Origin of the sequence: Anabaena sp. AL93 (assembly GCF_001672085.1) — a bacterium.
GTDB lineage: Bacteria > Cyanobacteriota > Cyanobacteriia > Cyanobacteriales > Nostocaceae > Dolichospermum > Dolichospermum heterosporum.
Genome location: NZ_LJOU01000009.1, coordinates 1 through 57,671, shown reverse-complemented (window position 1 = coordinate 57,671; position 57,671 = coordinate 1). Strand labels below are relative to the sequence as shown.

39 protein-coding genes, 1 tRNA gene and 1 pseudogene (1 of these 41 running past the window's edge) are annotated in these 57,671 nt (G+C 39.2%); 22 read left to right on the top strand and 19 right to left on the bottom strand.

Going from position 1 to position 57,671, the window contains the following annotated elements; all coding sequences use genetic code 11:
- Positions 1-654, bottom strand: the 5' portion of a protein-coding gene (locus AN486_RS03815; protein WP_290599395.1) for an AAA family ATPase. 528 nt of this gene lie to the left of the window's left edge; the window shows 654 of its 1,182 coding nt (coding positions 1-654); its start codon is at positions 652-654; its stop codon lies beyond the left edge, outside the window.
- A gap of 304 nt (positions 655-958) precedes the next feature.
- Here AN486_RS03815 and mnmG point away from each other — a divergent pair, with 304 nt between their 5' ends.
- The 8 genes from mnmG (at position 959) to AN486_RS03775 (ending at position 14,528) form a co-directional block, all read left to right on the top strand.
- The gene (mnmG, locus tag AN486_RS03810; protein WP_290599392.1) at positions 959-2,872 is read left to right on the top strand and encodes a tRNA uridine-5-carboxymethylaminomethyl(34) synthesis enzyme MnmG; all 1,914 of its coding nucleotides are present in this window, start codon (positions 959-961) and stop codon (positions 2,870-2,872) included.
- A 143-nt stretch (positions 2,873-3,015) separates the two neighbouring features.
- Positions 3,016-3,159 carry an excisionase family DNA-binding protein gene (locus tag AN486_RS03805; RefSeq protein WP_233455482.1) on the top strand — a complete coding sequence of 48 codons (144 nt, stop codon included), beginning with the start codon at positions 3,016-3,018 and terminating at the stop codon, positions 3,157-3,159.
- A gap of 530 nt (positions 3,160-3,689) precedes the next feature.
- Complete coding sequence (locus AN486_RS03800; protein ID WP_290599390.1) at positions 3,690-5,264, top strand: reverse transcriptase domain-containing protein; 1,575 nt, start codon at positions 3,690-3,692, stop codon at positions 5,262-5,264.
- Positions 5,225-5,839 carry an IS607 family transposase gene (locus AN486_RS03795; protein ID WP_190383042.1) on the top strand — a complete coding sequence of 205 codons (615 nt, stop codon included), beginning with the start codon at positions 5,225-5,227 and terminating at the stop codon, positions 5,837-5,839. Before AN486_RS03800 ends, AN486_RS03795 begins: the two co-directional genes overlap by 40 nt.
- 799 nt (positions 5,840-6,638) lie before the next feature.
- Entirely contained in the window at positions 6,639-7,898 is a 1,260-nt protein-coding gene (locus AN486_RS03790; protein ID WP_053538803.1) for a hypothetical protein, read from the top strand.
- A 420-nt stretch (positions 7,899-8,318) separates the two neighbouring features.
- Positions 8,319-9,983 (top strand): alpha/beta hydrolase, encoded by a 1,665-nt coding sequence (locus AN486_RS03785; RefSeq protein WP_290599388.1) that lies wholly within the window; start codon positions 8,319-8,321, stop codon positions 9,981-9,983.
- Positions 9,984-10,764: 781 nt separating this feature from the next.
- Positions 10,765-13,791, top strand: coding sequence for an exonuclease subunit SbcC (gene sbcC / locus AN486_RS03780; protein WP_290599386.1), 3,027 nt, complete (start codon positions 10,765-10,767; stop codon positions 13,789-13,791).
- A 56-nt stretch (positions 13,792-13,847) separates the two neighbouring features.
- Positions 13,848-14,528 carry an HAD family hydrolase gene (locus tag AN486_RS03775; protein WP_290599384.1) on the top strand — a complete coding sequence of 227 codons (681 nt, stop codon included), beginning with the start codon at positions 13,848-13,850 and terminating at the stop codon, positions 14,526-14,528.
- A 390-nt stretch (positions 14,529-14,918) separates the two neighbouring features.
- Here AN486_RS03775 and AN486_RS03770 read toward each other — a convergent pair whose 3' ends face one another.
- Positions 14,919-15,542: a CPP1-like family protein gene (locus AN486_RS03770; RefSeq protein ID WP_053538800.1), complete on the bottom strand. Its 624-nt coding sequence runs from the start codon at positions 15,540-15,542 to the stop codon at positions 14,919-14,921.
- 751 nt (positions 15,543-16,293) lie between these two features.
- On the opposite strand from AN486_RS03770, the gene AN486_RS03765 reads away from it, so the two are divergent.
- Positions 16,294-16,992 (top strand): response regulator transcription factor, encoded by a 699-nt coding sequence (locus AN486_RS03765; protein ID WP_053538799.1) that lies wholly within the window; start codon positions 16,294-16,296, stop codon positions 16,990-16,992.
- Positions 16,993-17,148: 156 nt separating this feature from the next.
- Here AN486_RS03765 and AN486_RS03760 read toward each other — a convergent pair whose 3' ends face one another.
- Entirely contained in the window at positions 17,149-17,343 is a 195-nt protein-coding gene (locus AN486_RS03760) for a DUF2811 domain-containing protein (protein ID WP_027401370.1), read from the bottom strand.
- A gap of 872 nt (positions 17,344-18,215) precedes the next feature.
- Here AN486_RS03760 and AN486_RS03755 point away from each other — a divergent pair.
- Positions 18,216-18,947, top strand: a complete 732-nt coding sequence (locus AN486_RS03755; protein WP_290599378.1) for a TerC family protein — start codon at positions 18,216-18,218, stop codon at positions 18,945-18,947.
- Positions 18,948-19,061: 114 nt separating this feature from the next.
- Here the strand turns inward: AN486_RS03755 and ndk are convergent, their stop codons facing one another.
- A complete protein-coding gene (gene ndk / locus AN486_RS03750; RefSeq protein WP_027401368.1) occupies positions 19,062-19,511 on the bottom strand; it encodes a nucleoside-diphosphate kinase in 450 nt (149 codons plus the stop codon).
- Between the two features lie 311 nt (positions 19,512-19,822).
- Between ndk and speA the strand changes: the two genes are divergently transcribed.
- Positions 19,823-21,838: a biosynthetic arginine decarboxylase gene (gene speA, locus AN486_RS03745; RefSeq protein ID WP_290599376.1), complete on the top strand. Its 2,016-nt coding sequence runs from the start codon at positions 19,823-19,825 to the stop codon at positions 21,836-21,838.
- A 133-nt stretch (positions 21,839-21,971) separates the two neighbouring features.
- Here speA and AN486_RS03740 read toward each other — a convergent pair whose 3' ends face one another.
- The 3 genes from AN486_RS03740 to AN486_RS03730 all read right to left on the bottom strand — a co-directional run bounded on the left by AN486_RS03740 (position 21,972) and on the right by AN486_RS03730 (position 25,275).
- A complete protein-coding gene (locus AN486_RS03740) occupies positions 21,972-23,141 on the bottom strand; it encodes a sugar phosphate nucleotidyltransferase (protein WP_039201385.1) in 1,170 nt (389 codons plus the stop codon).
- 130 nt (positions 23,142-23,271) lie between these two features.
- The gene (locus AN486_RS03735; protein ID WP_053538796.1) at positions 23,272-24,063 is read right to left on the bottom strand and encodes a ScpA family protein; all 792 of its coding nucleotides are present in this window, start codon (positions 24,061-24,063) and stop codon (positions 23,272-23,274) included.
- Positions 24,064-24,180: 117 nt separating this feature from the next.
- Positions 24,181-25,275 (bottom strand): AI-2E family transporter, encoded by a 1,095-nt coding sequence (locus AN486_RS03730; protein ID WP_290599406.1) that lies wholly within the window; start codon positions 25,273-25,275, stop codon positions 24,181-24,183.
- A 337-nt stretch (positions 25,276-25,612) separates the two neighbouring features.
- Here AN486_RS03730 and pdxH point away from each other — a divergent pair, with 337 nt between their 5' ends.
- From pdxH to AN486_RS03715, 3 genes are all read left to right on the top strand, one after another.
- Positions 25,613-26,257, top strand: coding sequence for a pyridoxamine 5'-phosphate oxidase (gene pdxH, locus AN486_RS03725; protein WP_290599373.1), 645 nt, complete (start codon positions 25,613-25,615; stop codon positions 26,255-26,257).
- A gap of 682 nt (positions 26,258-26,939) precedes the next feature.
- Positions 26,940-28,031, top strand: coding sequence for a glycosyltransferase (locus AN486_RS03720; protein ID WP_290599371.1), 1,092 nt, complete (start codon positions 26,940-26,942; stop codon positions 28,029-28,031).
- 219 nt (positions 28,032-28,250) lie between these two features.
- Positions 28,251-29,063 carry a Uma2 family endonuclease gene (locus AN486_RS03715; protein ID WP_053538793.1) on the top strand — a complete coding sequence of 271 codons (813 nt, stop codon included), beginning with the start codon at positions 28,251-28,253 and terminating at the stop codon, positions 29,061-29,063.
- A 70-nt stretch (positions 29,064-29,133) separates the two neighbouring features.
- On the opposite strand, the gene AN486_RS03710 is transcribed toward AN486_RS03715, so the two are convergent.
- The 5 genes and pseudogenes from AN486_RS03710 to mfd all read right to left on the bottom strand — a co-directional run.
- Complete coding sequence (locus tag AN486_RS03710) at positions 29,134-32,967, bottom strand: DUF2157 domain-containing protein (RefSeq protein WP_290599368.1); 3,834 nt, start codon at positions 32,965-32,967, stop codon at positions 29,134-29,136.
- Positions 32,968-33,024: 57 nt separating this feature from the next.
- The gene (locus AN486_RS03705; protein ID WP_053538791.1) at positions 33,025-33,582 is read right to left on the bottom strand and encodes a Uma2 family endonuclease; all 558 of its coding nucleotides are present in this window, start codon (positions 33,580-33,582) and stop codon (positions 33,025-33,027) included.
- A 280-nt stretch (positions 33,583-33,862) separates the two neighbouring features.
- Positions 33,863-34,612, bottom strand: a complete 750-nt coding sequence (locus AN486_RS03700) for a hypothetical protein (protein WP_053538790.1) — start codon at positions 34,610-34,612, stop codon at positions 33,863-33,865.
- A gap of 6 nt (positions 34,613-34,618) precedes the next feature.
- Entirely contained in the window at positions 34,619-35,887 is a 1,269-nt protein-coding gene (locus AN486_RS03695) for an AAA family ATPase (protein WP_290599364.1), read from the bottom strand.
- Between the two features lie 219 nt (positions 35,888-36,106).
- Positions 36,107-38,935 (bottom strand): annotated as a pseudogene (gene mfd / locus AN486_RS03690) (transcription-repair coupling factor); the annotation flags it as partial.
- Positions 38,936-39,306: 371 nt separating this feature from the next.
- Between mfd and AN486_RS03685 the strand changes: the two are divergent.
- Together AN486_RS03685 and AN486_RS03680 are read left to right on the top strand one after the other, a co-directional pair.
- Positions 39,307-40,614 carry a hemolysin family protein gene (locus tag AN486_RS03685; RefSeq protein ID WP_081424192.1) on the top strand — a complete coding sequence of 436 codons (1,308 nt, stop codon included), beginning with the start codon at positions 39,307-39,309 and terminating at the stop codon, positions 40,612-40,614.
- Positions 40,615-40,949: 335 nt separating this feature from the next.
- Complete coding sequence (locus AN486_RS03680; protein WP_290599356.1) at positions 40,950-41,675, top strand: cyclase family protein; 726 nt, start codon at positions 40,950-40,952, stop codon at positions 41,673-41,675.
- A 732-nt stretch (positions 41,676-42,407) separates the two neighbouring features.
- Here the strand turns inward: AN486_RS03680 and AN486_RS03675 are convergent.
- Positions 42,408-42,602 carry a hypothetical protein gene (locus AN486_RS03675; RefSeq protein ID WP_015083627.1) on the bottom strand — a complete coding sequence of 65 codons (195 nt, stop codon included), beginning with the start codon at positions 42,600-42,602 and terminating at the stop codon, positions 42,408-42,410.
- 930 nt (positions 42,603-43,532) lie between these two features.
- On the opposite strand from AN486_RS03675, the gene AN486_RS03670 reads away from it, so the two are divergent.
- From AN486_RS03670 to AN486_RS03660, 3 genes are all read left to right on the top strand, one after another.
- Positions 43,533-44,666 carry an SGNH/GDSL hydrolase family protein gene (locus tag AN486_RS03670; protein WP_290599349.1) on the top strand — a complete coding sequence of 378 codons (1,134 nt, stop codon included), beginning with the start codon at positions 43,533-43,535 and terminating at the stop codon, positions 44,664-44,666.
- A 346-nt stretch (positions 44,667-45,012) separates the two neighbouring features.
- Complete coding sequence (locus tag AN486_RS03665) at positions 45,013-45,903, top strand: hypothetical protein (protein ID WP_290599405.1); 891 nt, start codon at positions 45,013-45,015, stop codon at positions 45,901-45,903.
- Positions 45,904-45,905: 2 nt separating this feature from the next.
- Positions 45,906-46,166 carry a hypothetical protein gene (locus AN486_RS03660; RefSeq protein ID WP_290599347.1) on the top strand — a complete coding sequence of 87 codons (261 nt, stop codon included), beginning with the start codon at positions 45,906-45,908 and terminating at the stop codon, positions 46,164-46,166.
- Here the strand turns inward: AN486_RS03660 and nadA are convergent.
- Positions 46,149-47,114, bottom strand: coding sequence for a quinolinate synthase NadA (gene nadA, locus AN486_RS03655; RefSeq protein ID WP_053538784.1), 966 nt, complete (start codon positions 47,112-47,114; stop codon positions 46,149-46,151). The two genes, AN486_RS03660 and nadA, sit on opposite strands and share 18 nt — an antisense overlap.
- A gap of 150 nt (positions 47,115-47,264) precedes the next feature.
- On the opposite strand from nadA, the gene AN486_RS03650 reads away from it, so the two are divergent.
- Together AN486_RS03650 and AN486_RS03645 are read left to right on the top strand one after the other, a co-directional pair.
- Positions 47,265-48,194, top strand: a complete 930-nt coding sequence (locus AN486_RS03650; protein WP_039204021.1) for a TIGR04168 family protein — start codon at positions 47,265-47,267, stop codon at positions 48,192-48,194.
- 58 nt (positions 48,195-48,252) lie between these two features.
- A tRNA-Ser gene (locus AN486_RS03645) sits at positions 48,253-48,337 on the top strand.
- Between the two features lie 147 nt (positions 48,338-48,484).
- Here AN486_RS03645 and AN486_RS03640 read toward each other — a convergent pair.
- The 5 genes from AN486_RS03640 to AN486_RS03620 form a co-directional block, all read right to left on the bottom strand.
- Positions 48,485-49,645: a P-loop NTPase fold protein gene (locus AN486_RS03640; protein ID WP_190383677.1), complete on the bottom strand. Its 1,161-nt coding sequence runs from the start codon at positions 49,643-49,645 to the stop codon at positions 48,485-48,487.
- Positions 49,635-51,698 carry a hypothetical protein gene (locus AN486_RS03635; RefSeq protein ID WP_290599340.1) on the bottom strand — a complete coding sequence of 688 codons (2,064 nt, stop codon included), beginning with the start codon at positions 51,696-51,698 and terminating at the stop codon, positions 49,635-49,637. Before AN486_RS03635 ends, AN486_RS03640 begins: the two co-directional genes overlap by 11 nt.
- Positions 51,699-51,710: 12 nt before the next feature.
- The gene (locus tag AN486_RS03630) at positions 51,711-52,166 is read right to left on the bottom strand and encodes a hypothetical protein (protein ID WP_290599338.1); all 456 of its coding nucleotides are present in this window, start codon (positions 52,164-52,166) and stop codon (positions 51,711-51,713) included.
- 382 nt (positions 52,167-52,548) lie between these two features.
- Complete coding sequence (gene cphA / locus AN486_RS03625) at positions 52,549-55,245, bottom strand: cyanophycin synthetase (protein ID WP_190383684.1); 2,697 nt, start codon at positions 55,243-55,245, stop codon at positions 52,549-52,551.
- 178 nt (positions 55,246-55,423) lie between these two features.
- Positions 55,424-56,287 carry a cyanophycinase gene (locus AN486_RS03620; RefSeq protein ID WP_027401350.1) on the bottom strand — a complete coding sequence of 288 codons (864 nt, stop codon included), beginning with the start codon at positions 56,285-56,287 and terminating at the stop codon, positions 55,424-55,426.
- A gap of 639 nt (positions 56,288-56,926) precedes the next feature.
- On the opposite strand from AN486_RS03620, the gene trmD reads away from it, so the two are divergent.
- A partial coding sequence (gene trmD, locus AN486_RS03615) for a tRNA (guanosine(37)-N1)-methyltransferase TrmD (protein ID WP_290599335.1) occupies positions 56,927-57,671 on the top strand: 745 nt, incomplete at its 3' end.

Genomic DNA, 57,671 nt, shown 5'->3' with positions numbered 1-57,671 from the left:
ATTTTTTTCAAAATAAGCAATTACTAATTTAATCTGAACTGGCAAGTTAGATTGATAATATCTTTTGTCAACAACCATCCTTTGATCTAAAGAACTATCCTTAAATATTTTATCTATAACAATATTATATATAAGACCGTTATAGAAAGAAGCATCTGACCATTGAACAGTGGAAATTATGCTCTCGAATCCATGCTTGACAGCTGCTATATCTGCTTCTCCATTTAATGTTTCCACTACACTTTGAACTGGTGAAGGCTTGATTGGTAATATATTGTTCTTGAACTTTATTTCGATTTCATTTCTATCTATTATTAATTCTCCATTTTTAGATAAAGATTCATTCTTTATCTTGAAATTACTATTATTAGAGAAATTATTTTCTTCATTTTCCAATATTAAATTGTTTGAGATATTGCACTCAAACTCACCACTCCAATGATATTCATTGTTTTTATAAGTAAAATGTATATCCCATTCAACTCCGTTGAGTGATTTACCCTCAGATATTTTTTGCAAATCAAGTATTGCTTGTAAAATTCTAGTTTTACCAACGCCAGAAACACCAACTAGAAGATTAAAATCAGAAAACTCGATTGGCTCAAGTCGCCATTGTCTTTTATGGTCATAATAGCTTAGTTGATTGATTTTCATGTTTTTACATTTAGATGATATTTTCAAAAATAAACGTGACACAGTATATTTTAACTTAATCTTTTTGGCTTAAATAAAAATTTATAACTATAAATTGATTAATTATAAATATCTGGTAAATTTTCTTACCCATTACTACAGTTCAACCCTCAATAAACCTTATATCTGCTACAACTAAACAATAACTCTCTCGTTGCTACTTCTGTAACTGAGAGAGCAAAAACTGAAATCGCCCCTAAATATACGCTAAAATACTGAATGTAACTAGCTTTTTAAACTTTTAATTTTTAATTCTTAATTGGTTATGACCATGCACAATTCCGCTGAATTCCGAGACGCTTATGATGTGATTGTCGTCGGTGCAGGTCACGCCGGTTGCGAAGCAGCACTTGCTACTGCCCGCCTCGGTTGTCGAACACTGCTATTGACCCTAAATTTAGATAAAATCGCTTGGCAACCTTGTAACCCCGCAGTGGGTGGCCCTGCCAAGTCCCAATTAACCCATGAAATAGATGCTTTGGGTGGGGAAATTGGCAAAATGGCAGACCGAACATACCTACAAAAACGCATCCTCAATTCTTCACGGGGGCCAGCGGTGTGGGCATTACGGGCGCAAACTGATAAGCGGGAATATGCAGCGATAATGAAGGGAATTGTCGAAAATCAGGAGAATTTGACAATTCGGGAAGGCATGGTGACGGATTTAATCTTAGATGATAATAATGAAGTTATTGGTTTAGAAACCTATTTTGGCGTATCTTTTCACTGCAAAGCTGTCATTCTCACCACTGGCACATTTTTGGGCGGTAAAATTTGGGTGGGGAATAAATCCATGGCCGCAGGACGCGCGGGAGAGTTTGCAGCGGAAGGGTTAACACAAACTCTCAATCGTTTGGGATTTGAAACCGGCAGACTGAAAACTGGGACACCAGCACGGGTTGATAAGCGTTCCGTTGATTATAGTCAAATGGAAGTGCAACCGGGAGACGAAGCTGTGCGGTGGTTCAGTTTTGACCCCGAAGTGTGGGTAGAACGGGAACAAATGCCTTGTCACATGACCCGGACAACCCCAGAAACTCATCGGTTAATTCGGGAAAATTTGCATCTGTCCCCGGTGTATGGTGGTTGGGTGGAAGCAAAAGGACCTCGCTATTGTCCGAGTATTGAAGATAAGATTGTCCGCTTTGCCGATAAGGAAAGTCACCAAATCTTTATTGAACCGGAAGGAAGGGATATTCCTGAATTATATATCCAAGGCTTTTCCACTGGGTTACCCGAAACTTTGCAAATTTTGATGTTGCGGAGTTTGACTGGTTTGGAAAATTGTGTGATGTTGCGTCCGGCTTATGCTGTAGAGTATGATTATTTGCCCGCAACTCAGTGTTTTCCTACCTTAATGACCAAAACAATCCCAGGGTTATTTTGTGCCGGACAGGTCAACGGGACGACTGGTTATGAAGAAGCTGCTGCCCAAGGAATAGTAGCGGGAATCAATGCAGCGCGGTTTGTCCGGGGTAAGGAAATGATTATTTTTCCCCGTGAACAAAGTTATATTGGCACTCTAATTGATGACCTGTGTACGAAGGATTTACGCGAACCTTATCGGATGCTCACCAGTCGGTCAGAGTATCGGTTATTACTGCGTTCTGATAATGCTGATATCCGCATGACACCTTTGGGACGGGAAATAGGTTTAATTGATGACCGACGTTGGGATTTGTACAGTCAAAAACAAGAACAAATTACAGGGGAGAAAAAACGCCTTCATGTTACTAGAATAAAAGAGAATGAGGCAGTGGGGCAAGCGATCGCTCACGATACCCAAGAAGCAATTAGAGGTTCTATTACCCTGGCTGATTTACTGCGTCGTTCAGGTATTCATTATCTTGATTTAGAACGCCACGGACTTCATAACCCTGCCCTCAAACAAGCCGAAAAAGAAGGAGCAGAAATTGACATCAAATATGCCGGTTATTTAGCCAGACAGCAAAACCAAATTGACCAAGTTGCCCGTCAAGCAAATCGCCAACTATCTAGTGATTTGGACTACTCAACCATTGAGACTTTATCTAAAGAATCCCGAGAAAAACTCAACAAAGTTAAACCCCTCACCATTGGACAAGCAGCAAGAATTGGCGGAGTTAACCCAGCCGATATCAACGCTCTTTTGATATATTTAGAACTAGCTAAAAACAAGACGGTAATAGGTAATAGGTAATTGGGAAACAAATTCTCCCTCTTGCCTGAATGGGTAATAGGTAATAGGGAGGAGATAAATATAGAACGTAATTTACCATGACATACTAGACATATCTGGACATCATGTGGTATGGTAGGACGAGTAACAAACTTAGGCTGGCGATGACAGTAAATTATGTACCTCCAAGAGTCGCTGCTACCAGATTGGGAGTCAGCACCAAAACACTTGAAAGGTGGCTTGAAGACGGGAAAATCGAAGGCATCTTTACCCAAGGTGGACAAAGAGTGCGATTCGTTGTTAGTTGAATCACGGTAAACAGTCCGTACATAAACTAACCAACCCAATCCAATCATGGAAAAGGTTGAACTCTCGGTCTGATATGGGTGAAAGTCCCATCTGCCAGACTCAGGTATGACTCCCTACCTGCCCACACTGACTAGACTCGGTTTCTAGAGGGTGAAGCTGGGAACAGGGCGCAATCAGACATCCGTTGTGGGGTGACACTGGTGCTAACGGGGAGTTCCTACGGTGAAACAGAGCCTAGAAAAGCAACCTACCACCAAGCAGGACACAACATCAAAATCCTGACTTCATTGGAGCTAATTCCCGCCGCATCCTCTTTGAATAGCGGTAAGAGTCTAGGGAATCCAGTGGTTGAATTGGCTACACCTAACGGAACTAACAATCAACCGAGGGAACGAATAAAAACGGATTGTGGGTCTAGGGGCGGTCGAACCCCATAAGTAGGCTAGACGAGCAGCGGAATCCCTTCAATTCGGGTAGGACAGACCGTAACTGGTCTGAGGTGTTCAGAATACACAGATGGTCGCAGAGCATGATTAGACACAGAGACAACTCTAGTGAATCTTGGAAAACGTTACCCTGGAAGCAATTCCGCCGTAACTTATTCCGCCTACAAAAACGAGTGTATAAAGCGGTTCAAGTTGGAGACAAGCGCAAAGCCAAGTCCCTACAAAAGCTGATTCTGAAATCAACCGCAGCAAGATTACTGGCTATTCGTCAAGTAACACAGCTAAATGCTGGAAAAAAGACAGCGGGAATTGACGGGAAGACCGCGCTCACATTTGAGCAAAGGTTTCAACTGAGTGAAAAGCTTAGAACCGAATGTAACGACTGGAAACACCAGGGATTACGTGAAATACCCATGCCCAAAAAGGACGGTAAAACCCGGATTCTCAAAGTCCCCACTATTGCAGATAGAGCGTATCAATGCCTTATCAAATACGCATTAGAACCAGCGCACGAAGCAACCTTCCACGCCAAAAGCTACGGGTTCAGAACGGGACGTTCAGCGCATGATGCCCAAAAAATCCTGTTTAATAACCTAAACTCCAACGCCAACGGAATAGATAAACGAGTTATTGAACTCGATATTGAAAAATGCTTCGACAGGATAAACCATTCCGCCATCATGGATAAACTCATAGCTCCCAGAAGCATAAGACAAGGGATTTTCCGATGTCTCAAAGCCGGAGTCAATCCAGAATTTCCTGAACAAGGAACACCTCAAGGGGGCGTGGTAAGTCCACTACTAGCTAACATCGCTTTGAATGGGATTGAAAGTATTCATAGATATCATAAGATATCTAATTGCCGAATTACAGAAAAAACCTCAAAGAGAGAAATTATTGAACCAACAATCCGGTACGCGGATGAGATGGTAATAATACTCCGACCTCAAGACGATGCCATAGAAATACTTGACAAAATCAGTCAGTTCCTAGCAGAACGGGGAATGAAAGTCAGTGAGAAAAAGACAAAGCTAACCGCCGCGACAGATGGGTTTGATTTTCTAGGCTGGAACTTCAAAGTCCAGAAAAACGGGAAATTTAGATGCGTTCCATCAGTGGATAACTATAAATCTTTCCGCAAGAAAGTAAAATTCATCGTCAACAACTCGAATTATGGTGCTACCACTAAGGCTGAGAAATTAGCCCCTGTAGTTAGAGGTTGGAGGAATTACCACCGCTTCTGCAAGATGGACGGATCGCGTAACTCGCTATTCCACATCGAAACAAGAGCATTCAAGGTATTCAACAAGGAAACCAAACAGAACCGCCACACTAGCAAGCAATTACTAGATAAGGCGTTTCCCCCAGTCCCTTACTCCGAAAATAAACATATCAATGTCAAAGGTGAAAAGTCGCCTTACGACGGAGATTTGAGTTATTGGAGCGAGCGCAACAGCAAGCTCTATGACAGTCATACCTCTAAAGCCCTCAAACGGCAAAACCATAAATGTGGTCATTGTGGGTTAAAAATGCTCAATGATGAGAAGGTACATTTACATCACTTAGATGGAAACCACCAAAACTGGAAAACTAAAAACCTTCTAGCCATTCACGAAAGCTGCCACGATTATCTTCACATGAGCAAAAGCGAAAGCTAAGAACGTCGGAAGCTGGGTGCAGTGAAAGCTGCACGCCCAGATTTAACAGAGAGGGGCGCGGGATAGTACCCGCCCTCGACTCTACCAGATATAACCTCGATTCAATTATCCCTGTTCGACATGGTAATCCATCAGACGAGCGAGCCACTGTTCTATATGCCAGAGTTTCAAGCCGCAGTCAGAAAAACGACCTTGAGCAACAGGTTCAGTTTCTCCAGTCTCGTTACCCTGACGCAGAAATCATCACTGACATCGGCAGTGGACTCAACTTCAAACGAAAAGGTCTTCAAGCCTTACTGGACAGAGTTCTCGGAAACACTTGCAAACTTGTTGTCATTGCCCACAAAGATCGGCTTTGTCGCTTTGGATTCGATCTTATCTCATGGCTCTGTGCTAGGCAGCAAACTCAAATATTGGTTCTCAAGCAAACGAACCTCAGCCCAGAAATCGAAATGGTTGAAGATATCCTTGCCATTATCCATGTCTTCAGTTGCCGATTGTATGGACTTAGAAAGTACAAAAAACAAGTCATTGAAGACAGCGAGTTACCGAGTGTACCCAGCAAAGGAACTTGAGCTTATTTGGAAAAAATGGGTTGCTGCTGAACTATTCTAGTATGGAAAATTTTCTTCTTCCTTATTCCTTCTCTTAGAGGGTGTTTGAAAAGTCATGATTGCTGTATCAAATGTTTTACCCCTCCCTAACCCTCCCCTTATAAGTAATTGGACAAAAATATTTACAGTCATTGCGAGCGAAGGGAAGCAATCACAACCCCTGCGATTGCTTCATTTCACTTCGTTCCATATGGCTAACGCCACGCTACGCTAACGCAATGACATTGTGTAATTAATTCTGTCTCACTACTTAAAGGGGAGGGAACTGGATTTTTATTGTTTCCCCCCTTTACAAGCTATCGTGTACACACAAGTTAAATTACCCCCCTTAATCCCCCCGATGCTTTGGGGGGAAACCGGAAAAATTAGTTCTCTCCCCAAAGCATCGGGGAGGGTTAGGGTGGGGTAATTTGAGGAATAATGGTAATTAGATAACTTGTGTGTACACAGTAGCCTTTACAAGAGGGGACTAAGGGGGGTAAAAATGTGATAAAAATTACGGGATACCACTTTTAAAACATCCTCTAAGATACAAGGTTGGGTTGAGCGATCGCGAAACCCAACAAAATCCTTGATAATGTTGGGTTATGGCTGATGCCTCTGGCACGCTACCGCAGGGATATGTCACACTTCGTAAACGTTACATTACTCCGCAACGCTGACATTCCACAACTCAACCTACCATATAATGACTTTGCTTAACCGAGCAGTATTGCCTCTTAGACAACTGACAACTGACAACTGAAAACCGAAAAAGCCTATGTTACCCAAATCCAGCACTGATTTATTTGTTTCAGAAGCGTCCGATAGCACCAGTATGTCTTTAGCCATAGATTTCGTCAACAACGAGCCTTGGACAATAGAAACCTATGCTGAAAGCTTAATGGACGAACTTTTTCATGATATTGACAACATTCTTGATGGTCGAAACAAGCGAAATCATCATAGAGGCAGAAACGAATCTGTCCCCGTGCAAACTATGACATTTCAAATGCCAGATGTGGTTTTACCATCAAAACTTAATCGTCCATTACAATCTACTGCACCCATTAAAAACGTCCAAACCACTACACTAGTAGTTAATCATCCATCTATCAAAGCAATTGCAACTACTGAACAACAACAAACCAGTGGTTTAGGTAAACTAATATTTATGGGATTAAGCCTAACCGTCGGGACTTTGGGTATGGTCTACTTAACTGAGTCTGGTTTATTAAATACAATAAATGCCCAATTAACTTCCCAAAGTTTGCCAAATCACCAGACACCATCACCTGCATCTGTAATCACAGATCCTCAGTTAGACTTAGTAAATTATATGTTGGAAGCCTTAACTGTGATAGAACAGCAAGGGACAACCAATGGTAAAACAATTGCTAAACCAGGATTTCCCACTGTTAATCTGAATCAAACCACTGCCTTACCTTTACCAAATACCCAACTAACAGAAACTCCACCATTACCTGTAGCAGCAACCAATATGCTACCTGCTAATAATCGCTTGACTACCCCTAATGTGGTTGAGCGCATATATATTCCAGTTTATCAGTCTCCCGCACTCAAATATCAAATACCAATTGTTCCCACAGTCCCAGTACCACCTACCTTACCTTCATCTTTAACAGTTAATAATTCTCCTACTATTAATACTATACAACCAGCAATTAAGCCGATACCCAAAACAACACAGGTGAATCTCAAACCAGCAGCCGTTAATCCTCAACCGCTGAAAGTCGCACCACCGAAATTACCAACAATTGTTCCCCCAGCACCTGTAAAAGAAACTAAGAATATACCACAACAGGTTGCAGCACCTAGCTATTCTGCACAATTAGAGGGACTATTGGAGTTGGGTAATAAATCTGTGGCTTTGTTTAAGGTAGATGGTATTAGTCGCCGAATTAATATAGGTGAAAATATCGGTACTACAGGTTGGACACTAGTAGAAGTCAGTAACGGAGAAGCTATTGTTCGCCGTAATGGTGAAGTTCGCTCTATCTACACAGGACAAAAGCTTTAATACAACTGCATGAGTCAAACAAAAATTGAATATCTTCTGAAAAGCCTGTGTAATCAGCTTCTTTAGTTTTTAGTACCGTAGTACGGCACTAACTTTTACACTTATTTTTTATACTTCTATCTGAGAAGCCTACTGATATTAAGATAGTTGGCGTTGCTGATAGCCTGCGTGGCGTAGCCATATTGAGGTATGAAATTCCCAAATTGAACCTTGAAAACTCAAACCTCAGTGCGTCTTTGCGCCTTTGCGTGAGACTAAAATTCATACCCTTAATCAGCAACGCCAGATAGTTATTTGATAATAGGGTTCTGTGTACTATCTGTTAGCTATTGCACCTATGGGAGTTGCTGCTTCAGAAATGGGGTAGGATAAAAAACGTAAAATCAGGTAGAATCTCCTAAGTTGAGGGGCAATATAAAGATGTTCACAGAGAAAAGCTGGAAGAATTTTAAGGTATTTACAGGGGCATTTTGTGTTGTCGCGCTGACACCGTTTTTTGGAATTAATTCTTCTGTCCACGCAGCAGATACGGTTGTGATTCGTTATGGACCCATAGAGGAATCTGTATCCTTGGAAGAGTTAAAAAAATCTACGGAAACTGGCAAATTACCAGATAGTTTGGGAACTTATACCAAAAGAATGACTGAAGAACAACGTCGTTTTTTGGTAGAGGGACTAAAAATCCGAATTCCCATAAATGTTGCTACTTTAGATAGATTAATCAATACCCAAATTGGGACTACAATTCTTAGCGATGTCTCTACAGCTATTACCCGTCGAGATCAATCGGGATTACAAGCTATGAAAGGGGGATTGGTTTTAGCTGCTAATTCTCCACAGGGTTTATCTATACTAAGTTTTATTGCTGCCTATCCCAGTAAACGCCTAGAAATTAATTTACCCCAGGCTTTAACTGTGGCGGGGAGTTTAAATGGTGCATTTGTCCGCACTCAGCGGTTTATGTTTGGTCTTTCTCCCCAAGTTAACCCTAAAGATATCAAAGTTGCGTCTTCTCTAGATCCTACTCAAGCAGGAAGCGCACAGGTACAGACACTCAAGTTAAGTTTCAATGACCAAAAGCGTCAACGACAAATTCCCCTAGATGTTTACTTCTCTACCGCTGCAAGTGTAAATAAACCTGTAATTGTCTTGTCTCATGGTTGGGGTTCGGTGCGGACTGACTTGCGTTATTTAGCCGAACATTTGGCTTCTCATGGTTATGTTGTTGCGGCTTTGGAACATCCTGGTAGTAATGAAACTACTTTTAAGGCAGTCAGTAAAGGTAGAAAACAACTTGTTGAACCCCAAGAATTTTTAGACCGTCCCAAAGATGTTAGTTTTATTGTTGATGAATTGGAAAAAGTTAACCAAACTGCGAATAGTCCTTTACGGGGAAAATTAGCAACTAACAATGTGATGGTTGTAGGTTATTTCTTTGGTGGGGGAACGGCTTTAGCATTGGCTGGGGGCGAATTACAAATCGAAACCCTCAAACAACGCTGTCAGCAAAACTTAGCTAATGCTAACTTGGGTGAAACTCTTCAATGTGTGGCTCAAGCATTACCAGAAAAAACCTATCAATTGCGAGATGGGAGAATTAAACAGGCGATCGCCCTTAATCCTACCACCTCTTTAATGTTTGGGGAAACTGGGTTAACAAAAGTACAAATTCCCACATTAATCCTCTCTAGTTCCGCAGATAAAATTACCCCTGCATTAACTGAACAAGTTATGGGTTTTGCGAAAATTCCCTCCCCAAAGTGGTTGGTGGGTGTGGTTGGTGCTTCTCATTTGAGCATTATAGATCCTAGTCTGACCCCATATCAAATGGGGAAATCAAATACACCTATCTTGAACAAAGAAGTAGTTGGAGAACAAGCTAAAGATGTGCGGAAGTTTCTCAAAGGTATTACCCTAGCAATGGCAGCACAGTTAACTCCTGAAGCTAGTCAATATGCTCCTTTTCTGACTGCCGACTACGCTCAAATTTCCTCAACTCGTCTATTTCCCTTTCGCACAGTGCGAGAACTTTCTCCTGAGATGATACAAGAAGCACAAAGTCCAGGTATGACAGCCAATAAATAATAGGTTGAAGGACGAGCAAATAAATAAAAAGGCTTGGAGGGTAAACCAAGCCCAACTTCACTCAGGGTAAAATATATAATCCATCCTATAGATTCTTTATATTTTCAGAATCCTTCTCAAGAGAGAATATTCAATCCAAGACTAATTTAAGCGTGAAATATGATGAGTTTCTTCACTAGTACAGGTTGGCGTAAATAACATGACCATTAAAAGCTCCGAAAATTTGATTGATTACAAGGCTTGAAAATGGTTCATTCACTTAAGCTGCACGGTACTAAGTAGGTGAACACAATAAAACCAAACTGTGTAAAGAAACGTAAAATCGCCCAAACCCTCTTCACTCTTGCCTCTTGCCTCTTGCCTTTTGCCTTGCCATAACGACAATTTTCAACGCCAACCTACTTAGTAGATTCTGACCATGAAAAATTCAGAAAGTAGGGGCGCAGGGTCTGCGCCCAGAGGCTATTAACTGCTGTTTGCACTATGGCAGGAGTAATATATTTAGTACAGATGTCACGTTCGCTGAAGGCTTTTTTGTCAAAGTCCATAGAATTAAGTATGATTATAGTTTCAGCACAATTAATTGCCTATTGTATCAACAAAAACAGAATATCTGACGATGGCATCAGATGGCATTTGAAAAAAGTTGTCTTGATATTGTAAATTTTTGTAAAATTGATGTCTTCAAGACTAGAAACCTGCTAATTACATGACTAAACTAAAAACTAAGTGCATCTGTACTGTTAACAATCAAAATTCTAAATTTGGCACTATAGCCTGAATGATCCCAGTCCAACTTATCATTAAAAACTTTCTCAGTTACCGTGATGCAAGTTTAGATTTTAGCGGCTTGCATACGGCGTGCATTTGTGGTTCTAATGGTGCGGGAAAATCTTCCCTTTTAGAAGCTATCACTTGGGCAATTTGGGGTGAAAGCCGTGCTACTGTTGAGGATGATGTGATTCATGCTGGTGCGAAAGAAGTCCGAATTGATTTCACTTTCCAAAGTGGTCAGCAAACTTATCGGGTGATTCGCAACCGGGTTAGGGGTGGAACTAGTATTTTAGAATTTCAAATTGAAACTCCTACTGGGTTTCGTCCTTTGACGGGTAAGGGATTAAAAGCCACTCAGGATGTCATTCTCGAACATATTAAGCTAGATTATGAGACTTTTATTAATTCTGCTTATTTGCGTCAAGGAAAAGCCGATGAATTTATGCTCAAACGTCCTGCTGAACGCAAGGAAATTTTAGCAGAGTTATTGAAACTAAATCAGTATGATGAGTTGGAAGAACGAGCCAAGGATAAAGCTAAACTTTATAGAATCCAAGGAGAAGAGTTAGAAAATTCTTTAGCAAATATCAAAATTCAACTCCAACAACGGGAAATAACGGAAACTCAACGCACTGAGTTAGAAGCGCAACTAGATAATCTACAACAGGTGCAAGCTTTTGAAAATATTCAGTTACAAAGTTTACAGGTTATCCAACATCAAAGACAAAGTTGGGAACAGCAATTAAATTTTCTGCGGCAACGATATGATAATCTTAGTCAAGATAGCGATCGCCTACAACAAGAACAAATAGCCGTAAAATCCCAACTAGCAGATTTAGAAAAGATTATCAATCAACAAACTGACATTCAAGCCGGTTATACTCAATATCAAAATCTACAATCTCAAGAAGAAATCTTTGCTGCTAAATTTGAACAACATACCCGCGCTACCAATTTAAAACAACAAAAACAACAACAGCTATATAAACAAACTCAAGATTTAGAACGTCAATTACAACAAGCCCAAGCCCAATTATCAGCTTTAGAACAGCAAGAACAAGAAATTAATCAAACCCTGAGTAAATCTGGGGATATCGAAACAGCTATATTACAATTAAATACCGCCCGTCAGCATTTGACTAACTTAGATAAATTGCAAATGCAGGTAACACCATTATTACAACAAAGAGCCAGTTTACAAACTCAATTAGATCGCACTCATGCTAGTTTAGTCGCGCGATTAGAGCAAATGCAAGCCACAGAAAAACAATTACAAAATCAACATCACCGGCAACCCCAATTACAACAAGCAGTAATAGAGATAGGAACGCAAATTGAAGAATTAGAAAAAAAGCGCGTTTATCTGCAAAGAGTCCAGGAAAAAGGACAGGAAAGACGACATTTTATTGAACGTTTGCAAGCCCACCAACGAGATTATGAAAGGTTGTTGGCAGAACTAGAACAAAAATTGCAAATGTTACAAAATCCCGATGCTAGTTGTCCTTTGTGTGAACGTCCTTTAGATGAACATCATTGGGGTAAAGTTATCGAAAAAACCCAATTAGAATATGAAGATACTCAAGGACAATTTTGGGTAGTGCGGGAACAACTCGCAGTTTCAGATCGAGAAATTCAGGTACTCCGACAAGAATATCGAGAAATATCCCAAAAATTATCAGGTTATGATTCATTGCGAGAACAACGGGGACAATTAGCCGCACAGTTAGAAGCTACAAGTGATGTCCAACAACAGTTATTACAAATTATTGCCCAAAAAGAACATTTAGAACGTTCTTTAGAGAGTGGTGACTATGCCCCTGAAAAACAAACAGAAATTCAGCAATTAGATCAATCTCTTCAACAACTTAATTATAGTGAACAAGACCACGCCCTTGCCCGCAGTGAGGTGGATAAACTACGGTGGGCAGAAATTAAACAAGGACAAATTAAAGATGCCTTAAAACGCCAAGCACAACTAACAGCTAAAAAGCCAGAATTAACAGGGAATATTACTCAATTACAATGGCAACTGCAACAGGGACAAACTGATTCTGATTGTGCCAAAGAAATTGCTAATTTAGAACAGCAAATTGCGGAAATTGCCTATAGTTCTGAACAGCATAATTATTTGCGTCAAGGTGTGCGACAAGGACAAGTTTGGCAATTACGCCATCAACAATTATTATCAGCACAAGCACAATATCCGCAATTACTTAATAAAAGTCAAGATTTAGAAGATTCATTGCAAAGAATCCTGAAAGAAAGAGAAATATCAACTCAAGAAGTTGATAATATTGTTAAACAATTATCTGATAGTGCCAACCCCACGGCCCAAATTAATAATTTAGAACAACAATTAGCAAACCGTAGACAGGAACTAGATAATAAAATATCTCAGTTAGGGCAATTAAAACAAATGTCCCTGCAATTGGAAACTTTACAAAATCAGTATGAACAAGGAATACAACAATTACAAAATTGTAAACAACAACAGCGTGTATATCAGGAATTAGCCCAAGCTTTCGGCAAAAATGGGATTCAAGCTTTAATGATTGAAAATATTTTACCTCAACTGGAAGCAGAAGCCAATCAACTACTTTCTCGATTGAGTGCGAATCAATTTCACGTCCAATTTATTACCCAAAAAGCCGGACGCAGTGGCAAATCCAGTAAGAAAAATGCCAAATTAATAGATACTTTAGATATTTTAATTGCTGATGCCAGGGGAACGAGATCCTATGAAACTTATTCAGGAGGGGAAGCTTTTAGAATTAACTTTGCCATTCGTTTAGCACTGGCAAAATTATTGGCACAAAGAGCAGGAGCATCATTACAATTATTAGTAGTAGATGAAGGTTTTGGGACTCAGGATGGGGAAGGATGCGATCGCCTAATTGCCGCCATTAACGCCATATCCGCTGATTTTGCCTGTATACTTACTGTTACCCATATGCCCCACCTCAAAGAAGCCTTCCAAGCCAGAATCGAAGTGAGTAAAAATCAGCAAGGTTCACAGTTACAATTATTGATGTAATACCCAGATCCCCGACTTCTTGGAGAAGTCGGGGATCTATATCCAATTATCTACTCATGCTGAGATTAATTACTGACTTTGACGGTCCAATCATGGATGTTTCGGAACGCTATTACCGTGTTTATCAATTGTGTCTAGAGACAACCCGATATCCTCAACAAACAATTACGGAACTGTCTAAAGCCGAATTTTGGCAACTCAAGCGATCGCACACTCCCGAACTCCAAATTGCCCTAAAATCAGGTTTAGATGCCCAACAAGGGCAAGAATTTTCCCAAATTCGTAAACAAACAGTCCACACCCTCCCTTATTTCCAGCATGATGTTCTTGTCCCCACAGCATTAGCCGCACTCAGTCAAGTTCAAGCCGCCGGTGTTGATTTAGCCGTCATGACAATGCGAAGGGTACGAGAACTAGACTATGCCTTTAATCAACATAATTTAAGCCAATTTTTCCCAGAAAATCGCCGTTATTGTCTGAGTAACGACTATGTAAAAACCCGTGATGTCGAAGATAAACCATTGTTAATGGCTAAAGCCTTAGCCGAACTCCCCCCCGCTGCTGATAGTTGGATGGTGGGAGACACAGAAGCCGACATTACCGCCGCCAAAAAACATAATATTAAAATTATCGCTGTTGAATCTGGTATCCGCGATCGCTCACAACTAGAATCTTATCAACCTGATCTGATTATGCCAGACTTAAAAACCGCTGTAAATTTCATCCTCAACGAGTAAAAACAAAAATAATGGGTAATCGGCAATAGACATCTCCGAAAATTAAATGTGCGTCGTTTGAAACCCTTGTAGAGACGTTCCATGGAACGTCTCTACAATCTTTACTGGAGAAGTCTAATGAACCAAACGTGAGTTCGACCAATAATTTTTAACCCCCCTGGTAAACCTCTCCTAAGAGGGTGTTTAAAAAGTCATGATTCATGTATCAAATATTTTGACCCCTCCCTAACCCTCCCCTTGCAAAGGGGAGGGAACTAATTTTTCCGGTTTCCCCCCAAAGCATCGGGGGGATTAAGGGGGGTAATTTAACTTGTGTGTACACGATAGCTCCAACACGGAGAGGTGTTGGGGTGAGGTTCATCGAATTCACGTTAACCAATTACCCATTACCTAACGTAAAAAACTACTTACTAACCACAGCAAGATAAAAGTCAACAACGTAGAAAACTGATTCGCCGTCATATTTATCAATGGCAATGGTAATATCAAGCCAGCAATCAGACCACCAGCAATTAAACCAGCAATTAAACTCACCAGCGTCAATAAAACTGCTCTACCAAACTTTCCTTCCTTACGATTGAGAAAGTAAATACCAATACCGACCCCAACTACCAAGGACAGTTGCAAAACCTGTCCACCACTACCGGGATACAATAAACTCGTTGCACCCAAACCTAGATACCAGGCGCCTGGTAGCAGGACATCAGTTAACGTGGGCTGATCTAAACTTCGCTGTAGCCATGCAGGAGACTGCTGACTAAGAGACTGACTTGTTTGAGTAGAAGATGGAACTCGCATTTCTGGAAATCGGATGCGCTCAGGCACTTTAATCTTACCTTCTTGGCGCATCCGCAGGCGTTCCATTAAAATCGCATCATAAGCGGCTTCAATAACTTCTCGGACACTGCCATCACCACCATGTTTTTCTAACAGGCGATTCCGAACATCCTGGATTTCATCGAAGCTTGCGTCTTCCGATACCCCAAGTTTTTCGTAGGGACTTTGATCACTCATGGGAGGTTATTACTTTAGCCTTAATCAGCGGCACTTTTTATTTTACAGAAAAACAACTTTAGATTTTATAGAAATAAAGACAACAACTAGATCAGTAACTACGCGACATACTCCACACACTCCCTTTCAGGTGAGTGTGGGCAACGAGCGCGACTCTTCTATGAAGACATTAACTGAGCTTTAAGACCGTGTGTCCCACGGTTCTTTGGTTAAGCCAAACAATTAGCTTTTATTTTGATAGGCTGCTTTTGGTGCATTTAATTGAGTTACACCTACCGTTGAAAATTATATCAAATATTTGAAAAAAAATCAAGAAAGTGTTCATTCCGCACTTCGTGCCGCTTTGCTAACATCGCCCAACAACACTGATTAAGCTGCGCTTAATTTTGTTCGTTGGGCAATTCCTCACTCGCGCGTATTGTATTCATCTCATCACCTCCCTATCGGGTAGGTGAGAGGCTTCTACTGTCTAAGCTAAATTATATGTCTTAGGCAATTTTATACATCTACTACAATCATAGCACGAGTCGGGTCAACCGCACACAAATTCAAAAAGACTGAATTACTCATAACTTTTGCTATACCAGCATATTTACCTCTTGCCTATCCATAATAAAAATCACATTTTATGGAAATAATCAGGATAATCATTGCTCTCCCCTGTAAATTTTGAATTAGTAACAAAGTAGAACCTGCGTCCCTACGCAATCATGTTTGTTAATCCTATGCGCTTTTATAAAAAGTAATCCCTATGGCTCTTGCTAAGATTCTTGTAGTTGACGACGATCCTGCGGTTCGGAATTTAATCCAACGCTTTTTGCTCAAACAAAATTATCAAGTTGAATCTGCCGAAGATGGGAAGACTGGTATGAGTATGTTTGAACAATTTAATCCCGATTTAGTAATTTTAGATGTTAATCTGCCGGATGTAATTGGTTTTAACCTTTGTCAAGAAATGCAGAGTCGTAGTGGCGTATTTGTACTACTCCTGACGAGTAGAACCGACGAAGGTGATAAAATTCGCGGTTTTGCTAAAGGCGCTGATGACTATCTGACTAAGCCATTTGGCTTGGGAGAGTTGGAGGTAAGAGTAGGGGCTATTTTAAGGCGGCAGCGAGTTGTGACTAATGCCGAACAGCAACGCTTAATTTTTGACAAATTAACAATTGATTCTATGCGGCGGGAAGTAATGATTAACAGCGAACCCATTCCCCTAACTGCGCTGGAATTTGACTTATTATATTTTCTTGCTAGTCATCCAGCTAGAGTTTGGCGACGATCCGAACTCATTCAAGAAGTTTGGGACTATGAATATGTTGGGGATCAGCGGGTTGTGGATGTTCATATCGGTCAAATTCGTAAGAAAATTGAAATAGATCCTACTCAATCAACATTAATTCATACTATTCGTGGTGTAGGGTACAAATTTGAATGCGCTACTTCTGCCTAAAATTTGACTACCACCTGTAAACCCCCGCCAATCCCACGCAATAAAGATTTGACACTCTCCGGTCTAAAGACGCGAAGCTCCCAACGCTACCGCGTTCCTCTTGTGGGATCAAATAAATAAACTTGGTTTATGAATTTAATCCAGTATTTTTATGGATTATTGATGAAATAAAGTTTCTAAGTAAACACGCGCCGCTCGGCGATCGCTCTCACCATTTTGCAGCAAAAATAATGATAAAGCCGCTGTTAAGACACGGGTTTGATCCCAATCAGGATGGGTTTCTAAGTAGTTGTTCATGGATTCCTGTAATGTTTCGGGAATTTCCGTAAAGATAGGGACTGTGGTGTTCATAAAATTTTCCTGTAGATCAATCAAGAGAAGTTATTGGTGTTCAGTTTTACTGAGGGCTGATTCATGCCCTGTGAGGGACGTAGGGAGAAATTAAAATAAACCAGAACACAAAATTCAGATGCTGAATGAAATCAAACTAAGACTCATTATTCTGCGCTCACCAGGGGTGGATTTGTCAATGCTGCGAAATGTTAACAATTAGCAGTCAAAAATAAATCTTGACCAAATAATCAGGCTTACAACTATATTTTTGTTATATAACTTTATAAAAACTCGGTTATCCACCCTGTTAGTAGTGAACAATTAACAATCCCCAATAAGTCAGCAATGACTGATTAACTCGTAGAACGTCTGTGGAAAAGTCCAAAATCACCTGTGGAAATCCTGTGGAATCAATGAGGAAAAAGGTTGTTAATAATAAGAATTACCATAATGTCAGGAAAATATGACATATCAAGCAATTGACACTCTCAGGTTTTCAGATACTGAATTTGACGCTTACCAAAAAACTCGTAAGGTGGTAAAGTATATAGCAGGAGTCAGGAGAAAACCCCTTTGGTAGCAAGAGTTTGACTGTTAATTAATGTCCTAACCGCCTTGGCGATTGCTATATTTGTAAATACAATTTATTTTATAAAAAATTTTGCTTATAGACATTTTGACGGGTCATGATCAGAAAAAAATTATCTTATTGCCCTGCTTGCTTGCTTGTTAGTTTGATAGCCTATACAGTTGGTGATAAGAGTTACTCATTAAGAGTAGGCTAAATGCACGTTAAAATAGATGGAAGTAGTAATTTATTGTAGTTTCGACAATAAAAACCTCTAAATCCCATATCCTGTAGATTCTGAATTTTTGCCTGAGAAATTGGAATGTTAGACCAAATATTTGATTACTTAAATTTTCATTTCAGTGTTGAAGCTTCTATAGTCCTCTTAATATTAGTGATTTTAGAAGCGGTACTGTCGGCTGATAATGCGATCGCTCTCGCTGCGATCGCCCAAGGACTAGAAGACAAGAAACTAGAACGTCAAGCCCTAAATATTGGGTTAGTCTTCGCTTATGTTCTCCGCATTACCCTACTGTTAACAGCTACCTGGGTACAGAAATTTTGGCAATTTGAACTATTGGGTGCTGCTTATCTGTTGTGGCTGGTCTTCCAGCACTTCAGTTCCCAAGAAGATGAAAACAATCACCATCATGGACCACGTTTTAAATCTTTATGGCAAGCTATACCCGTAATTGCCTTTACAGATTTAGCCTTTTCCTTGGATAGTGTCACCACAGCGATCGCCGTTTCTCAAGAAATATGGTTAGTAATCACAGGTACAACCATTGGGATTGTCACCCTCCGATTTATGGCTGGATTATTTATCCGCTGGTTAGATGAATATACAAACTTAGAAGACGCAGGTTACATCACTGTAGCATTTGTGGGTTTACGTCTCTTATTAAAAGTCATCAACGATGATTTAGTCCCACCAGAATGGCTCGTAGTGACTGCCATTGGGATCATCTTAGCCTGGGGCTTCTCTAAACGCAACGTTGTAGAATTAGCCCCAGAAGAAAAGGAAAAAGCTGAAGTATCCGAAGTAACAAAGTAATTCAGCAAAGATCAGAAGCAGAGGAGATGAGGAGAAATTAATCTTGCCTCTTGCCTCTTGCCTCTTGCCTCTTGCCTCTTGCCTCTTGCCTCTTGCCTCTTGCCTCTTGCCTAACTACTCACTTAACCAAGGTGTAGAATGAGGTTGCCAAGCAACTAACTCCTCTTCCTTAAACCACAGCGCAATTTCTGTTTGAGCGGTTTCTTGAGCATCAGAACCATGAATGAGGTTACGACCGACATTAACACCAAAATCGCCGCGAATTGTTCCTGGTTCTGCTGTTAAAGGGTTGGTTGCGCCAATAATTTTTCTGGCTGCTGCCACAACGCCCTCACCTTGCCAAACCATTGCTACCACTGGACTAGAAATGATAAATTCCACTAAACCAGGGAAAAAAGGTCTTTCACGGTGAACATCATAATGTTTTTCCGCTAATTCCTTACTGACTTTCATAAACTTTAAACCCACCAGGGTAAAGCCTTTGGTTTCAAATCGGCGGATAATTTCACCCACTAGTCCGCGCTGGACACCGTCAGGCTTAATTGCTAAAAATGTGCGTTCCAAATCTGTCTCCAAAAACATAATCTAATTTTGATGGGTTAATTGTCAGTTGTATTGATGTCTTTTGTCTAGTAGTCTTGCGAATTTTCCCGAAAAATTTGCAGAGATCAGGGAATTAAGCAAAGATAGTCTTCTTTTCTTTCTGGTCAAAACCTAGCAAGGCTTACTTACCCCTCTATGGGTAGCGCAACATGGTATTAACCATACTTCTAATTACTAATTCTTAATCAGAAATTATTTCTAGTTGTATATCCGTTACCAGACTATTTTGTTAAATTGTTATTTCGTGGGCGCAATACAGAGGTCAGGAAAAAATGGGTGTCGAGTCAACCGCTGATGAGATTGTGAAAATGCCATCTAATGGGCATAAATCCGAACTAAAACACCAAAAAAAGAAACAACTGTTAGTACCTAGTACAAGTACAGGAGATTTACCTTTGCCTTGGAAAATTGAGAACAGTGAAGACCTTTACCGCATTGAAGGTTGGGGACAGCCTTATTTTTCGATTAATGCGGCTGGTCATGTCACTGTTTCTCCCAAGGGTGAACGCGGTGGGTCATTAGATTTGTTTGAGTTGGTAAATGCTTTAAAGCAGCGCAATTTGGGTCTGCCCATGTTAATCCGGTTTTCTGATATTTTGGAAGACCGAATTGAGCGGTTAAACGCTTGTTTTGCTAAAGCGATCGCTCGCTATAACTATCCTGGTGTATATCGGGGAGTATTTCCAGTTAAGTGTAATCAACAACGCCACCTGATCGAAGATTTAGTTCGGTTTGGTAAACCTCATCAATTTGGTTTAGAAGCAGGTTCTAAGCCAGAATTAATGATTGCTCTGGCTTTGTTGGATACACCAGGATCATTGTTAATTTGCAACGGCTACAAAGACCAGGAATACATCGAAACAGCGATGTTAGCCCAAAGACTAGGACAAACACCAGTTATCGTCCTAGAGCAAATTGAAGAGGTGGATTTAGCCATTACGGCTAGTCGTCAATTAGGCATTAAGCCCATCTTAGGAGTAAGAGCGAAACTAAGTACCCAAGGAATGGGACGTTGGGGAACTTCCACAGGCGATCGCGCTAAATTTGGCTTAACAATTCCCGAAATTATGGAGGCTGTGGAAAAATTGGGTGCAGCCGACTTACTCGGTTCTTTGCAATTATTACACTTCCACATTGGTTCTCAAATCTCCGCGATCAATGTCATTAAAGATGCCATCCAAGAAGCCAGCCGCATTTATGTAGAATTGGCAATGTTAGGGGCAGATATGAAGTATTTAGACGTTGGTGGTGGCTTAGGTGTAGATTACGATGGCTCTCAAACCAATTTCTACACCTCGAAAAACTACAATATGCAAAACTATGCTAACGACATCGTAGCAGAGTTAAAAGACACCTGTGATGAAAAGCATATTCCCGTACCAACGCTAGTTAGTGAAAGTGGTCGGGCGATTTCTTCCCACCAATCGGTTTTAATCTTTGATGTTCTCAGCACCAGTGATGTGCCTCTTGATCCCCCTTCTCCTCACCAAGAGGGAGAATCCCCAATCATTAAATATCTCTGGGAAACCTACCAATCCATTAATAAGGAAAATTACCAAGAGTTCTATCACGATGCTGCTCAATTTAAAGAAGAAGCCATCAGTCGTTTCAACTTAGGAATTTTGCGCCTCAACGAACGCGCTAAAGCCGAGCGTCTTTACTGGGCTTGTTGTCAAAAAGTTTTAACTCTTATCCGTCAGGAAGAATACGTACCTGATGAGTTGGAAGACCTGGAAAAAATTATGGCTTCCATTTACTACATCAATCTCTCTGTGTTTCAATCAGCACCAGATTGTTGGGCGATAGATCAACTATTTCCCATTATGCCCATACATCGCCTTGATGAAGAACCAACTCGCAGAGGAATCTTAGCGGATTTAACCTGTGATAGTGATGGAAAAATAGACCGCTTTATAGATTTACGGGATGTCAAATCGGTTTTAGAACTGCACAAATTTGAGCCGGGGAAACCCTATTATCTAGGAATGTTCCTGAATGGAGCGTACCAGGAAATTATGGGAAATTTACATAACCTCTTCGGTGATACTAACGCTGTTCACATTAATTTAACCCCCAAGGGTTATCAAATTGAACACGTTGTCAAGGGCGATACCATGAGTGAAGTTTTAAGCTATGTCCAGTATAATTCTGAAGACATGATAGAAAATATTCGCCAACGTTGTGAGCGAGCTTTAGAAGAGCAGCATATCACCATAACAGAGTCCCAACGACTACTACAAACTTACGAGCAAAGTTTACAACGGTATACTTACTTGAATAGTCATTAGTCATTAGTCATTGGTCATTGGTCATTGGTCATTGGTCATTGGTCATTGGTCATTGGTCATTAGTTAGTAGTAAATTACAGCCGATAGCTGACAACTGACAACTGACAACTGACCACTGACAACTGACCACTGACTAAATTGAGTTTGTTCCCAATAATTCGGCGATCGCTTGGTGTTCTAAAGGCTTTTGAGAAGGTGGAGTTTGACGAGCATCAGTAATTAACCAATCTAAAGCCGCAGCTTGGACATCAATTGATGCCCCCGTCTTATCCACACAATAACGTCCAAACACCAGCTTATCTACCAAACGCACACCTGGAGCTAAACGCGACCATTCAAAAATCACACTGTTATCTACAGTTGCACCACTGCAAATCCAACAATTTGGACCAATCATCGCCGGACCAATGATTTTTGCGCCATCCTCAATTTTAGTCATTCCCCCGATATAAACAGGTCCAGTAATATCTACTTTGTCCCAATTTACAGATACATTTAATCCAGTAAAAATACCTGGCAAAACTTCATGTCCAGGGATTTGCACATTTTTAATTTCCCCTGATAAAACACCACGAATTGCTCGCCAATAATCGGGAACTTTACCAATATCTACCCATTCAAAATCCATGGGAATGGCGTAAAAAGGGGCATTATCTGCCACAAGTTGGGGAAATAATTGGCCACCAATGTCATACTCCATCCCAGAGGGTATATACTTGAACACTTCTGGCTCAAAAATATAAATACCTGTATTGATATTAGTGCTAAGAGCTTCTTCAACAGTTGGTTTTTCTTGGAAAGCTTGAATGCGATTATCGTCGTCCGTAACTACCACACCATAACTAGAAACTTCTTCCTTGGGAACTGATTTGGTAATAATAGTAGCGATCGCCCCTTTGGATTTATGCCACTTTACCGCAGCAGTTAAATCTAAATCAATTAAAGCATCACCACACAACACTACAAATGTATCGTCAAAAAATGGGGAAAAATCTTGAATCCGACGCATACCCCCAGCCGAACCAATAGCCTCACCGACGAGTTTACCGTCATCATCAATTTTACCTTCAAAAGAATAGGCAATCTGCACTCCAAACCGCTGACCATCTCGGAAATAACTTTCTATTTCCTCCGCCAAATGGCTGACATTGACCATAATTTCGTCAAAGCCATGTTGACGTAATAACTCCAGCAAAAATTCCATAACCGGCTTTTGCAGTATAGGAATCATCGGTTTGGGAATTGTATACGTAATGGGACGGATACGAGTACCTTTTCCCGCCGCAAGAATCATCGCTTTCATAAAATTTTATTTCCTTTGTCAGTTGTCAGTTGTCAGTTGTCAGTTGCACAAGAATATTTCTCCCCTTTTACTTCCCCCACCTCCCCCACTTCCCCAACTCCCCTTACTCTCTACTCCCTGCTCCCTGCCTTTAAGTAAGTAAGCGGATTTGAATTTCCTGGTAAAATTCTTGTTGAAATAGTTCTACCTTAGATTGAGCCGATAGCAGTAGTAACGCCCAAAAAACGCTAACTAAGTTACCGTGTTCTGATTCATGATGAGAAGCTTTTTTCTCTGGTTGTTTTGTCTTTATCCACAAATCTATCAGTTGTTCTAAATTCCAGCATTGTTCCTCTAAATTTTGCCCTTTAGCAGCAGAATTTAATACTTGCTCTAGTTCTAACGCGACTTCCGTTAGATTTTCTTGGTGTGCTAACTCTAGGGCTTCCCTCATAGTTTGCACACTAGGTTGACGTTTCAGTCGCTTAGGTTTATCTACTGTTTCTACCAGCTTTAGTTGGCTGGCCATAATTTGTAACTGGTCTATTAACTCTTGTAAAGTTACCCGCCGTTTTGGGGGTGGCATAGCTGCCGGACGACGGCGTAAGTGTTGCTCCAGTTGCAAACGATGGGCTGGATATAACAATCCATCCTCAATTTCTAATAGTGTATCATCTACAACTTCTTCTGAGATATTATGTACTGCCGACAACTGCATTAATGTATTAGCTTTAAATAATACAAGCATTGATGCTGATAAAAAAGCCTGTCCAGATTGAGACAAGTCACTTTCATAGCCTCTGATAGTTCTTGCTTCTGGAGCCATCAATTCTAAGTAATGGTCAATCACCTCAATAACTCGCACGTCCCAAGGGTCAATTTCCCCTTTTTCAGCTTGCTCAATGAGGTGTGTAATTGTTTCTAATAGTTCGACTGCATCCATTTAATTCAAAATTTAATATACCAGGAGTCAGGAGTCAGGAGTCAGGAGTTCGGAGTTCGGAGTTCGGAGAAAATTACCCAATGACCAATGACCAATGACTAATGACCAATAACCAATTTATTCATCTTGTTCAAATTCCGAGCCGTAATTAGCTCGAAAAGTAGAGACAAAATCACTGTGATCACTGCCTTTAATGGCATCAAAAGTGCCTTTGATAGTTCCCGCAATTGGCACAGCAACGAGTGTTCCTAATAATCCAGCAATTTCAAATCCCATTAAAATGGCAATAAAAATCCATAAAGGATTAAGTCCAATAAAATTGCCCATTAATTTTGGTGCTAACAAATTGTCTTTGATTTGTTGCATGATAACTGCCATTGTAGCGACTGGAAAGGCTAACCACCAATTTTGGATTAATACCAACAATGTGACTAAACCAATGCCTAAAGTTGCGCCAACAACGGGAATAAGCCCAGAAATACCGATAATAATAGCAAATAACAGGGCAAATGGAATTTTCAGAAATAAGAAAATGGGTGTAAGGGCTATGACCATAAATAGTCCTAGCAATAATTGGCTCAAAAAAAAGTTTTGAAAATTTAACTGTAATGAGCGGCTAAAAGGAAGACCAATATTAGACGGGAGAATGTTAACTAAACCAGACCAAACGCGATCGCCATATATGAGCATATAAAAAGCTAGAACGATGACCAATACTACATTCAGTATTCCTGATAACAGTGTTCCGGCAAATCCTACCGCCCCTGAAGCTATTTGCTGTACTAAATTTTGAATATTAGCATTTATTTGATTTGTTACCAGCTTTAAGTCTATAGATAACCGCCGCTGCTTTGCTAAACTTTCTAAGTGATCTAAATTAGCTTGACTAGTCGCTAACCAATCAGGAATCTTATTTAACAATTGAATGGTTTGGTCAATTAGCATTGGTACGAGGGTAACACCCAAAACAATAAACAAAGTTAAGGTCAGCAGTAAAACAATAATTACTGCTTGAGTGCGGGTAATTCTGACTTTCTCAAGTAACTTAACTGGGTAATTCAATAGAAAAGCCAGAATTGCCGCAATACTGAGAATAGTAATTGGATTCTGGAAAAAATGGAATAATACAGACAGGAGCCAGATATTGAGGGCGATAATTGGCCCACTGAGTCCATAAGTTAACAGAGTTTGCAGAGAAGCAAGACGGCGCATCTGATTTAATGTATAAGCAAGGACTTCAGGTGTAGGAGAGGAATAATCACCTAGTGTGGCGGAAGCCATACTTTTGTAATTTCCATTTCCTATTCTCAATACCTTGTCCAAATTGGAAAAAGCCTTGATTTGTAAGGTTGGGCTGTGGAACGTAAACGTATCCCTGCGGGACACTGCGTGAACGCCAAGCAATCAGCATGAAACCTAACGCATTTGTTGGGTTGCGCTGTCGCTTAACCCAACCTACGGAAAATGGACAAGGTATTACTATTGTCTAAACTATTTACTGATTTTGATCATAAATTTTAGCTGATCTAAATTTGAGGAAATAACAAAAATGGATACTAGCATAGCTGATCTTCGCAAAGACTACACATTACAAGATTTAAATGAGAAACAAATTGATCCAAATCCATTTATACAATTTAAAATATGGTTTAGTCAGTCCCTGTCAGCCCAGCTACCTGAACCTAATGCTATGACTTTGGCTACTTGTACATCCGATGGTCAGCCTTCGGCGAGAATGGTATTACTCAAAGATTTTGATGAACGGGGGTTTGTCTTATTTACTAATTACAATAGCCAAAAAGGACAGGAATTGACAGTAAACCCCCATGCTGCTTTGGTTTTTTGGTGGGCGGAATTAGAACGCCAGGTCAGAATTGTGGGAACTGTGGAAAAAATTTCCGCAGCAGAATCTGATAGCTATTTTGAAATCCGCCCTACATATAGTCGGTTAGGTGCTTGGGCTTCTAATCAAAGCGAAGTAATTGCGAGTAGAGAAATTTTAGAATTACAATTACAAGAATTTCAGCGCAAATATCAAACTCAGGAAGTTCCTCGTCCTCCACATTGGGGTGGTTTTCGCGTGATTCCCCAAAAAATTGAGTTTTGGCAGGGAAGATCGAGTCGTTTACATGACCGCCTGTTATATACTCGTGTAGATAATGGCGGCTGGGAAATCGAGCGTTTATCACCTTGATTTAATATTTGATGTCAGCATTCAGCTATCAGCAGTAATAGTGGAGATGAGGAAGTAGTTATTTCCTGAAAGTTATACACATTTAACATTCTGTATTTCCGTATTGAAAACTGATAGCTGAATACTGAATGCTTAAATGATAATTAATAGGAAGATCCTGATCAGAGTAAAAACCGATGATTATTAATTAATAATTCAGTATAAGTTAACTACCCCAAATTATCTTTGATATATGTTTCTTAATGTACAGTTAGATTATACTGGATCTGTATATATTAAGCATGACTTATCAGAAAGACCGACATAGATATAGTAGTTATCAGGTCATTAAGTAGGTTGGCGTTAAAAATTGTTGTTATGGCAAGGGAACAGAAAAGAGATTTTGGGCAACTTGACTTTTCCTTACATATGTAGTTTTTTTTCCATTCACTTACAAAAGAAGGGAACAGGGAACAGGGAGCAAATAAGAAACACTCATTTGCACCAGTTTAAAGCTCAGTCAAGAAAAGGATGTTTTTACCAGATGCGTAGCACGAAAAAAACAGTGTCATTATTTCAATCTCATGTTTTTAAACATGAGTTTTTCCTGTTCCCTGTTGCCCGTTCCCTGTTCCCTTTGAATTAGATGATTAATCTTTCTTTGCTGAAATGTATTTAAGTTTTGATACACATTTTTAACTTTATGCGAATCATACATATATTAAATCATGTCCAGGAAATCGGTAATGGTATTGTCAATGTAGCTGTGGATTTAGCTTGTTTACAGTCCCAATCTGGCGATGATGTGGCGGTAATTTCAGCGGGAGGGGGATACGAAAAATTATTAAATCAATTTGGTGTTAAACATTACGAAATTAACCAAAGTCGTCAGCCAATAACAATGATGAAGGCGGCGATCGCTTATCGGAAAATTGTGCAAGAATTTCAACCAGATATAGTTCATGCTCACATGATGACTGGTGTGGTGTTAGCGCGGGCTTTGAGATGGGAAAATAGATATATTTTAGTGGCTACTGTCCATAATGAATTTCAACCTAGTAGCCTATTGATGGGTTTAGCTGACCGAGTAATTGCTGTTAGTAAGGCTGTCAAAAATTCGATGGTGCGACGGGGAATTCCTGAACAGAAATTACGGGTAGTTTGTAATGGGACATTGGGTAGTCCTCGAACTCGGAAAATATCAGATTATCAACCTTTAAGTTTACAAAGTCCGGCGATAGCTACCGTAGCAGGAATGTATAAACGAAAAGGCATTACTGAGTTAATCGCGGCTTTTGAAGAAATTGCCCAGGATTTTCCCGCAGTACATTTATATTTGGTCGGAAATGGACCAGATAAACAAATATTTGAGTCTCAAGCCCAAGCAACGGCTGTTAGTCATCGGATTCACTTTGAAGGGTTTCAGCCTGAACCCCAACGTTATTTACTAGCCTGTGATATTTTTGTCTTGGCTTCCCACCTTGAACCCTTTGGTTTGGTGCTTTCAGAAGCGAGGGAAGCAGGGTTGGCGATTGTGGCTACGAAGGTGGACGGTATCCCAGAGGCCTTGGATAATGGTAAAGCGGGGATATTAGTGCCGGCGCAGGATAGTCATCAGTTGGCTAAGGCATTAATAAAATTATTAAGTGATGCAAATATACTTCAGGAATGGAAACAGCGATCGCAGGACAATCTAGAATGGTTAAATGTTGCCCGTGTACACCAAGAAACATTGGCTGTATATGAGGAGTTAAGTTTTCAGGAAAGTTTTTCGACCTCTACTCAACCTGATTAATACTAATTTTTGGCATTGGATAATAGGGAGATGAATTATGTTTTGTCCTATCTCTCTTAGATATCCCGCAGGGCAGGCACAAAGTTTGAAATTGCTGATTTTTCAAGTTTATCTTCCAATTCAGCAACTCCACAAACAGTTAAATTAAGAATCTAAAGATTCAGTTATAATGGGACGATAATAAATTAGAAAAAATCCTCACAACAGGGAGTTAGAGTTATGGTGGCTACTCCAATCTCAACTGCTCCACAACTATCAACAATAGCAATCTCTTGGGAAGCATTACCCGAAGATTTTATCCTAGAAGAAGAACCTGTGGAAAACACTGCACAACCATTAATTGCTGGGGCATTACGAGAAAGTCTGGAACTAAGTGGATATATTCAATCCACCATGCTGATAGCTGCCAATTTGGGCATATGTGCCACAATGAATGACAAACTTGTTGTTAAAGCCCCAGATTGGTTTTTTGTGCAGACGGTTTTACCCTTGTCTGGGACAACAGATAGACGCAGTTATACACCTCATCTGGAAGGAGAAATTCCCCGCGTTGTCATGGAATTTTGCTCAGATACAGACGGGAAAGAATACTCAGCTAGACGCGCCTTCCCCCCCGGAAAATGGTTTTTTTATGAACAAATTCTCCAAGTCCCTACCTATGTAATTTTTGACCCCCTGACGGCTGAATTGGAAGTTCATCAAATTGAGTCAGGACAGTATAAATTACAGCCAATAGACGAGAATAATCGCTACTGGATTACAGATATGGGATTATTTTTGGGATTGTGGGAAGGAGAAAAAGAGGGGCGTATAGGTTACTGGCTAAGATGGTGGGATCAAGCAGGTAATTTGTTACCCTGGGCAGTCGAAAAGGTAGAACAAGAACAGCAACGGACTGAACAGGAACGCCAACGGGCTGAACAAGAAAGTCAACGGGCTGAACAAGAAAGTCAACGGGCTGAACAGGAACGCCAACGGGCTGAAAGATTGGCAGAACAATTACGCGCACTGGGTATTGATCCAATTGATTAAATGTGCGTTTTCTAAAATTGTTGTAGAGATGTTTCATGGAACGTCTCTACTTTTTTCACCAGATGTCTAATCAATCCCAATTGGCAAATTCATCACTAATATTGCGAAGTAGGGCAGTGATTTGAGTGCGTCGGGTTTCAAAGTTAGCAGCAATGTAAATTAACAAAATACCAACTAATAAACCAACAATCCATTTTAAGAAAGAATAACTCAGACTGAAAATTACTAATTGGTAAATGCTAGTAATTAAAAAAGTACCTGTACCAACATAAAGAAAAGCGCGGACTTTTAAACCTAAGCCAGCGAAAATAGTAATCAGACTAAAAACACCAGGGATAAAAGGCAGATTTTGATAAAACAAAATTGTCCAACCGCAAATTAAACCACTTCCTAACATTCGCAAACTGTGACGGAGAGGTTTGGTTGTTGATAATTTTAGTTGTTCATCTATTTGGGCAATATATAGTAAAGATAAACCAATTGGTATAACGTACCAAAGAGAATCTCTGAAGTTTAAATCATTAAACCAAGTAAATAATGCCCAATCAATTAATATTAAACTGATATATGTAAACCGGATTTGTGTGGCAGCGTTAGCTAAAAAGATGTAGTAAGCAGCAACGATAATTAAAGTAATAGGATAGGTTGTTAGTCCCGTTGTTCCTACAATAATTAATGGGAGAATGTATGCTGTGCGTTGCCAAGGCGTTTTTGACCAACCTAATCTTTGCCAAGGTAGAATATATAGGAAGTAGGCAAATAGGCAGGATATCGCTCCATTCCAAGGTAGTAATTGCTCAAATATTAATCTCCCTATTGGTAAATTTTGTAAATAAATACCAATAATTCCTACTTCTATTAAACCTAAATAAACCCAGATTTCTTGATTTGTTTCTTGGGAATTTTCTTTTCCTTGCCAAATCGCATAGCGAACTAAAAATAATCCTGTTCCTAATACGATAGACGAGTTAATTTGGATAGGTAAAGTCATAGCAAAAAGGAATAAAATACTACTCCAAACCCAATGAAGATGGGCAATATTTTTTAATTCTTGAGAATTGAAACCCAGATAACTAATCAGCCAGGGTGTGAGGATACGGTAAGCATACATGATGCTAGTACCAAGGGCTGACATGGCAATTAAACCATCACCTAAAGCCTCTCCTTTAGATAGGGACATTTGATAAAATAGGAGTTCGTAGGCGGAAATTGATAGGCCGATAATACCAAAATAAAGGAGGGGTTTAAATGCTTCCCTGCGTCTTCCTACTCCAATGAGAATTAAGGCTACACCCAGGGAACAAAAACCTGTAAAATTGGCAAAGGTATTTAATCGCAAAATGACGCTAAATGCACCATAAATAAGGGGGAGAATATGAAAACTATTAGGTAATGTTTGTAATTGATGTTTGCGTCGCCACCATTCACCAAATAGCTGAGTTGTTAAACCGAGAATGATGTTTGCTATGGCGATTCTAATGATTGAATGTTCGCCAAATCCTAATATTTCGGCTGTTAATAATTCTAAACACCAACCAATACCATAAAATGCCGATTCTTTCGATTGTCCCCAACTGCGATAGATGATTGATGCTAAAATTATCGCTGTGGTAATAACATAGATATATTCTGTTTTGATAATGCTTTGATAAATTAAACTGGAATGCAAAGTCAGAGCTGATAATTCTATTGTACATAATGCGATCGCCCATTTATCACTTGCGGCTGCATAAATTATTGCCAATTCTGTACCTTTGCGTAAAAGTACACCACGCCATAGCCATAAACTCAGTATTGTTAATGCAGTAACGACAAACCAACCTGATATTTTTAATTGGATTAAACCAAATACACCTTCACCTAATAATGCAGTCAGGAAACTTAATCCAAAACCAATAATTATTCCTGCATATATTTGGTTTCTTGAATAGCGAGTATGGACTAACATTACCGCTATACCCACACCCAAACCGATTAATCTTATTCCTGGTAATGGTAAAGTTAATAATTGAGAAATCCCTACAGCGAAGACACTTAAAAACCTGTTAGTGGTGCGATTTGGTTCAGTATTACGAATAGCTAAACCTGTTAATGCTAAAGGTGTAATTAACCAAATTACGCCTAAAGAGTTTTGATTTTGCCAATTACCATGCCAATAACTTTCAGCATTTACCCATAATAGAGAAAAACTGATTGCAGCTAATACTAAACCAATATACCATGCACTCCGTCGCGTTATGCCTTCACCAAGACTAAATCCCCATTCAGCTATCATGATAGCTAATAAGATACCAGCCCAAATTTCTTGATTTAAACTTGGTAAAAACCAATTAATGCTAGAAATTAGCGTCAATACTCCCATACCATGAGTTAAGTATATAAAGGGAGGAGAAAAAGCTGCACGACGTTGAATAAATGTGGCTAGAGTAATAGTAGATAATAAAAAATTGATTGTTCTTAATATTGGATTTACCAAACTAATTATTGTTAAACAAATTCCCAAACCTAGAGTTAGCTGTTCTCCAAAATCTGCCAAGTCTTGATTTTCTTGATTATGTAATTTATCTGTTAGCCATAACATCAAAATGACGTAAGGAAATAAAGCAATACTCAATAATACCCAAGGGTGATTTTGAGAATTAGTTAAATGGGTAGCGGTGCTAATTAGTAATGTTTTTAATTCATTAGGAATTAATCTCCAACCTAGCCAAATTGTCTGTAAACCAATTAAGAAAATAGCTAAAAAATCTTTTTGTAAATTATATTTTTGTAACCGACGACTAAAAACCCACAAACTTAAAATGCTGACTATTATAGCTTGGGCTGGTTCTGTTATGACTGAAACTAACCAACCTAATAAAAGTAAACTTCTTCCTAATTCTTCCCAAAGGATAGAAGGATTTGTAGAAGAATTTTTTTCTGATAACCAAATTACTAAACCACCGCAAATCCCAATTGCTAAACCTAATTGAGTAATATTAACTCCAGCTATAAAAATAGCCCTTGTCAGTAAAGTTAATAAAGCGTAAATCAGAAAAGTAAAATATAAACTAATTCCCCATTGTGGAGTTTCTATATTTGTATTTTCTTGGGGTTGGGTTAATTGATTGTAAACAGTAATAGTAGTTGTTCCTATCATTGCTAAATAAACAGCAATTAGGGGAAAATTTGATAACTTCCAACCCCAATGTAAATAACTCAACCCGATAATATTGATTAAAGGTAATTTACCACTGGGAAAATTATTAATAATATTGCGGTTTTGACAAAGTTGATTAGTAATAAATGTCAGGGTTAGCGACGCAATTCCCATCACAACTAAGTTTAATGGATTTTGCCACAAACTAAAGCTATCCATTGCCCAAAAGTTGATAGGAACTAATAACAATGTGACTATTAATAATGTCTGTGCAGTTAACCTTAAATTGCTTTGTTTACCCGCCCAAAATGTAAATCCACAAAAACTCAAAGTATACGCAAATAAAACCCCATACTGTCCAACTGCGGGGAATCTTTCCCATTGACTTGCAGCGAGAACACCGGAGGAAAGCACTACTAAAAATATACCCAAAAACAGCAACCACCGTACACTTAATTCTTCACCAAAAGATTGCAGCATCGAATTAACAAAACTGGGTTTCGTAGGTGGTTTTGTGATGGGTGGTAAAGTTGCAATTAATGGTTTTCGTGGGGGTGTGCTAGGGGTGAAAATTTCCTCTGGTTCTGATGCAGTCTGAGGTGTAAAGACTACAGTGCAAGTGAGATATTGACGGGCTATTTGTTTAACTTGATCATCAGATATTAAACCGAGTTCTAGTAAGTCATCTAATCCTAATAATAAGTCAGGATGATTAGATGGTAGTTTAATGGGAATTTTCTGGGATGGTTCAAAAGGTGATGTCATAATCTGCAACCCTGTAAGTGTATATTAGAAATAGCCCTTTTAAGATGACTGGATAATTTAAAATATTTCAGTCACATTAATACTGACATCAGGAAAAGCTAAAATTGATAAAGTCTGATTTTTTACTAACTTCTGTATATCTTGATAAACTCCCTGGAGAGGATTTCGATATACTTCTATAACTTCCTGATTAACATCTATTAACCAAACTTCAGGAATATTTGCTTCTGCATATAAAGGAATTTTTACTTCTCTGTCATATTTTATCGTTGTGTCGGCAACTTCTATTAACAAAAATATATCTTCTGGTTGGGGGTGTGCAGTTCTATAAAAATCTGCACGGGGTTTTAATAATGCTATATCTGGTTGAGGTTCAGAAGTTTCATCTAATTCTACTGGGTTTTGGACATTAATTAAGGCCAGACCTCCTAATAGCAACGCTAGTAAGTTACTTAAAAATAAAACACAACCTGAGTGTCTTGTACCAATAGGGGACATATCAATCATTTCTCCGCGAATTAATTCTAATCTTTCATTTTCTGACAAAATACCAGATTCAGCCATTTGGTGAAATTGCTTAACTGTAAATTGGTGTCTGAGTAATTGTAAAACCATTGTCGCCTCTATGGGAATTTTAATTAATAGGGGTGAAACTAGGGAATCTATTAAATATTCTACATTTATTTTAGATCTTTTTTATCTGTGATGTAAATACCACATACAGTATAAACGAGATATGATTAGATGGTAGTTTAATGAGAATTTTCTGTGATGGTTCAAAAGGTGATGTCAGAAATTGCAACCCTGTAAGGGTATATTAGAAATAGCCCTTTTAAGATGACTGAAGAATTTACTAAATTAATAAATTACTAAATTACTAAAATAGAACTCTCAATCAGATGTATTTTTCACAATTAGATTTACTATTTAAAAAACAACGTTTTAATCCCAAAGATAATGTTTGAATAAAAAATCTTGCTTCAGGTAAATCATTGAAAATATAGTCTATACTTTCAGGTGTGATATAATCTAAAGCCTGTTTTTCGATTTCTTCATCTTGAGGATATTCGGTTTTGTACAATAAAACTTTCCACTCGCGGGGATTTTTACCATAATTTTTATTTAATTCTCCTCTCGCAGCAGCAACAAGAACTTCTATTGAGGGAAATGTTGTTAAAGGCATGATTATGGGTAAATATTTTCTAGGATATTCATTTCTAGCTTGAAAAGCATAAAATTTTTCAATTGCTTCTCTCAAAATATGCGATAAACTAATTGCCCAAGTATCAAAATATTGATTTTTATCTTTAAGAATATGTTCCGTATCAGTAGTTATTAAAAGAATATCACTATAGGAAATATCTACATTATCTTTAAACTCCTCAAAAGCTTGGATAATTGTACCACATATACTATCTCTTAGTTCTACTGCTATTTTATTGGGTAAGTAATACCCTTCAGGATTTTTGCGACAGGCATTTTTGTATTTTTGAACATGATCAAAAATGTTTTTTCTAATCAGTGGAATAATATCAAATTTGACATTTTCTGATATTTCTTCTAATAAAATACATTCAACAATTTTTCCAAACACTTTATAGTCAGTTAACCCGTCTCCAACAATTCCCACATTAATAGTATTCATGATATTTTACCCAATTGTCCCTGTGTACCAAAGTTCTGCTAACTGATATTTTGGTATTTTTATTAACTGTTTACCTGTATTTTCTTCAGTTTCATATTCTACTTCATCATCTTTAATTGCTCCAATTCCCACAAGGGTATCAAGTGCAGTATTTAAGTTTCTTACATCGCTTTGACGACTACGTTTATCTAAACGGACTGTATAAACATGATCAGGATGTTGATTAAATTCTCTTAAAACAGAGGGGCTGTGAGAAGTTAAAATAAATTGTGATGTTCCAAAGCCATCTTGACTAGGTGATGTTGCTTGCCAAATCCAATTCATCAATTGTTGTATGTTCCCTGGATTAATACCATTTTCTATTTCTTCCAGCATAATAATAGCAGGTGGTCTTCTCAATGATGCAAGCAAACTTATTGCCGCAATTTTCATAAAGCCATCTGATACAACATCTGGCATAAATTCTTCTACAGAACCTTTAAGTCCTAAATCGAATTCCCAGATTAAACTGGAACGATTGGGATCATAACGAACTCCAATAAAACTTGTATCAACAGTTCTCATTTTAGCAATAAATGATGAAAATATACGTTGTTCTTTTTCTTTTACATGGCGTAGAAGTGACTGAAAGTTACTTCCTGTTTCTCCTAAATATTCTGGTATTCTCCTTTGTTCTATTTCAAGACTGTTATTAAATTCATTGTGTTGTTCTTCATGTATATCCTGATTGTTTTTTTGTTTGAGGAATGCAGGTTGAAAATGATAATTAAATGTATTAGTAAAATAAAGAAAAAATAACTCACATAGTGCTTTTTCTTTTTCATCTAAAAATGTATCTGATTGTATTTTTTCTCTTAATTCTAGTATATTTGTTGGTTGATTATAGCCACTGTCAACTTCTTTGGGTGTTGGATTATTAAGTAATTTGACAGTTATTTTCTCTTGACAACTAGCATTACTTGTAAATTTATGGCTTTCATATATTTCTATTTTATAATTAATTTCTCCGTGTTCATGATTCCATGAAATTTCAAAAGACATCGGTTCATCATCTTTAGCAAGTCTGTATTTATATGGATATAAATCTATTCCAGTGACATTTCTATATTTATTATCAGGGTTTCCTTTTTTGACAAGACGACAAAAATGTTGTATTCCTGCTAAAAGATTTGTTTTACCAGAGTTGTTATTACCAATTAATAAAGTTACTGGATATAATTCTATAGTTGTTGATTTGTGAGTTCTAAAATTCTCTAAAGTAACTTGTTTAAACATCGTAATCTCCCAAAAATAGAATTATTTTTACCTTACCAGTTATGTTAATACTTTACACTATATTTTCGGAAATAGATAAAAAATGGTGGGCATTGCCCACCCTACACTTAGAGACTTCCAAATAAAAAAATGTCCCAAAACTGATGCAGAAATTCTCTCTCTGTGTACTCTGTGCCTCTGTGGTTCGTTTCTTAGGATAATTTATTTCTTGGAAGTCTCTTAAGTCGTTTCAGGAATTGCCCCTTGCATTTTCACAAAAGTATCTATTAAAGTCTGCAATTGTTGATCTGCTTTAAATACTCCTAAACCTCTTGCTGTTACCTTCCCAGGAGAATAAACAAACCTTGCTTTCATTGTGGGAGTGAGGTTTTCTGCTAAGAGATTCCAAGCTGGTTCTTCCATTGGGGTTTCTAAAACAATGTGCTGTTTATTCTCTGGTTTAATGCGACTAAATCCCAGATTTTTAGCTAATTGTTTTAATTCCATAACTCGCAATAATTGATTTGCTGGAACTGGTATAGTCCCATATCTATCAGTCCATTCAGCGGCAATTTGTTTGAGTTCATATTTTGATTTTACTGTGGCTACAGCGCGATAAGCACTCATTTTTTGATCAAGATCAGGAATGTAGGTTGCAGGGATAAATGCGGTGAGATTAAGGTCAATTTGGGTATCTTCAACTTTGGGTATTTCTTGACCTCTAATTTCTCGAATTGCTTCTTCTAACATTTCCATGTACAAGTCAAAGCCAATGACATCCATTTGTCCAGATTGTTCTGCACCTAGCAAGTTTCCCACTCCGCGAATTTCCATATCTCGCATTGCTAATTGATATCCAGAACCGAGTTGAGTAAATTCTTGAATTGCTCTTAATCTTTGTCTAGCTGCATCGGATAATTCTCTTTGTTTGGGGTAGAATAACCATGCGTGAGCTTGAATGCCGGCACGTCCTACCCGACCTCGCAATTGATATAATTGAGATAGACCAAAACGGTGCGCGTCTTCAATTAATATTGTGTTGACTCGCGGAATATCTAAACCAGATTCAATAATTGTCGTACAAACAAGAATATCAGCATCATTATTACCGAAAGTCAGCATAGTTGATTCTAACTCGCTTTCGTCCATTTGACCATGAGCGATCGCAAATCTTCCTCCTGGTACCATTTCTCGCAATTTTGTAGTAGTTTCTTCAATCCCTTCGACTCGCGGAACTACATAAAATACCTGTCCACCTCGATCTAATTCTTGACGAATTGCACTTCTGACAATATCAGAATTTAAAGGTGCGAGATGGGTTTGAATTGGTCTTCTGGTGGGAGGTGGAGTGGTAATTAAACTCATTTCCCGAATTCCTGATAATGACATATATAAGGTTCTGGGAATAGGAGTTGCGGAAAGAGTGAGAACATCAACTTGCGTTTTCAGGCTTTTGATTTTTTCCTTCTGATTAACTCCAAATCTTTGTTCTTCGTCAATTACTAGAAGTCCCAAATCTTTAAATTGCACACCTTTTCCCAATAATTGATGTGTCCCGACAACTATATCTAATTCTCCAGTCGCTAGACGTTTTTGAATATTGCGTTTTTCTTCTGCGCTGCGAAACCGATTTAGTAACCCCACGTTCACAGGATAGGGGGCAAAACGTTCTTTAATTGTATGATAATGTTGTTGAGTGAGAATTGTGGTTGGGGCTAAAAGTGCTACTTGCTTTCCTGCGGTGACAGCTTTAAAAATTGCCCGAATTGCCACTTCAGTTTTGCCAAAACCCACATCTCCACATACTAACCTATCCATCGGTCTTTCACTTTCCATATCCCGTTTCACATCTTGTACCGCTTTTAGCTGATCTGTGGTAGGTTGGTAAGGAAAAGAATCTTCCATTTCTTCTTGCCAAGGCATATCTGCGGGATAGGAAAAACCTTGTTGTTGAGAACGGGCAGCATACAATTTTAACAAATCTACTGCTAGTTTCTTAATGGCTTTACGGACTTTATTCTTAGTATTTTCCCAGGCTTTTCCGGTCATTTTGTGTAATTCTGGGGCTTTATCTCCACTGGTGCGAAAACGAGATAAAGAACTAACTTGGTCAGCCGCAACTCTTAATAAACCATCTGCATATTGCACAACTAAATAATCACGGGTTTCATCATTAATTGTTAAACTTTCTAATTTAACAAATTTACCAATACCATGACTACGATGAACAACATAATCTCCCTGACGTAATTTATTAGGATCAACTTGTTTAGATGTGGCTTGACGACGTTTGCGGACATAACCAAAATTAGCTAAAGAATGTTGTCCATAAAATTCTCTATCGGTGACAATAACTAATCGAAAAGAAGGTAAAATAAAACCTTCTAATTCTGCTAAACCGGAATATTTAAGAGCAATCGGGATATGATTAATTTGCAGTTTATCAATAGCTTGATAATCACGGGGATTGGGGATAAACTGGGCAGGACAATCATGTTCTTGTAGCAGAGAAACCGAACGGGAAGGTTGAGCCGAAATTATCCAAACTGCAAAATTGCGTTCTCTCTCGTTTCTAATAGTTTCCCCTAACTTGGCAAATTGGTGAGGTGTAACAGGTAAAGGTCTACTTGCTAAATTTAAACCATTATTTTCTTCCGACAATTCTGATAAATATAACTTTCTAAAATTACTAATTTCCCCTATACACTCATCAAAATTTCGATGAATCTTAGGTAATCCAACCGACAACTGACCACTGACAACTGACCACTGACTATTAGCATTTTCCACCCAGCGATCGCTATGAGCATAACATTGTTCTGGTTCATCAATGGCAACAAGGGTATTTGCTGCTAAATAATCCAGCAATGAAGCCGGTTTTGCAAAAGCCAACCCCAAAAACCGCCGACTTCCTTCTAATGTTCCTAACTCTTGTAGAGACGGTTCATGAAACGTCTCTACATTTTCTGTAAGTGCTGTGTTGATAATCGGTGCAAAACTTGTAGGGGTAAGGGTAACTTTTTCCACCTTATCCAAGGCAGTCCTTTGGGTAGCCGAGAAATCCCATTTAACCGCAATTCCTGTTGCTTGTTGAGTTTAGTAATGAGTTCTGCGGTAAGAGGCGATCGCGCCAAAGCACGCACAATGGAAGATAAGGACATAAGTTTTACGCTAAAAAAGGAAGTCGCTGCTGACGTGAAAATCTCGAATTATTTCCTGTTAACCATTTTAAAAGTGTTAACCCCTCTCTTGACGATAAATAGGAAAGAATCAAACCGAACTACTCATAGACAGAAGCAATATAGCTACTACTTTGTGTATAGTCAAAGTATTTAGAGAATTACCTAAAATACTGGATACTAAGATCAGTCTGATTGAATGAACACTGGGCAACTTCTGATCACCGTATACTTCTATTCTTTATACCAGCAATTTTAAAAATGTCTTCCTTCACGTTTGAAATTTTAACGATTTTGGTGCTAATTTTCGCCAACGGTGTATTTTCCATGTCGGAAATGGCTGTAGTTTCAGCCCGGAAAGTCAGACTACAGCAGTTAGCCAATCAAGGGGATATTAACGCCAAGGCTGCATTAAAACTCGCAGAATCTCCCAATCATTTTCTCTCTATCGTCCAGGTAGGGATTACACTCATCAATATTCTGAATGGTGTCTTTGGTGGTGCGACCATTGCCAAAAGATTAGAAGATTATATCAAGCTAATTCCCATTTTAGCTAATTATAGTAATGCGATCGCCTTTGGCATCGTAGTCCTACTCATCACCTATTTTTCCCTCATTGTCGGCGAACTCGTCCCTAAACGGCTGGCTTTAAATAACCCCGAAAAAATCGCTGCTTCAGTCGCCATACCCATGCGGGCTTTAGCAAAAATAGCTTCACCCATAGTTTATCTTTTGAGTGCATCTACAGATTTAGTTTTGCGAATATTAGGAATTACCCCCTCTGCTGAACCACAAGTTACAGAAGAAGAAATCAAAATTCTCATCGAACAAGGGACAGAAGCGGGAACATTTGAAGAAGCCGAACAGGACATGGTAGAGAGAGTTTTCCGGTTAGGCGATCGCCCCGTCACCTCCTTTATGACACCTCGACCTGATATAGTTTGGTTAGACTTGGAAGATCCCCCCGAAGAAAACCGCCAAAAAATGGCAGAAAGCGGTTATTCTCGCTATCCCATTTGTCAAGAAGGACTAGATAACGTTCTGGGGATTATTCCCGTCACCGACCTATTAGCCAGAAGTTTACGCAACGAACCCTTAGACTTAACTCTAGGATTACGTCAACCCGTATTTGTCCCCGAAAGCACACGCGGTTTAAAAGTTTTAGAATTATTCAAACAAACCGTCACACACATGGCTTTAGTCGTAGATGAATATGGCGTAATTCAAGGCTTAGTCACCCTTAATGACATCATGAGTGAAATTGTCGGTGATGTTCCCACAGAACCAGGACAAGAAGAACCTGAAGCCGTACAACGGGAAGATGGTTCTTGGTTAGTAGATGGAATGTTAGGAATAGAAGAATTTTTAGAACTATTTGATCTTGAAGAATTAGAACATGAAGAAAGAGGAAATTATCAAACATTAGGCGGTTTTGTCATCACCCATTTAGGCCGGATTCCCGCAGCCGCAGATCATTTTGAATGGGATGGTATGCGGTTTGAAGTTATGGATATGGACGGAAATCGGGTTGATAAAGTCCTAGTAGTACCCAAGGTCATGGCTAATTGAAGTCAGGAGGTAGGGGCGCAGGTCCTGCGCCCAGTCAGGAGAAAGAAGCGTTACAGAAATCTGGTTTGGATAAAATTCATGTAAAATTAACTCTTCCTTATTTAAAGCTTAACTTTTCTAATGTTCACTAGGGTTAAATTCACTTTTTGCTGCAACATTAAAATTCCCCCCCATTACCTTCAAGTGAAAAGGTTTGGGGGATTATTTTAGGGCTTAGGCATTGACATCCCAAAGCTGAAAACGACGCAATTTCGTTTATTAATATCATGGTAAGTTAGTGAGCGTGCATAAGCCCTATATTTGTTAAAATATCCTCAACTTACAAAAAAAAACCTTTGATCAGCAAAAATCCCCAACCATTAAGTAATATTAGTTACTCTCATGTCATCCATCTTAGTCATCTCATTGATCAAGATATACCAAAATGGACAGGTGATCCTCCCGTAGAATTTACCAGTGTTGCAGAAATTCCAGATGATGGTTATTACTTACGAGGCTTTTCCTTGGGAGAACATAGCGGGACTCATATTAATGCCCCTAATAGTTTTTATGCAAACGGTGCAAGTATTGACCAGTATCCAGCATCATCATTAATATTACCAGCTATAGTTATCAATATTTGTGAACAAGCAGCAATAAATCCTGATTATGCCTTGACTGTTAGTGATATCCAAACTTGGGAAACTGAATTTGGAGAAATTCCCACAGGGAGCTTAGTGATATTATATACTGGCTGGCAAGAAAAATGGTTAAATCACCAGGCATTTTTTAACCAAGATAAAGACGGAAAAATGCACTTTCCTGGTTTTAGCTATGATGCAACTGAGTTTTTAATAACACACAGGCAAATTACTGGAGTGAGTATTGATACTCATGGTGTAGATTCTGGGCAGAATACTAATTTTACTATTAACCGGTTGCTTTTAGAGCGATCGCTAATTGTTCTCGAAAACCTCACCAATTTAGATCAGTTACCACCGCATAGTATCACCTTAATCATTGGAATTCTCAGATTAAGAGGAGGTTCTGGTTCTCCCGCAGCAATCATGGCATTATTTTAAATTTTTCCTTTTCCAACCATTTACCCCAAACTCTTTAATTCACAACCAATAATAAGTAGGTGAACACAATAAAACCAAACTGTGTAAAGAAATGTAAAATCGCCCAAACCCTCTTCACTCTTGCCTCTTGCATGAGTGCCTTTTGCCTTGCCATAACGACAATTTTCAACACCAACCTACTTACTCAATAAAACCATTAACCAATTCAGAAAACTTGTAAAATCAGAACTCCAAGAAATAATTAAAAAATATTAAAGCCCCATAGCCAGAGTATGCAAAACTACTCAAAAATGGCTATGAGGCTAAAATATTTTACGAATTGGAAATGATATTTTTAGTCAATTTCCCAATCATGGAGGCAATCTTGCCAATTTACTGGAAATCGCCGCTATCAAGTCTAATATTGCCTATTTGCACCGCTGTAAACAAGCAGGAATTAAACCTCATTTAGCAAAGTTCATGAAACTTTCGCTGAGTTCTTTATTAAATTTTTGACAGACAAAAAGGATCTAGTTTCAGATCCCTTTTTTGCCTTTAACACAACGGACTTTACTACTGTAAATTAGCAATACCGTTAGTTAAGTTTGGACTTAAACGAGAACTATTTAATGGCAACTAGCTAAGGTTTTAGTCAAAAGTAGAGACTTGATAAATCACACTACCACTTTTGCTATTTTTTAGCTTGTGAACTGAAGGCTTGAGACTTTAAATTTTAGACTCCTGCCAGCAGCTTTAGATTTCACCATTAACCTGCATTTGATGAACTTGATCTGCCAATTCTTGACAATTTTGATCATCTAACTTATCAATTGCCAACATTCCCATGAGAATAACTTCTTTCAAAGTTAAGCGAGTTGAATGTGCCTGTTTTTGCACAATCTCCTTAATGATGGGAGATACACCGATTGCTGTACTAGCTCTAGCCACGTTATAAAAAGAAACATTAATGACATCGGATAAATCTTAGCACTTTTCGCTAAGTTATTCTACATCCCCGGAACTGATCTACTTTAGTTTCGATAAATCTTTGTATGTCTAATCCAGACTATAAATAGCAAACAGACTCAATAATTCTGCAAATCTAACTTTTTAACTACGGACATAACTCCTATGTAGCAAGCATTTTAACGATTTACTTACTCTGCTACAAACAGCCGTGTTACTGAAATCACACAATAAAATAACGCAATTTATTTAAGTATTAATAATAACATTGCTTATAGAGATAGGTGTAAATAAACGTAGCTATCTTAAAAAAATAAATACTATTTAAAGCTTATCAATTCGACTTCCTAGCGTTTTATTGCTGTTTTTTTAGCAACAAAAATTGATACCTATATAATTATTTATTAATTTTTCTTACAACTCACAACATAAACAATTAATTATTGTCATCTATCAAAAGTATGAAACCTAAAATTTAGTAAATCATCAAGGGATAAGATTTTGAAAAACGATGGTAACAGTGAGATACTCAAAAAGCTGGAAAGCTTATACAGTAAATCTTCTAAAATGGAAAATCCCAAAATTTAGTGTTGATTAATCCTGACGGGAGGATATTTATCGTGATTCAAAGGATTGAATAGCGTTGAATAACTTAATATTATTAAATATTGTAAACTAGCAAAATAAACCCTGTCTCACTTAATGATCGATTGACAATCAAGACAGTCGCTACGAATCAAAGCTTTTTTTAATGTGGCGAAGGTATTGAGTTCAAACCTATAGTTTTTTGATAGCAAACCGCAAGTTTGCAAGATAGATGGGGTATAGACAGAAATCGAAATCTTCCTGAATTCACTTAGTTAACGCTGTCATAAGAAAAAGTAGTGAATACGCACAAGGAACAAAACAACGATGAGTGAACCTTATCTGTTGGCTGCAAGTTTATTAACAGGATTGGTCATACCAATATCAACACCCCCCCAAATAACCAATCTTCCCAAAGATTCTCTATCTTTATTGGATTTAGCCGAGGGTTTCCAGGTTTACGATGGCAAAAGAAATTCTCCACGTCAAATTGCTGTACCTGAATTTAGTAATCAAATTGAAAAGTCCTCACCAGCAAATAAGAGTCTTGTCAAGACTGATAAATCATTACCAGAATTTAGTAGACAAACACCGACGACCGTTGAACAGTCATCAGTAATCAGGAAAAACCTCCCCACCTTAGAGATTCTCTTATCAGAATTTAGACAGCATGGGTTATCAATACCTGTTAAATCATCCTTTAACTTAAATTCCCCAACGACACCAACTAAATCACCTATTTCTGGTAGTCAACTCTACCAGCAAAGATTAGCATCACTTATATCTGGTCAGATTTATACGCGCACTGATAATGATGAAAATTTAGCATTGTCTGGGGAATCAAATAAGGCAGATAAACTGACTTATCAAGACTGGAAAAGCTTATTAGCTTTGGAAGCTAAAGCTATGGCTAAAGGTCAAGGTGCGAATCGGTTGAGTATTTTAGTAGGTGATTCTTTAAGTTTGTGGTTTCCCAAGGACAAACTACCTACGGGTAAATTATGGCTAAATCAAGGTATATCTGGAGATACTTCTGAGGGCGTTTCTAAAAGATTGTCGGCATTTTCTGGCACCAGACCTGATGTAATTTATGTGATGACTGGGATTAACGATTTACGTAAGGGTGCTACTGACAAGTCAATTTTGGTCAATTCCTCGCGGATTATTCATAGCTTACGTCAGAGTCATTCCAGCAGTCAGATTATTGTCCAATCTATTTTACCTGTGCGATCGCAGAAAATCCCTAATAGTCGAATTCGTCATATTAACGCCCAACTGGCTATAATTGCCCAAAAGCAAGGGGCTAATTACCTCAACATTCACAATTGGTTTACGGATATTGATGGCAATTTGCGTCCCGAATTAACTACAGATGGATTACATTTATCTTTAGCAGGATATCAAGTGTGGCAATTTGCACTTGAGCAAATAGAATATAGAGTTGCTCAAATTTACAATTGATATATGCAAATTGAATGTATATTAACGTAAGTTGCTAGTTGAAAATGGGTAAGAGACTTCCAAATAAAAAAATGTCCCAAAACTGATGCAAAAATTCTCTCTCTGTGTACTCTGTGCCTCTGTGGTTCGTTTCTTGGGATAATTTATTTCTTGGAAGTCTCTAAGAGGCAAGAGGGAACAGGCAAGGGGCAAGGGGCAAGGGGCAAGAGGCAGGAGTAGTTGACCAATGACCAATGACCAATCACCAATGACCAATCACCTTTTTCCCTGCCTAAATTTAGATAATTAGTAACTTAAGTTATATTATTTCACAGATCAGGGTGTGAGAGCTATCACTAAATATCAAATGGTAGATCGGATAAATGATATCGCTTGGCAAGCTCACCAGGGCAGCGTGGCGGCAATTATTCAAGTTTTGAATGAAAGGCTAGTTGTGTCTGGTGTCAGAACTAGAGCAGTTTTTGCGACTGGTATATTACAACTCTTGTGTGAAGCGGCTACAGTAGAGCAACTAGAGCAATCTGTCTTAGTGCCAAAAATTCAAGAAATTTTGGACTCACTGACACCACGTCATATTCGCCGAGTTAATATTAATAGTCGAATTGTTCGAGAAGAGCAATTATTATGGTTGGAGGAAATTAACCGCGATACTGATGGTCAGTTACTGTGGTCACGGGAAATTACTGTATACCAACCAAATTTGTTGAAGCGGTTAATTCCAGAGTTAACTGAAGTTTATACCAAATCAAGAAAACCTATTTTAACAAAACCCCAATCTTTGCTGAAGAATCGAAGTCAGGGCAAAATTTCTGTCAAAACTTTATTTGTATGGGTTGCTGGTTTATCTTCAATAATTTTACTGGCTTGGTTGCTAGATTTTCGGTTAAGTAATCCATTAAAGAAGCTGTTGCCATTAGTGGGTTCTCAATCTTCTCAAACGGTCAACCAAAGACCGCCAGAATCATCGAATCGTCCTGTGCGCCGAAGTTTTTCTATCCCATTGGATGATCCGTTTGCCGCATCTGTGAGACTGGCTAACCAGGCGACTGTGACTGGTAAAACGGCTATAACTTCAACTCAGTGGTTGGAATTAGCTGCTACTTGGCAACGGGCTTCTGATTTAATGGGTCAGGTTGCACCTAGCCACAGCCGTTATCAGGAAGCACAGATTAGAACTAAGTTGTATAAAAAGTTTAGTGAGGCTGCCCAGAAAGAAGCTCAGAAGAGTAGATATTAACAATGTCTGATAGCGAAGCGTGGCGTAAGCCATATCAGGATGTGCAGGATTTAAGGATGAACAGGATGTATTTTTCCTGTTCTCGACTCGGAAAAATCTTGATCATGTCTGAATCAGGATGTCCAGGATTTAAGGATGAACAGGATGTATTTTTCCTATTCCTCCTGACTCCTTGGGCGCAGTCCCTGCGCCCCTACCTCCTGACTCCTAGCACTCACGAAAAGACTTTTTGGTGCAACCCCTATTTATCGGCTCATTTCTAACATTCTTTGCATGGGTCGGAGTGCGGCTATGCGGATTTCTTCTGGTAGGGTAATTTCTGGGGTGCGGTTTTTCATGGCTAGATACAGTTTTTCTAGGGTGTTTAGCCGCATAAATGGACATTCGTTACAGTTACAATCACTTTGGGGGGGTGCGGGAATAAAGTGTTTGTCAGGTGCTAGTTTTTGCATCTGGTGAATGATTCCTGGCTCTGTAGCCACGATGAATTCTTGACTAGGGCTGGTTTGACAATAATTGAGTAAGGCGGCTGTAGAGCCAATATAACTGGCATGGCGGAGAACGCTGGTTTCACATTCGGGGTGAGCGATCGCTTCTGCATGAGGATGTGTAATTTTTAACTGGACTAGTTTCTTTTCGGAAAAGGTTTCATGAACAATACAGCTACCTTGCCATAACAGCATTTCCCGTCCTGTTTGTGACCTTACATACCGTCCCAAGTTGCGATCTGGGGCGAAAATAATTGGCTGTTCCTGGGGTATTTGCTGGACAATTTTCACAGCGTTGGAACTGGTACAAATGATATCGCTCATGGCTTTAATTTCCGCCGAGCAGTTAATATAGGAAATTACCAAATGGTCTGGGTGTGAGGCTTTGAAAGCTGCAAATTCCTGGGGAGGACAACTATCTGCTAAAGAACATCCTGCATTAATATCTGGTAATAACACCAATTTATCAGGGTTGAGGATTTTGGCTGTTTCCGCCATGAAGTGAACACCAGCAAAGACAATGACATCGGCTTTGGTATTGGCTGCGGCTTTGGCTAATTGTAAGGAATCGCCAATGAAATCGGCAATATCTTGAATATCAGGATCTTGATAGTAGTGGGCTAATATCACTGCATTTAGTTCTGTTTTTAGATCCGCAATGGCGGCAAATAAATCTAAGGGTAAAATGCCTGATTTTGGTTGAGTAAGTGTAGTTGTAAACACAATTAAAAACTGCTTTTAATTACAAATTATTACGTTGTGAATTTAATTATAGTAGTTTTTACCAAAAAGAGTGAGGGATTGATTCTAGCAATTTATGTCCAAATCCGGTGGAGTTTCATATCCTGGAGATATACGGCTTTTTAAAGTGGCATGACCAGTCAGAAAAATCAATCAAAACCTATCAAAATTGCTGTAATTGGCGATGTTCACGACCAATGGGAAGTAGAGGACGGCATAGCACTCCAGCATCTCGGTGTTGACTTGGCGCTATTTGTCGGTGATTTCGGGAATGAGTCGGTGGAAGTGGTAAAAGCGATCGCTTCTCTAGACCTTCCCAAAGCGGCGGTAATGGGCAACCACGATGCCTGGTACTCGGCGACTGAATGGGGACGCAAAAAATGTCCTTATGACCGCACCAAGGAAGACTGGGTACAGGAACAGCTAGATTTATTAGGATCTGCCCAAGTCGGTTATGGTAAGTTAGATTTTCCGCAGTGGAATTTAACTGTGGTAGGTGGTCGTCCTTTTACCTGGGGAGGACCTGAATGGCGATTTGCCCAAATGTGTCAAGAACGCTATGGTGTCTCTAGTTTGGAGGAGTCCGCAGATAAAATTGTTAAGGTAGTAAAAAGTGTTACTTGTGATCATATTATTTTTCTCGGACACAATGGACCGAGCGGTTTAGGCGATCGCGCTGAGGACCCTTGTGGCAAAGATTGGCATCCCATTGGCGGTGATTTTGGTGATCCTGATTTAGCGGAAGCAATTTCTCAAAGTCTCAACCTCAAGAAAACTGTTTCCCTAGTCGCTTTTGGTCACATGCACCGCACCCTACGCCATACTAAAAAGTTGCAAAGAAAGGCTGTGTTTAGAAGTCCAGAAGGAACTATTTACCTAAACGCTGCCACTGTCCCCCGGATTATTCAACAAGACGGAATAAAGTTACGAAATTTTTCTCTGGTTGATTTGGAGGATGGTTTGGTAACAAAAGCTTCTCTGGTTTGGGTGGATCAGAACTACCAAATCGCTACTGAGGAAGTTTTTTATAATTCTTCAGTTTCAGTAGTGCCAATTCTGTAATTATATGTTATGATGTTATTTGTCAGTTTTTGTGTTACACAATTCTGGCAAATAATCTGGAGAGGTGGCAGAGTGGTCGAATGCGTCCGACTTGAAATCGGATGAAGTGAAAGCTTCCGGGAGTTCGAATCTCCCCCTCTCCATTGAACGAAATTTACGTTTATCAAGGTTTTATAAAAAAGTTAAGCCATTAACCAGATGTTATGAAAATGGCTTAACTTTTTTTGGTGATTCAATGTATTTCTTGTTATCGAGTAATAATAGAGCGTGCTATCTAAAAAAAATATCCCTTATCGAGATGTTTCTATAGCTTCTATAGATTTATTGGCTTCCTCATAGAGAGCATTTAAGTAATCACGCTGACGTACACCTTGAACATTACTGCCCTGTTTTAACAATTTATAAAATACTAGTTGAGCATCATTTTCACGTAAAAGTACATCATTTCCAGGTTGCAATTGTATATCTTGTACAGAATTTTTGGCTTCTCTTTTGGCATATTCTAAGTAAAATTGGAATAATTTTACAGCTTCCTCATCATTTTTTATGGGTAAAAGCTGAACTTCATTGGCAAGACGACCTCTAATAGCTGGAAGCATTTCACGGTAACGATTAAGGGCATCTGTAGTTAAAGCAACCATTAAGAAAAGATATTTAGGTAGTGCATCAATTAGAGCGCGGAGAGCAGATAAATATTTTAAGACTATAGTTTTAGATAAGCTGAAGTCTTGTTTTTCTAATTCATCAAGAAGGATAAAAATACCTTCTAAGGTTTTCATTTCTGAACCTAAATATACAATATCTCGTAATGCTCTCGTTTTTGCTTCTACAGTATCTAGACGAAAATTTACTCCTAGTTCAGTTTGATGAGATTTTCTTACAGGTAATCCTAACAACCATTGATATGCTAAAGACAGGCGTTCACTTAATTTTTCTTCTGAGTCAACAACCGCCAAAAGAGCCTTCAGCATTGTTTTAATTTCGCTCATTCGCACAAATTCTAATAATTTATCAGTATCATCTATCTCTTCTTTTTTCTTTGCAAGTGCATTAATTGAACGACGTAAGTAGTCTTCTCCCAAATTCTCAAATATAGACCTAATAAGTGGATCAAAAAATGGTTCTGGATCTGGAACGTATCTAATCACAAAAAATCCACGGGAAGAAAGTTGTTCACGTAAAGCATTTTCATAAGCATTCAGAAGGTTCGTCTTGCCAATTCCTTGACTAGCAGTTATTGAAATTACATGAGATTTACGATCTGAATAAAATGTCTTTACCGCAGCATCAACCTGATTATCTGCTTCTGTTGACATATGCGGATGACCACTGGTTTGTCCAGCACTGGGAAAAGGGTTGCTCAATACACCAAACTTCTTATAAAGCAATTTGGGTTGCTCTTCTTGTATGTTAGCAATCACCTCATCTGTAAATAGATTTTCAAGAGGCATCTTTAACTCCTTCTAGCTTGATACGTACAGCAGATGTACCAGGTATAAGAAAATCTCCATGATATAGATAAACTCTTTCTAACTGGGGAAGTCCATCACTTGTCTTAATTATCCACAAATCGTGCTGTTGAAAACGAGTATCTGGAGTAGATCCTTCAGCATAGACATTAACCAAGTTTTTTTCCTGCGCTTCTTTCAGCAATTTTTTAGCCAATAAGGGATGAATAGCATATTTAATGGCTAATTCTTCTAACCATTGTCCAGTAAGTATCCATTCTGTGTCTCCCTGTGAACGAATTGATTTATAAACCTCTACTGCTAAATTAGCAAACTCTGGTAAATCAGGTATGTTATTCGTGGCAACAATTATTTTGTTTTCTATATTCAACCAAGCACAGGCTGCCTCACCGAGCTTGATATAGGTTGATTTTGCTTTATTTAAAATTGGCAATGTGCTATAATTAACGCTCTTACCTTGACTTACATGGTTATATAGTGCTTCAAATGATGGTATTTTTTTCAAATAAAATAAAACTTTAATATGCTCTTCATTCACTACACTTTGCCATAGAGATTTCAGTAATTCTGTACAGATGATTTGGCTATCATTAACTTCAACAAATGAACCACTCTTCAGAAAATTTTTATACAAATTGTAACGATCTTGATGTTTTAATCCTAATTTATCTTGAGCTTCTTGATTAGTTAATTCTCCCTTGTTTACTAACATTTTCATCAGCACAAACATCTGATCTGGACTAAATCCATATCCCTTAGCTATTGTTTCTATATTTTGGCTGGATACTACATCAGTTTGATCTGGGCTTTCTATATCTGTTGATAGTGAGTTAGAGGTATTATCTATTGTTGCTGGGGATGTTCCAGAGTTAAAGTTTCCCCAAAGAAGATCATCTTTGACGTGAAGTGGTTGCCAAGTATATTCCCCACTAGGTATTCCCCATAGCTCTAATGACTCGTTAGTGTGAGAATTGTGCAAGCGAAGACAACCAAAAGACACAGCTAATTCCCAAAGAACATCTGTTAGTGGTACTGTATATATTTTTTGACTGAAAGGGTGAAAAAGAGTGCCAGTCAGTTTTCTCTCATCAAATTTAGGAAAAGAACGCGCTTGAAAAAAGAATACATCTATTCCTTCAGCCATAGTCATTCTAGCTAAACCTTGATCACTGGTAAGAAGAGCAAGCGGATGATCTGGCCGAACTTGGGTTTGAAAGCGTCGTGCAGTTTCTAAAATTAGACGATCAGCAAAACTCCTAACAATCTCTTGTAGTTTAAGATTACTATCTTCAGGATCACTACTCGGTGTCACAATTCCTCGCAGGGGATCTGCACCTAAATCACCACGTTCTATTTCTGCATCGGAAAACTCCAGACGAAGTAAAGTTCGTTGACCACCCTGACTGAGAATATGTTCTCGAAGTGCCGTAGCAACAGGTTTTTTGATTTTTTGACTGTGTCTGCGAGTTGCAAAGTACCTATCTACCTGATTAATTATTTCCATGTGAACAATTGCTGGTACTTTTATTCTTGCCCAAGGACTCAAAAACCGACATATAAAATCAACTCCACCTTGGTGAATTGCTGATGTATCTGTAACAACAGTTATCGGTTTTTGCAAAAGTATTTTTGCAATAGTTTCAATATCAAAAATCGGTAAAATTAAGAGCGTTCTCCGGAGTACATCCTGTAATCCTTCCCTAAAAGCTTGTTGAACTCTATCTCTATCTTTATCTTTATGTTCATCAAGGGATTTTAAAATATTCTGATCTAGTTCTTCTAAGGATGGCATTTGCCATTCAAATCCACCAAACTTAGCAGCACAAAATTCATCGTATGTAGTTTCTAGGTCAATGGCTTCCTCTGTAGATTGCCTTTTTTGTCCTGGTTGTAATGTGATAGTCCCAATATTTACCCATTTATCACGCCCAAAACAGATATCTTCACCAAGAGATATTTCAAATGGTTCTCCATGCTTACCTATTTGGGCAATATATCTTAGGGCATCTTCTTTACTGAGCAATTTTAATTCCATATGCTTAATCTTTTAATGAAGGGAAACATTGACATCTATAACATTAACAAACGTATCATACACCCACTGAATATGCTGGCGTAATGCTAGAAGTTGATGTTGACGAAGATTTATACTCTCACTATTTAATAATTGTCTAGATTCTTCTGAGTCACTCCAAGATGATTCATCTTTATTAGACAATATCTCATCTATCACGCTGATAACTTGCTTGAACTGTTTAATTCCACGTTCTTGAACTGGCTTTGCTAGTGCAAATTTTTCCATTAATTCTTCTCGTAGTCGCTGAGTTTGCTCACTGCTGGTCACTGAACCAAAGGGATCTCCAAAAGGTTCCCAAGAGTAAAGGCACTCCTGGTAAGCTCCCATATCTGCTAAACTATTATCCTTAGTATCCAGATATTCCTTATTCCATCGGCAAGGTCGCCAAATACGTAGTCGTAATGGACTTGAACTGTTGCTAATCATCTTGATAATTTTTCATTCCAAACATTCAAAAATATTAAGCTCCGAGGAGATTTTACAACGTAGTTGGTGGGTTATTAAAAACTTACATATATTTTATCGCCAAAATACTTAATAATATGAATGTATTATTATCTATAAATGTCTTTGGGAGTTTGACCCATGAATAATCTTAAAGATTCTAAGTAAGTGAACACAATAAAACCAAACTGTGTAAAGAAACGTAAAATCGCTGAAACCTTCTTTACTCTTGCCTCTTGCCTGGCTATTTTGAATTACCAGAAATATTTATAAAACCTATTATTAGCTTTTCACCTATCGTCAATTAACCCCCAGACTTAAATTATGAATTAGTCTGAGGGCAATTTACAAACAAGAGATGCTCCTAAATCAGTGTATTAACAACAGAAGAAGGTGCTATCCCATTTTGGGAATCATTGTTAACTGATTGCTGAGGCTGAATTTCTTCCTGTACACCCCGCATCTTAATTAACTTAATCGCCCGGTTGACACTTTCTGGCAAAACTACTACCAAACTACCATCAGCAGCCATATCTAAGGCTTTGTTAATAGCTGTGGTTTCATCCAAAATTGATTCAAAGCGGTAATTAGGCTTAACTTGGGTAATACCTTCAACAATCAAATCTGAAGCTGAACCACGAGGTCTACCTCTAGTATCATCATCTTCCTTAACAATGATATAGTCAAAGATGTCTGCTGATAATCTACCTAGAGTAACAAAGTCTTCGTCACGGCGATCGCCAGGACCACCAATTACACCAATGCGCTGTCCCGTTGTCCAATTACGGACAAATGACCCCAAAGCCTCGTAACTAGCGGCATTGTGGGCATAATCTACCAAAGCATGGTATTTACCCAAATTAAACAAATTCATCCGTCCTGGGGTCTGACTTACAGAAGCACGAAAGCCTCTTAAACCAGCGCGAATTTGCTCAATGGTGACATCTTGAACAAAAGCTGCCAAACTAGCGGCTAAAGCATTAGCAATCATAAATGGCGCTCTTGCACCCATTGTCAAGGGGATATTTTCTGCCCTTTCGATGCGGTGCGTCCAATCACCTTTGACAATGGACAGATAACCATGTTCATAGACTGCGGCTACTCCACCCTGTTGGATATGTTTCCGTACCAGATCCGAGTCTGGATTCATGGTAAAGTAGGCAATGTTCGCCTTAGTTTTTTCTGCCATAGCAGCAACCCGGTAATCATCGGCATTGAGTACCGCATAACCATCAGGGAAAACAGCTTCAGCAACTACGCTTTTAAGATGGGCTAATTGCTCAATAGTATCTATATCGCCGATGCCTAAATGGTCAGCAGACACATTTAATACTACACCTACATTAGCATTTTCAAAACCCAACCCAGAGCGGAGAATACCACCGCGAGCCGATTCCAATACGGCTACTTCTACGGTCGGGTCTTGAAGGATAACATGGGCGCTTTGAGGTCCTGTATTATCTCCCGATTCTACTAAGAAATCACCGATATAAGTACCATCTGTAGTTGTGTAGCCGACAACCTTACCAGTTTGCTTATAAATATGGGCTAACAGGCGAGTTGTGGTGGTTTTGCCATTCGTACCTGTAACTGAAAGTATAGGAATGCGGCTAGATTGTTCGTTGGGGAACAGCATATCCATGACTGCGCCGGCGACATTGCGGGGGATGCCAATACTAGGGGCAACGTGCATTCGGAAACCAGGGGCAGCATTGACTTCAACAATTACACCGTCTAATTCTCTCAAGGGACGGCTAATATCTGAAGTTACGATATCTATACCAGCCACATCTAAGCCGATAATTCTGACTATCCGTTGTGCTAACCAGCGATTTTCTGGGTGAATTTCGTCTGTGCGATCTACAGCACTACCACCTGTACTTAAGTTGGCTGTAGCTCTTAAGTAACAAATTGCTCCCTGGGGTGGCACACTGTTGATGGTGTACCCTTGTCTATCTAGGAGTTGGTAGCTGGTACGGTCTAGTTCGATTTTAGTCAAGACGTTATCATGTCCGTCACCACGTTTAGGGTCAAGGTTTGTTTCTTCAATTAGTTCTGTAATTGTAGATTTGCCATTACCCACCACATGAGCAGGAATTCTCTCTGCTACAGCAACTACTTTGCCATTAACTACTAATACTCGATGATCTCGTCCTACATAATATCTTTCCACAATCACTGAACGAGAAACTTGTCTAGCCATTTCATAAGCGGCTTCTGCGTCTTCCCAGTTGCGGATATCAATGGTGATCCCTCGTCCATGATTACCGTCTAAAGGCTTAATCACGATGGGATAACCACCAACATATTCAATGGCTTCTTCTAAATCATCAAAGAAATTAATGACTGTACCTCTGGGGACTGGTACGCCGTTGGCATCGAGAATCCGTTTAGTAGCTTCTTTATCACCAGCTAGTTCTACACCAAGAATGCCTGTGTTATTGGTCATTGTGGCTTGAATCCGTTTTTGGTGGATACCATAGCCCAATTGAATTAAGAATCTAGCTGGTAAAGGCATCCAAGGAATACCTTTTTTCTCCGCTTCTTTAATAATGGCTTCTGTGGAAGGGCCTAGTGAAGCATCACGCCAAAAGTCTTTGAGGTCTTGAACGTCTTGCTCTAGTTCGGCTTTGGGATAACGTCCCCGGTCAATAATACTTTGACATAGCCTGACTGCTGCCCGGGCTGCATAGCGACCCGCTTCTTCATTTAGGTACTCAATCACTACCTGGTAAATTCCAGGTGTGACGGTTTCACGGGTGCGACCGAAACCTACGTGCATTCCCGCTAATTCCTGGAGTTCTAAGGCTACGTGTTCCACTATATGACCCATCATGGTGCCTTCTCGCACCCGCATTAGAAAACCACCACGACAGCCTGGGGAGCAGTAGTGACCCTCTAGACTTGGCAGTGCCTCCACTAGTCCTTCATAAAAGCCAGGTATTTCATTTGAGGGGGTTTCGGCAAGTTTGTCTAAGTCTAGGCGCATAACGATCAGTTTGTGCCGTCGAATGCTCCAGTAATTTGGGCCGCGTAAGGTCTGGATCTTGAGGATTCTCATGGGAATAGGTAGATGGAGATTCGTAACCAAAATTCTAGTTTTTTGCTGGAATTGACCGCTAAATTTGGCATTTGAAGCAGTTTTTCCTTCTTAGATGGAATTGATCTAAACTCTAGAAGAAGAAATCAAGATGCGGTCAAATCAGTGTGACCTGATATGCTCTATATCTTCTATATCGTCAGCTAGAGATGCGATGCACAGCAGGTAAAACAGTACGTTGGTAAAGATGGAAGCGATCTCCGTAACTGAGGATATGTAGTCTTAAATTATGTACTGTCAGGGGTTGGTTAGCACTAACGTTGGGTTCATTAGTGTGGGTAAGTTCGGTAGGATCAACAATAGTGACACTGCCTTTGCCCATAACTTGTAGCCAACCATCGCGTTCAAATACGGCACAGGTATCTTCGTCTATACCAATGCCTAATCTATCTGGGTGAGCGGCGATCGCACTAACAAGTCGTCCCATCCGATTCCGGTTATGGAAATGTTGGTCAACGACAACTTCAGGAATGAATCCTAAGCCTGTTGCCATGTCAACTAGGGAACGATTAGGTGTTTCACCACTACCACCACCTGCGATCATGTGATGTCCCATCACGGCTGCTCCAGCACTTGTTCCTGCCAAAGTCAGTTGTCCGGCTCTCACCCGCTGGCGGATAATTTCCATTGCCGGTGTGTCGGACAGGACTCCACAAAGGCGCAGTTGGTCTCCTCCGGTTAAGAAGACACCACTACAGGCTTCGAGGGATGCTTTAATCTCAGGATTTTCGCATTGTTCCCGTTCCCGAATGTCTAATATTTCAACCTTTTCCGCACCCATTTCTTCAAAAATGCGAACGTACCTACCAGCGATAATGGCAGGCTCACGGGAGGCTGATGGAATTATTGTAATATACGCCTTGTTACCGCCAGCACGAACAAAAAAAGTTCTTAGAATTTCACGTCCATGAACTTTATCTTCTGCGCCTCCGATAACTAGTACGGCGGTTTTAGTAGCTTGGGGTGTCCTCATTTCCAGCGATTTAACTTCTAACTGCGGCATTGTGTTTCTGCTTGAGGGAGTCAACAACTTCAGGTTAATTGAACAAGGTTTGTTGCTTGTTAATTTTCGCCTTTGGCTTTGATGAGAGGACACTGCTTGACGCACACGATGCCTCAATTTTCTCATGTCCGTCGTTCTCATAGCCAGCATCTTGTTTTTTACCTATCTACTTTTTCCAGATGGCTCTCATAGTGCTAAATTAACTATAATTCCCTTCTGGACTTAGGATTTAGTCGGTCTTGACACTCTTACTTCTGAGGCTGGTTGGATGTATCCCGGAAGTTGTTAACTTTGGTGGGATTATTAATTTAAATTTAGTAGTGACAATATTTAAACATAAATTAAGTAATTAGAAAAACTTTTGATCTCACTAGGAAATTAAGGATATTGGTATTTTTCGGCACTGTTGGTAGATTTTTAGTTTTTCTATGACTTACAAAAAAGGCAAGAGGGAACAGGGAACAGGGAACAGGGAACAGGGAACAAGGGAGAAATTTCATGCTCTATTCTTCAATTTCTTCCTCCAAACTCCGAACTCCGAACTCCGAACTCCGAACTCCTGAATCCATGCTAGGTTATCAGTTATGGTATTAGCTAAGTATCTACCCTTAAAATTAGTTCTATCGAATCCGAATTACTGTGCGTTTTGATATAGTTACACTTTTTCCTGACTGTTTTACGTCAATCCTCAATTCTGGTTTGTTGGCTAAGGCTTTAGCTAAACAGATTGCTCAAGTGCATTTAGTTAATCCTAGAGATTTTACTACGGATAAGCACCATAAGGTGGATGATCAACCCTATGGTGGTGGTGTGGGAATGTTGATGAAGCCAGAACCGATTTTTGCGGCTGTGGAGTCTTTGCCGATTCTACCCCGTCGAGATGTGATTTTGATGAGTCCCCAGGGACAACCAATGAACCAGCCCTTGCTGCGCGAATTAGCCACGAATTACGACCAGTTGGTTGTGATCTGTGGTCATTATGAAGGGGTAGATGACAGGGTGCTAAATTTGGTGACTCGGGAGATTTCTTTGGGGGATTTTATCCTGACGGGGGGAGAAATTCCTTCGATGGTTTTGATTAATGGTGTGGTGCGTCTACTTCCGGGAACTGTGGGTAAGGAGGAATCGCTGAAGACGGAAAGTTTTGAAGAATATTTGTTGGATTTTCCGCAGTACACTCGTCCGGCAAATTTTCGTGGTTGGCAAGTCCCAGATGTGCTACTAAGTGGTAATCATGCAGCGATCGCTCGTTGGCGTTTTCAACAACAAATTCAGCGCACAGCTTCCCGTCGTCCCGATTTGCTTAAACTTTGGGAAAAAGAGAGGGAACAGGGAACAGGGAACAGGGAACAGGGAACAGGGGGAGTAGGGGAAGTAGGGGAAG

Bases quoted from the DNA above. Each gene is read 5' to 3' on its own strand.
- AN486_RS03790 (WP_053538803.1), top strand. From the start codon at position 6,639: ATGTTACCCAAATCCAGCACTGATTTATTTGTTTCAGAAGCGTCCGAT.
- cphA (WP_190383684.1), bottom strand. From the start codon at position 55,245: ATGAGAATCCTCAAGATCCAGACCTTACGCGGCCCAAATTACTGGAGC.
- AN486_RS03720 (WP_290599371.1), top strand. From the start codon at position 26,940: ATGCGAATCATACATATATTAAATCATGTCCAGGAAATCGGTAATGGT.
- AN486_RS03650 (WP_039204021.1), top strand. From the start codon at position 47,265: ATGACCAGTCAGAAAAATCAATCAAAACCTATCAAAATTGCTGTAATT.
- AN486_RS03755 (WP_290599378.1), top strand. From the start codon at position 18,216: ATGTTAGACCAAATATTTGATTACTTAAATTTTCATTTCAGTGTTGAA.
- AN486_RS03805 (WP_233455482.1), top strand. From the start codon at position 3,016: ATGACAGTAAATTATGTACCTCCAAGAGTCGCTGCTACCAGATTGGGA.
- sbcC (WP_290599386.1), top strand. From the start codon at position 10,765: ATGATCCCAGTCCAACTTATCATTAAAAACTTTCTCAGTTACCGTGAT.
- AN486_RS03760 (WP_027401370.1), bottom strand. From the start codon at position 17,343: ATGAACACCACAGTCCCTATCTTTACGGAAATTCCCGAAACATTACAG.
- AN486_RS03685 (WP_081424192.1), top strand. From the start codon at position 39,307: ATGTCTTCCTTCACGTTTGAAATTTTAACGATTTTGGTGCTAATTTTC.
- AN486_RS03735 (WP_053538796.1), bottom strand. From the start codon at position 24,063: ATGGATGCAGTCGAACTATTAGAAACAATTACACACCTCATTGAGCAA.
- AN486_RS03695 (WP_290599364.1), bottom strand. From the start codon at position 35,887: ATGTTTAAACAAGTTACTTTAGAGAATTTTAGAACTCACAAATCAACA.
- AN486_RS03640 (WP_190383677.1), bottom strand. From the start codon at position 49,645: ATGCCTCTTGAAAATCTATTTACAGATGAGGTGATTGCTAACATACAA.
- AN486_RS03765 (WP_053538799.1), top strand. From the start codon at position 16,294: ATGGCTCTTGCTAAGATTCTTGTAGTTGACGACGATCCTGCGGTTCGG.
- AN486_RS03670 (WP_290599349.1), top strand. From the start codon at position 43,533: ATGAGTGAACCTTATCTGTTGGCTGCAAGTTTATTAACAGGATTGGTC.
- AN486_RS03785 (WP_290599388.1), top strand. From the start codon at position 8,319: ATGTTCACAGAGAAAAGCTGGAAGAATTTTAAGGTATTTACAGGGGCA.
- AN486_RS03660 (WP_290599347.1), top strand. From the start codon at position 45,906: ATGTCTGATAGCGAAGCGTGGCGTAAGCCATATCAGGATGTGCAGGAT.
- AN486_RS03740 (WP_039201385.1), bottom strand. From the start codon at position 23,141: ATGAAAGCGATGATTCTTGCGGCGGGAAAAGGTACTCGTATCCGTCCC.
- AN486_RS03710 (WP_290599368.1), bottom strand. From the start codon at position 32,967: ATGACATCACCTTTTGAACCATCCCAGAAAATTCCCATTAAACTACCA.
- AN486_RS03635 (WP_290599340.1), bottom strand. From the start codon at position 51,698: ATGGAATTAAAATTGCTCAGTAAAGAAGATGCCCTAAGATATATTGCC.
- AN486_RS03700 (WP_053538790.1), bottom strand. From the start codon at position 34,612: ATGAATACTATTAATGTGGGAATTGTTGGAGACGGGTTAACTGACTAT.
- pdxH (WP_290599373.1), top strand. From the start codon at position 25,613: ATGGATACTAGCATAGCTGATCTTCGCAAAGACTACACATTACAAGAT.
- AN486_RS03630 (WP_290599338.1), bottom strand. From the start codon at position 52,166: ATGATTAGCAACAGTTCAAGTCCATTACGACTACGTATTTGGCGACCT.
- AN486_RS03730 (WP_290599406.1), bottom strand. From the start codon at position 25,275: ATGCGCCGTCTTGCTTCTCTGCAAACTCTGTTAACTTATGGACTCAGT.
- AN486_RS03775 (WP_290599384.1), top strand. From the start codon at position 13,848: ATGCTGAGATTAATTACTGACTTTGACGGTCCAATCATGGATGTTTCG.
- AN486_RS03800 (WP_290599390.1), top strand. From the start codon at position 3,690: ATGATTAGACACAGAGACAACTCTAGTGAATCTTGGAAAACGTTACCC.
- speA (WP_290599376.1), top strand. From the start codon at position 19,823: ATGGGTGTCGAGTCAACCGCTGATGAGATTGTGAAAATGCCATCTAAT.
- AN486_RS03705 (WP_053538791.1), bottom strand. From the start codon at position 33,582: ATGGTTTTACAATTACTCAGACACCAATTTACAGTTAAGCAATTTCAC.
- mnmG (WP_290599392.1), top strand. From the start codon at position 959: ATGACCATGCACAATTCCGCTGAATTCCGAGACGCTTATGATGTGATT.
- AN486_RS03715 (WP_053538793.1), top strand. From the start codon at position 28,251: ATGGTGGCTACTCCAATCTCAACTGCTCCACAACTATCAACAATAGCA.
- AN486_RS03770 (WP_053538800.1), bottom strand. From the start codon at position 15,542: ATGAGTGATCAAAGTCCCTACGAAAAACTTGGGGTATCGGAAGACGCA.
- AN486_RS03620 (WP_027401350.1), bottom strand. From the start codon at position 56,287: ATGCCGCAGTTAGAAGTTAAATCGCTGGAAATGAGGACACCCCAAGCT.
- AN486_RS03665 (WP_290599405.1), top strand. From the start codon at position 45,013: ATGGTAGATCGGATAAATGATATCGCTTGGCAAGCTCACCAGGGCAGC.